Source organism: Bacillus sp. 95MFCvi2.1 (assembly GCF_000374965.1).
Lineage (GTDB): Bacteria > Bacillota > Bacilli > Bacillales > Bacillaceae_G > Bacillus_A > Bacillus_A pseudomycoides.
In genome coordinates this window covers 1-57,671 of record NZ_KB895694.1, presented here as the reverse complement: position 1 = coordinate 57,671, position 57,671 = coordinate 1, and the positions used below count along the sequence as shown (strand labels likewise).

The window sequence follows — 57,671 nt, the reverse complement described above, 5'->3', positions numbered from 1 at the left end:
CTATAGTTTGTTTCATATATTAGGGAGTAGTGCATCTCGATTGGAACGTCAAAAAATAGGAAGTGCTTTCTGTAATTATCATAGAATTTTATTAGGGTTTATTTTACAAGGTGAACATTCAAGGTGGTTGACTCATGAAGAGATTACTGATGGAGTTATAGCAGGAATTCAGAGTAAACAAAGCGATTGTATTGTAGGAACATTGGAACCATGGGAATTACGACCAATTTGATGAGGGGGAAGAAAACGAATGAAAACGACTTTATATGTAACACGTCATGGAGAAACAGAGTGGAATGTGGCAAAGCGTATGCAAGGGAGAAAAAATTCTAATTTAACCGAAAAAGGGATATTACAGGCAAAGCAGTTAGGGGATCATATAAAGGATATACCACTTCATGCGATATATAGTAGTCCAAGCGGGAGAACAATGCATACGGCAGAGTTAATAAAAGGAGAGCGGAATATTCAAATTATAGCTGATGAGAACTTTTATGAGATTAATATGGGGATCTGGGAAGGGCAAATGCTTGTGGATTTGGAAGCGCAGTACCCAGAGGAAGTACATACGTTTTGGAATGAGCCACATCGTTTTTGTTCGACATCAGGCGAAAATTTCTATGATGTGCATAGTCGGGTGATAGAAGGAGTAAACCTTCTTTTAGAAAAACATAAAGGGGAAAGTATTTTAATCGTATCTCATGCAGCAGCTGCAAAATTACTTGTGGGACATTTTACTGGTCTTTCTGTTGAAAGAGTGTGGGATGATCCATTTATGCATAGTGCGAGCTTAAGTATCATTGAATTTGAAGGGAAAGAGGCTAGTGTTAAACAGTTTGCCGATATAAGTCATTTTCAGCAAGTATAAAAAGACCGCAATAGAGCGATCTTTTTACGTTTACTGTTAACAATAAGGGATAAAGAATTAGCAATTACGTTTTCTAAACCAGAAGTGATCGCATTTTTTTCTTTTTTTACAGCCTGTTGTACGTTTACGGCCTGTTGTACGTTTACGGCCTGTTGTGCGTTTACGACATGTTATGTGTTTACGCCATGTTGTGTGTTTACGCCATGTTGTGTGTTTACGCCATGTTGTGTGTTTACGGCATGTTGTGTGTTTACGCCATGTTATGCGTTTACGGCCTGTTGTGCGTTTACGGCCTGTTGTGTGTTTACGGCATGTTGTGTGTTTACGGCATGTTGTGCGTTTACGGCCTGTTGTGCGTTTACGGCCTGTTGTGCGTTTACGACATTTTGTGTGTTTACGACATGTTGTATGCTTACGGCATTTTGTGTGTTTACGACATGTCGTATGCTTACGGCCTGTTGTACATTTGTGGCCAGAAAAATGATCATCGTCACAATCAAAAGTACTTGGATCTTGATGTAAAAACTCTTCCATCCCTGCACTTTTGATTTCTTCAACAGCTTTTTGAATATCGCGTTTCATAGAAATCCCCCTTATCTCTAAATAAAATGAACAGGTATTCCTTTTACATTAATCATGATATGAAGAGAGAATCTCTTCTGCATGAGGCAGGAGTTTAGATTTTAATAGAAATAGGCATATAGCGGATATATGGACATGGACAAAGTAATAAGCATACATTAAATGGAGAAAAAAAGAAGGGATGGGGGAAGAATGTTGCCTTCTTATGATTTTTTTATTCATCCGATGTATCTTGTTGAATTAAAGAAGGACATTTGGTCTGATAGTCCAGTGCCTGCTAAATTAACATATGGGAAAAGAAAGTATGATATTGACATTGTATACCGGGGAGCACATATTCGAGAATTTGATAAAAAATCATATCATGTTATGTTCTATAAGCCGAAACAATTTCAAGGGGTGAAAGAGTTTCATTTGAATTCTGAGTTTAAGGATCCATCACTTATAAGAAATAAATTATCGCTTGACTTTTTTAGTGATATTGGTGTACTTTCGCCAAAATCCCAGCATGTTTTTATCAAGATTAATGGTCAAATTCAAGGTGTATATTTACAATTAGAATCTGTTGATGAAAACTTTTTGAAAAGCCGTAAATTACCGAGTGGGTCAATTTATTATGCGATTGATGATGATGCGAATTTTTCTTTAATAAGTGAGCGTGATCAAGATGTTAAAACAAACCTATTTGCAGGCTATGAGTTTAAATGTGCGAATGAACATAGTGAAGAACAGCTTAGTGAATTCGTTTATCAGGCAAATGTACTATCACGAGAAAAATATGAAAAAGAAATTATAAATTACCTTGATGTTGACAAATATTTGCGGTGGCTAGCAGGTGTTATTTTGACTCAAAACTTTGACGGATTTGTTCATAACTATGCACTGTATCATAATGATGAAACGAATTTATTTGAAGTGATACCGTGGGATTATGATGCGACATGGGGCCGTGATGTAGAAGGAAGGCGGCTAAACCATGAGTATATCCGAATTCAAGGATATAATACGTTGAGTGCTAGAATTCTCGATATACCGGTATTTCGAAAGCAATACCGTAGCATTCTTGAAGAAATTTTGGAAGAGAAATTTACAGTTTCGTTTATAAAACCGAAAGTAGAGAGAATGTGTGAAGCAATTCGTCCTTACTTGATTCAGGATCCCTATATGAAAGAGAAAATAGATATTTTTGATCAAGAACCAGATATTATCTTTCGATATATAAATAATAGGAGTCAATATGTACACAAGTATTTACATGAACTATTATAAATGAAAAAGAGATTGATACCTAGTCAATCTCTTTTTCATTTATAATAGATTTAATCTTTCCTTTTAGATAAAAAGTATGAATGCTTAGATCTTTATGAAAACAATTGATTCCCTTTTAAATTTCATGTGAATAAGTTACGATTTGTTTAGGTGCTGTAAACAAAAGTTAAAACCGTATATTTTGAGGATGGTGAGAATATGGAAGTGAAATGGATCGATTGGGTAAAACAAATACAAGCCATTGCTCAGGCTGGTTTAACGTATTCAAAAGATGTGTATGATATGGAACGTTTTCAACAATTACGTGATCTTTCAGTTACGATGATGTCTCATTATACGAAGACAGATTGGGAAGTGGTAGAGAGATTATTTGCCAATGAAATGGGTTATCAAACACCAAAAGTAGATATTCGGGCTGTCGTGTATCAGGATGGAAAATTATTATTTGTGAAAGAAAAAAGTGACGGGAAATGGGCTCTTCCAGGTGGCTGGGCAGATGTTGGCTATACGCCAACAGAAGTGGCAGCAAAAGAAGTGTGGGAGGAAACGGGTTATAAAGTTGATCATTTTCGATTATTAGCAGTATTTGATAAAGAAAAACATTATCCATCACCATCAGCAATGCATGTATATAAAATATTTATTGGTTGTGAAATTGTTGGGGGCGAAAAACAAACAAGTATTGAAACAGAAGAAGTGACCTTTTTTGGTGAAAAAGAAATCCCAGAGTTATCGACTGCTAGAAATACAGAGTGGCAAATTAGAGAGATGTTTGCCTGTATGAAAGATAGGAATAAAAGCTCCTTACTTGATTAAGAAAATATGTAAAGATAAGAATAAAGATAGTTTAACAGTACTCCAACAGAAGTCCCCTTCCTCAAACACATGCAGGTCATAGTCTAGGGATCATTCACAGCGTATAAATCTCTTTTTCTTTCTATTCGTGCCTGGTATATTTATAATGAATTGTACATATTTTGGGTAAAGAATGAGGAATATATTGGCATGCATAAATCTTTGTGGGATAATAAGAAGGTATGTAAGCAGAAAAGGAGATAGAAAAGCAAATGTTAGCAAATTTAATAGAGCAGTTATTGCAATTTTTCGCAAGTTTAGGATACTTTGGAGTTGCTTTAGGGCTAATGATTGAAATTATTCCGAGTGAGATTGTCCTTTCTTATGCTGGTTTTTTAGTTGCGCAAGATAAAATAAGTTTTATTGGGGCAGTAATCGCCGGTACAATTGGCGGTACATTAGCACAAATCTTTTTATACTGGTTAGGATATTACGGAGGGCGTCCGGTAGTTGAAAAATATGGTAAATATTTATTGATTAACAAGCATCATTTAGATGTAGCCGAAAGTTGGTTTAAACGTTATGGTGCGGGGGTAATCTTCTCTGCTCGTTTCATCCCAATTGTACGCCATGCGATTTCAATACCAGCAGGATTAGCGAAAATGCCTTTAAAACTTTTTACACTATATACAGTAGTTGCGATTATTCCATGGTCAATTCTCTTTATTTATTTAGGAGAAAAACTAGGTGGGAATTGGCGGCATATTAAAGAATATGCAGCTGATTATACGCATTACATAATTATTGGGGCAGTGCTCTTTATTGCTCTTTATTTCGGTTTAAAGGTATTGAAAAAAAGAAAAACAGTTCGTTAAAGCCAATGATTTCATTGGCTTTTTTTATACGTTTCAGTTCTAAAATAAAGAAGTTGTCCATAATGTGTAGTAATAAAGCGTAGCGGGGGAATGAAATGAAAGGATCACCGTTTTTACGTGGAACATTATTTTTAACGATGGCAACGATGATATCTAAAATGCTTGGATTTATATATGTTATCCCATTTACAGCGATGGTTGGTACTAGTGGATACATATTATATACATATGCATATCGGCCATATACAATTATGCTGAGCATTGCAACGATGGGATTGCCACTTGCTGTTTCTAAAATGGTTTCAAAATACGATGAGTTAAATGATTATCATACAGTAAAACGGGTGCTAAAAAGTGGACTGTTTTTTATGGTTTTTATGGGAATTGTTTCATTTCTAGTTCTTTATATGTTAGCTCCATATCTTGCAAAGCTAGTGATCGACGGAAGTGATCAAACTGGTAATAGTATGACTGCTGTGACGTATAATATTCAAATTGTTAGTTTTGCATTATTGATTGTACCAGTAATGAGTTTATTGCGCGGTTTTTTTCAAGGATTTCAATCTATGGGACCGTCAGCATCTAGTGTAGTTGTGGAACAGTTTTTTCGTGTCTTAACAATCTTAATAGGAAGCTTTGTTGTTTTGCATATTTTGAAAGCGTCTGTTTCGTTAGCGGTTGGAGTTTCAACTTTTGGTGCATTTATGGGGGCAGCGGCAGGATTGACTGTTTTGATAGGGTTTTATATGAGAAGGCGGAAATATTTAAAACGGAAAGAGATTGCCAGTATCCCACAGACAACGAAGTCCTTTTTTGCTTTATACAAAGAGCTATTTACGTATTCAATTCCATTTGTTGCTGTTGGGTTAGCGATTCCGTTGTATCAAACAATTGATACATTTACAATCAATAAACTTTTAATAGAGATAGGTTACGTACAAGTTGAAGCAGAAAAAATAAATGCAATAATTGGGCTTGTCCAAATGGTTGTACTTATTCCTGTATCCGTTGCAACAGCTTTTAGTATGTCTCTCGTTCCTGAAATGACGAAAGCTTATACAGTTGGAAATGAACAATTATTATATAAGCATTTCACGAAAACGAATTTACTTGTTGTAGGGATTACAATTCCCGCAGCAATTGGAATGATTATATTAGCCCAACCTATATACACTCTTTTATTTGGAGTAGGAAATGATCCAAGTTTAGGAAGTGTTATTTTACGGTACTATGCACCAGCGTGTATATTATTTTCATTGTTTACAGTTACTGCTGCGATGTTACAAGGGATTGATCAGCAAAAAAAAACAGTTCTAGGTTTAACCTTAGGAATTATAATAAAGATTGTACTAAATATTATATTATTGCCGTACTTTGACTACACCAGTTTTATTATCTCAACATATGCAGGCTACACAGTTTCAGTTTCATTTAACTTGTGGATGCTGTCTAAATATGTTATAAAGGCAACATGAGCTTTTGAAAAGACAGAGCAATCTCTGTCTTTTTCTATTTTGAAAGAAATTATGAAGAAAAGCGTTTTCAAAATAATTTTCTATTGAAATTTAAACGTTTGTTTCATATGCTGAAAATAGCGGTTCAAAAACTGTTGTTTAAGTGAGGTAGATTCCCACATGTAAAAAGAATCGGGGTGATAGTATGTTAAATATTTATTTAACAGACCGAAACGGAAAACTACAAGAAATAGAGGAAATTCAAAAAGGTTGTTGGATTAATGTACTCCATCCAACAGAGGAAGAAATTCAATTTCTAGTGCAAACATTGAATGTAGAATTGGATTTTATTAAAGACCCTTTGGATGATGAAGAACGATCTCGGATTGAAAAAGAAGATGACAATGCATTAATTATCGTTGATATTCCAACAGTAAGGCATGATGAAGAAGGAAATTCAATATACGACACGATTCCAATTGGTATGATTGTAATGCCGGAATGTTTCGTTACAATCTGTTTAGAAGAAAATCCCATTTTCGAGCGATTTATTAATCAGCGTATTAAAGAATTTTATACTTTTAAAAAGACTCGTTTTGCATTGCAGCTCTTATATACGATTTCTACTTATTATTTACGATACTTAAAACAAATTAACCGAAAAACAATCGACCTAGAGCACGAGTTAAATAAGTCGATGAAAAATAAAGAAATCTTTACATTATTAGGTCTTGAAAAGAGTTTAGTGTATTTTACAACATCTTTAAAAGCAAACAAAATTGTTATTCAAAAGTTAATGCGCAATAATACGTTTATTAAAATGTATGAAGATGATCAAGATTTACTAGAAGATGTATTAATTGAAAATAAACAGGCCATTGAAATGGCTGAAATATATAGTAATATTTTAAGTGGTATGATGAATACGTTTAGTTCGGTTATTTCTAATAATTTAAACAGTGTTATGAAGTTTTTAACTTCTATGACAATCATATTATCAGTGCCAACAATGGTTTCCAGTTTTTTTGGAATGAATGTTCCAGTTCCTTTAAGTGAAAATCCGCATGGTTTTTTAATGGCTATGATTATATCCGCAATATTATCTTGCGTAATGGCCTTTATTTTTTGGAAGAAACGTTATTTTTAAATCATATGAAAGCTGTTCTAGCATAGTTATCAAACTGCGCTAGAGCAGCTTTTTTGTCGTAATAAAACGTTTCTTATATACAATATGTGTATTGATGAAAAACTTATTTCCATGATTTGTAGATTTGAAAAGGGCTTGTTCAAATAATAAATTGAGGTTAAAATTACATATTGTTAATGAAAAGATGGAGGAAATACATCATGGAATTGTTTCAGTTACCGAAAGCATTCCTGCAAATGAATACGATTTTTATCTCAATTTTAATTGAAGCACTACCATTTGTGCTAATTGGTGTATTTATTTCAGGATTCATTCAAATGTTTGTGACAGAGGATATGGTGGCAAAATGGATGCCCAAAAATCGATTTCTGTCTGTATTATTAGCTACTTTTCTTGGCATGATGTTTCCAGGGTGTGAATGTGGAATCGTTCCAATTGTAAGACGTTTAATTGGGAAAGGTGTTCCGCCGTATGCTGGAATTGCATTTATGTTAACGGGGCCAATTATTAATCCGGTTGTATTATTTGCAACATATGTTGCGTTTGGAAGTAGTATGCATATGGTGTGGTATCGTTCCATTGTAGCCATTATTGTAGCTATTATCGTTGGACTTATATTATCGTTTATGTTTAAAGATCATCAACTACGTGATGAACATTTCCCAGAGGTGGATCATAAGCGTCCTTTGCGTAAAAAGATGTGGGACGTATGTACACATGCGGTTGAAGAGTTTTTCTCAATGGGGAAATACTTAGTAATGGGAGCATTAATTGCTGCTGCAGTTCAAACATTTGTACAAACTTCAACACTACTTTCTATAGGGCAAGGACCGTTCTCTTCATCAGCTGTTATGATGGGACTTGCGTATATTTTATCACTATGTTCAGAAGCGGATGCTTTTATTGCATCTTCGTTCCAAAGTACATTTTCAACAGCATCACTTGTCGCGTTCCTCGTTTATGGACCGATGGTGGATATTAAAAATATGTTTATGATGCTTGCGACATTTAAAACAAAATTTGTAATTGTTGTGATAGCTACAGTTACACTTGTGGTTTATGCAAGCTCACTACTCATTTATGCGATGGGGTGGTAGGTTATGTTTCGAGCATATATTTTACTCGGATTTACAATCTTAATTGCGCAGCTTCATATTTCAGGTAATATAACAAAGTATATAAATATGAAGTACGCATATTTATCAAAAACAGCTGCAATTATTTTAGGGTTTTTAACACTTATTCAAATCATTGTTGTTTTCCAAAAGGAACACAAAAAGGAAAAAGATCAGCACAGTTGTGGTTGTGATCATAGTCATTGTGGACATGATCATTCAAAAGATGAAAACACATGGTGGAAACGAACTTTTGCGTATACATTATTTTGTTTCCCTATTATTTCAGGACTATTCTTTCCAATTGCGACGTTAGATTCAGATATTGTTAAAGCGAAAGGATTTCATTTCCCTGTTGCGCAAGCAGAGAGTACAGATCCATTTATTACAAGGCAGTTTTTAAGACCCGATACGAGTATTTACTATGGAAAAGAAGGGTATCGTGGTGTGATGGAAAAAGGAAAAAAAGAATACGTCACAAAAGATAATATTGCCTTGAAGGATGAAGACTTCTTAAAAGGTATGGAAACAATTTATAATTATCCTGGTGAATTTACAGGTAAGACACTTTCGTTTAAAGGATTTGTTTTCCGCGATGATTCTTCAAAGAAAGAACAATATTTCTTATTCCGCTTTGGTATTATTCATTGTGTAGCCGATTCAGGTGTATACGGGATGTTAGTGAAAAAGCCAGATGGAGTAGAGTGGAAGAATGATGATTGGATTGAAGTGGAAGGTGAAATTTCAACTGAATTTTATCAACCATTCCATGCAAATATTCCTGTTTTGGAAGTAACAAAATGGAATAAAGTTGAACAGCCGAAAGAACAATATGTATTTAGAGGAGCCGATTGATTATAATCGGTTCTTTTTTATAGACATAAATTTATGAAAATTGCTAATATATAATATATAGTTCACCTAGTGTAATTTTTATATACAAGATGAACAAAAAAGCATAGGGTAGTTCCAATGTTTTCATATTAATTAATATATAGGATGCATGGGACTAGGAGAATTTAGGGAGTATTTATTTCGTTTTCATGTTATGAAAGGTTTATGAATGAATTAAAGAGGTGAAGGAAATGGAAGAAACAAATGGGAAAACAGTTAATGAATCAAGAGTTTTTAAAACAAGTCGTGTCTTTCCAACAGATTTAAATGATCATAACACATTATTTGGAGGTAAAATATTAGCTGAAATGGATATGATTGCATCTATCTCAGCAACGAGACATTCACGAATGGAATGTGTAACGGCATCAATGGACTGGGTAGATTTTTTACATCCAGTTCGTTCAACTGATTGTGTGAGCTATGAATCGTTTGTCATTTGGACAGGGAGAACGTCGATGGAAGTGTTTGTAAAGGTAGTAGCGGAAGATTTAATTTCTGGTGAAAAACGAATTGCAGCAACATCTTTTGTTACATTTGTAGCACTTGGGAAAGAAAATAATCCAGTGCCTGTTCCGCATGTAATTCCCGAAACAGAGGGAGAAAAAAAACTACATGAAATTGCTGTTTTACGTGCGCAACAACGTCATATTCGAAAAGCAGAAAGTAAGAAAATTGCAACGTTATTAACTTTATAAGTAATTTGAAATGAAAAGCGGACACCTAAATTTAGGTGTCCGCTTTTATAGTTTTTTCATCTGCATATCGCTCTTTCGGGTGGCTAACTAGCAAAAGCAAGCAGCACCGACGATAATTAAGAGGATAAATAGTACGACAAGTAACGCGAATCCATTTCCATGTGCGAAGCCCATTGTTATTTCCTCCTTTTATTTTAAGATACAACATACAATATGCAAATTCACTCTTGTTTGACAGGGACATATATCACGAAAATATAGATTTTTCTTGTATGTTAACGTGAAAAAAAGGAAAGATATAGGAATAACTGTTTTTGAAGAAAGGGTTTTATCCATGAAAAAATGTGTATCCATTTTGTTATGGATCATAGGGATATTCATATGGATGAACATCGATTTAGAGATGGGGAAGAAAATGACTAGTGGGCTTGAAATATCACAAATTCGATACGGTAATTTCCAATTATATACAAACGGAACAGATTTGTATCAAAATTTGTTTGATGATATAAATCGTTCAGAAAAGTATGTCTATATTCATTTTTATATTGTTGGTAAAGATGAAGTGAGTCGTAATTTTTTACAATTATTAGAGAAGAAAGCATCGAGCGGTGTGGATGTGAAATTATCAGTAGACCGTATAGGTGGCTATAAAATGAAGAAACAAGTGATTCAGCAGTTAAAAGAAAAGGGTGTTAAGTTTACTTTTAGTAAAAAGCCTAAATTAAAGAATTTGTTTTATTCATTGCATCAACGTAACCACCGGCGTATTGCGGTGATAGATGGAAAGATATCTTACATTGGTGGTTTTAACATTGGAAAGGAGTATCTCGGTAAGGATCCTAAATTTGGGAAATGGCGTGATTATCAGTTGCGTATTGAAGGAGATGGAGCGACTGATATGGAACAGAAATTTGCAGAAGATTGGTATGCGGATACTGGTGAAAAACTTTCTTTGTACAAAGGACCATCTCAGCAAGGAAATGCAAAGTATCAATATGTATTTTCAGATGGGAAAGGGTTATGGCAGGAATACGGTGCATTATTAAAAGGAGCTAAAAAATCATTAATCATTGCAACGCCGTATTTTGTACCAAGTAAGGAAATGATGGATGGTTTACAAGAAGCATTGCGGCGTGGCGTGACGGTAAAGATTCTTGTTCCTTTTAAAAGTGACGCTCTGTTACTAAAACAAGCTGCTTATCCGCATTTAAAAAAGATGCTGGATGCCGGTGCGGAAGTCTATCAATACCGGAATGGTTTTTTTCATGGAAAGGTGACAATAATTGATGATATAAGTGTTGATGTAGGAACAGCTAATTTTGATAATCGTAGTTTTTACATAAATACAGAGTCGGACTGTTTTATATATGATAAAGCAGTTGTAGCTGAGGTATGGAAACGACTACAAGAGGATTTTCATGATTCTAAACGCTTAACTGATAAAGATTTTGACAAAATAAATAGCTGGGATTGGTTTCTAGCAAAGGTAGCAAATGTTCTGGCATCCTATTTATAGGCATATATTTAGAGGGAAGGGGGAGCTATGATATGAGATGTATGGAAGAGTTAATGAAGTGTAGTTATGAAATGATTCATATGATTGGTGAGTATATGAATAGGGTGGAAGGTGAAGAGTTAAAGGATATATTAAAACAACATTTGCCCTATATTTTGCAAGCTTACAATGAACAAGTGAACTTTCAAGAAGGTGAAAATATACAGCATATGATTTGTGAACAACTGAAGTCCCCCCTTATACAAAATGATATACCGATGAAGAATACAAGTCAGGGTGACATTGAACTTGCTATTTCCTATATTTCGAATTTAAAAAGATTAGCACTCAGATTCGCCCAAGTTGCTGTAGAAGTTGCAAATCCGGAATTTCGATCATTTTTGGAAAACTGCTTTGTTAAAATGAATCGTTATGCATATAGTGTATGGCAATATGTTGTGAAAAAAGAATATACAATAGAGAATATATATGAAGACGAAAGATTTGCATAGAATAAAAAAACAAGACGGCATATAAGCTGTCTTGTTTTTTTGAAAAGAATTATAAGCTTTTTACCATTCCACCATCAACAAGGAATGATTGCCCAGTCATATAAGTATTTGCATCGGATACAAGGAATGTAGCAAATTTAGCGAATTCACTAGGACGACCATATCTTCCAAGTGGGATAATTGCTTCATATTGTTTTTGAACGTCTTCTACTGTAATTCCGCGCTTTTCGGCAGCTGTTTCATCGAGAGAAGCGATGCGGTCTGTAGCAATACGTCCAGGAGCAATCGTATTAATTAAAATGTTATATGGAGCAAGCTCAGATGCTAACGTTTTTGCTAAGCCTGTAATGCCGACGCGGAATGTATTCGATAATAGTAATCCGGGAATGGGCTCTTTAATAGAAGACGAAGCAATGTTAATAATTTTGCCGCCTTGCTCTTTCATATATGGAAGTACTTCACGAATCATACGAACGTAACTTAATAAATTAAGCTCAAATGAATTGTACCAATCTTCGTCTGTTAATTGTTCAAATGTACCAGGCTTAGGGCCGCCGGCATTGTTTACTAAAATATCAATTGTGCCAAAGGTTTGTACAGTATATTCTACCGCTTGTTTCATGTTTTCTTTGTTTGTAACATCACAAACTGTATACATGGCAGTGCCTTTATTAAGAGCGATCAATTCTTTTTGTAAAGATGCTAGCTTTTCTTCATTACGACTAAGTAGCATAACATTTGTTCCTTCTTTTACAAGTTCCGTAGCAATCGCTTTTCCTAAACCTTGACTAGAAGCAACAACTAGAGCAGTTTTTCCAGCTAATCCAAGTTCCATATATATCAACCTTTCTTTGTTATATTATTTTTATTATAAGTGAAAAAGATCCAAAATAAAAAACAAACGCCTCTCTTATCAGAAAATTTACAGAAATTTACCGTATCTTTACTCTTTTCTCATATTATCTTCAAAAAAGAGAAGTAATATGAGATTGTACATATTCTATCAAAAGGGGGATAAGCAAATGAATAAATGGGTTAAATCTTTAACTGCTATGGCACTTGCGAGCTCTTTATTTATGGTAGGTTGTAGTAAAGGTGAGGACAAAAAGAAGGATGAGGACAAAACATCACAGCAAGATGAAAAGAAAGATCAAGAAACGAGCAAGGATAGTAATTCTTCAGATTCAAAGGAAAAAAAATAATATTTTGAATGGTAGGGCTTTCTCACGTGTTGGGGAAGCTTTTTTAGTTGCATATTTATCGTTTTTGAGAAAGAATAGAGAAAAATAGTAAGTAAGGAGTACGAAGATGAAAATATGTATATTTGGTGCAACTGGAAGAGTTGGGTCACAGTTAATGAAACTAGCATTACAAGATTCACATGATATCACAGTATTAGTTCGTGATCAAAATAAGCTTATGATGAGACATGATAAGCTACATATCGTAGAAGGGGATGTATTACAGGGAAATGATGTGAAGAAAGCTTTAAAGGACGCTGAGCTCGTTTTAAGCGCTCTTGGAACAGATGGAAATAGAACATTATCGAATAGTATACCTAGCATTATAAAACATATGGGGAAAGAGGGAGTAAAAAGGATTATTACGATAGGAACAGCAGGCATTTTACAGGCGCGGACAAATCAGAAGATATATCGATTTCAATCGGAAGAATCAAAAAGAAAAACCACAACGGCTGCAGAAGATCATTTAGCTGCTTATGTAGCTTTAAAAAATAGTGGGCTATGCTGGACAATTGTTTGTCCTACACATTTAATTGATGGTGAAGAAACGGGTATATACCGGACGGAGACGGATATGTTACCACTGGATGGATCAAAAATTACGGTAGGAGATACAGCTCGTTTTACGTGGTCTCTAATAAATGAAAAAGTATATGAAAATAGCCGTGTAGGCATTGCTTATTAAAAAAACCATCCCTGAAAAGGGATGGTTAAAAAAGAATGTAACATACAAAAATGATAATCATAATAATTTGTAAAATTGCTTTTGCTACTGTACTGCTTAAGAAGCCGACGACTGTAGCAATTCCGACCATAAACGCTTCTTGTGGTGTCTTTTTATGCATTATTTCTGTCACGAAAACAGACAGAAATGGAATGATAATGAGACCAAATGGTGGGAAGAAAAAGGAGCCGATAATAATAGAAACCATTCCCACACGTTCACCCCATTTGGTACTTCCATATTTCTTTAAGAAGTATCCATTTGCGATAAAATCAGCAACGAAAATAATGATGGTAAAAATGATTTGAAGGATCCAAAAACTTATTGTTAGCTCCCCACCATTTATGCCAAAATGATAAATGAGATATCCAGCCCACAGTGCAAGTATGCCAGGGATAATCGGATAGATAAACGCAATAAACGATACGATAAAACAAGCAATTATACAAAGTGTTAATAAAACGGTCACTTTATATCTCCTTTTTACTATCTAGTTTATGTACAGCAACTTTCTTAATTTGATGCCCATCAAGTTCTAATGCTTTGAATTGGAAACCAGCATATTCAATTGAATAGCCAACTTCAATATTTAAATCAATTGCCTGAGATAGAAGCCAGCCCCCAATTGTATCTAAATCACTATCATCGATATGTAAACCAAATATATCATTTACTTCTGAAATGAGTACTTTTCCATCCAGTACAGTGAGTTTTGGTGTGCGTTTTTCAATCATTGGCGATTCATCTGCATCAAATTCATCTTGAATTTCACCAATAATTTCTTCAATAATATCTTCCATTGTTAATAGGCCAGCTGTCCCGCCGTATTCATCCACTACAATTGCCATTTGCACACGATTCTTTTGAAGATGAATTAATGTTTTACGGATTGGTACTGTTTCAAATACAGTTAAGACCGGATGTATATACGCTTCTAAAGGTTTTTGAATCCCCTTCGTTTGGTCGTGAAAAATTTCTTTTGTGTTTAGCATCCCGATAATATCATCTTTATCTTTTTCAATAATCGGATAACGTGTATATTTTTCAGATGCCACGATATCCATATTTTCTTCTAATGTATTTTCGGTAGATAAACAAACCATTTCTGTGCGAGGTACCATAATTTCTTTGGCAACACGATCATCAAATTCGAAAATATTGTTTACATATTTGTATTCAGTTTGATTAATTTCACCACTTTTAAAGCTTTCACCTAAAATAAGTCGTAATTCTTCTTCTGAGTGAGCAAGTTCATTTTCTTTTGCTGGTTCTAAGCCGAATAGTTTTGTAAAGAATACGGCTGTACTATTAAGTGACCAAATGAAAGGATACATGATTTTATCAAACCAAATGAGTGGTTTGGCAAATTTTAATGTAATAGCCTCCGCTTTTTGAATTGCAAAAGATTTTGGAACAAGTTCCCCCAATACAACATGGAAAAAAGTGATGACACTAAATGCAATGATAAACGATAGCGTATTAGCCATTGCTCCAGTAATATTTATTTTTTCAAATAGTGGTCGTAGTAAGTGTTCAACAGTTGGTTCACCAAGCCAACCAAGGCCTAAAGACGTGATAGTAATACCAAGCTGACAGGCTGATAAGTATACATCTAAGTTAGAAACAACGCTTCTGGCAGCTAATGCTTGCTTATTTCCTTCATTTGCAAGCTGATCAATTCTACTTTTTCGTACTTTTACAACCGCAAATTCAGATGCGACGAAAAAGCCAGAAATGAGAATAAGTACAAAAATGAGAAAAATATTTAATATGTCCAAGTGTGTTCTCTACTCCGAAGTTGGAATAAAGATGTCACCTCCTGCAAGTATGTTATACTTTTATAATAAATCGAAATGAAAATAATAGTCAAAGGAAATGAGTAAATATTGGAATGTTTTTCTAACCATACATGAATTTGTTGGTATTTTACCCTGAATGAAAGGGGAATAACCCTCCATTTTTAAAAGGAGGGAGATAGCATGAAGCTGAATTACTTTATCAGTGTTTTTGTGATAGTGTAAGTTTGATGTTTAGACTGGTTTGTTGTCCACACGGATTGAAGAAAGGAAAGAATGATGTATGGAATATAAATGAGTAGCAGTCCAATTGTGACAACGGTCGGGGAACTTCCTCCAAATTGAATAATAAATTGTAGTAATCCTTTCGTATGAAAAATACATTCCATATAAAAAAATGACAGAATAATGGAGCTTAAAATAGATTTATGATTTGAAACAATTGCCATAAATAACGTATTAATGAGAAAAGTTGAATCACGTAAATCATGTTCTGCAGTTTTATTTAAAAACGGAATCCATTTTTTAATTGCCTGTATAACAATAATCATTGATGTACTACTTATGATGATGAGAGAGGAAAGGAATGGAATTGTTATGTACTTTGCGATGTATAAAGAAATTAAAACAATAGAACATTGTAATAAAGCAGTACTGAATGAGTATGGAATCCAGCGCAATATTGAAGTATATTTTTTTAGTTGTTTTGGTGCCTTTAAGAATAAACGTCCCATTGTTAAGCTAATTGAAAAACCAATTGCGAGTGTGAATGTAAAACGCACGATTGATAAAAAGTATACTTCCCACATATAAGGGAATAGAAGTGTAGATTGTCCTGGAGCATGTAAAGTTGTGGTTGAATTTATAATAGGTTGTGATGAAAAAAGAATGGATTCATGCATCCAATCAATCATCGGGATGAAAATGGATGGAAAATGAGCGAGATTATGAAAAATCCCAAGTAAACCTTTCAAATAAGAAGACTCATGAGTTAATAATAAGGCGGGAATGGGGCTTATGATAAGAATAATAAGGAATCCTACAAAAAAGCGATATGTGTAAGAACGAAATAATGAAGACATAAAGGTTCACCTGCTCTTTGAAAATTCAGAAAATTCTTATTCTTATTTTAGCGCTTTTTTGCTAAAGTTACAATATCTTTTTCTTTACATATGGGTATAGGCTAGGATTATAAGTAATTCTCTTTATTTTCAGCTATAGTCAGTAACTAGCTTAAGTATGATAAGTTGCTTATATTATTTGTTGTACAGAATGATAATCTACTAAATTTCTCAAAAATGAATCATTCATGAACAAATAATGACAATAATATGAAAAGATTTCAGAAAAATAAAATAAATTATTTATTTTTTTCTGAAAATATAATATAGTTATGGCACAGAAAGTATTTTAACATAAGGAGGCTTTTTATGAGGATTAAAGGAAATTATGTGCCAAAAAGAGAAGTTTTATATTGCTCCATTTCATTTACAATAGGTGAAGCATTGGATCATTTAAATAAAACAGGTTATCGTTGTGTGCCAGTTTTAGATGAAAAGAAAGAGAAATTTTTAGGGAATGTATATAAAGTAGATATTTTAGAATATAAAGGTTCATTAGAAGATGATTTATCAGAATTATTAAATGATAAAGAGGGCTATGTGAGAGAAGACTCTTCTTTCTTTAAAGTATTCTTTACAATTAAGAAGCTACCATATTTGTCCGTTATCGATGAGAAAGGGACATTTCTTGGAATCTTAACTCATAAAAAGGTATTTGAGTTATTAGAGGATGCATGGGGTGTTCATTCTAGCAGGTATTCTGTTATGGTGGGAACCCAAGATTATAATGGAGCGATTCAAAAACTATCTACAGTTTTGAAAAAATATAGTGGCATTCAAAGTTTAATGACATTTGATAATGATGCGTTATTAGTACGCAGAATTATGTTTACACTAGGCGAAGAATTTAAACCAGAAGAATTAGATTCATTGCTTAAGGATTTAGAAGACCATGGATTTCGCGTTGTATATGTAGAAGAAATGAATAATCCACGTGAAGTGGAGACAATAGAATAGAAGATACAAAGCCATCTGTATAATTTAGATGGCTTTTCGTTATACATAAAAAAGGAAATAGTAATGTTATTTTGAGATAACAAAATGAATCGTTGCATATTTGTTTCTAAAATATTTTCCTAAAAGAATAATAGACGAGGAAGGAGAACTTATTATTTTGTTTTTCGAAAAATTCTATATAAAAAATATGTTTTTATTTTTCAACTAAATATGTTACTATATGTGTGACAAAAGCAAAGAAGTCTGACAAGTTTACTCCATGGTTTAACACTCTAATGATTTAAATATTCAAAAAAATCAAAATTTATAAATTAGAGTAATAAAAAGGGGAAGTGGAGAAATTATGGAGAAAGGCATTGCCTTTTAAGGGGCGATATATTAATCAACATGAGCAGAGAGGAGGATGCATAGCATATTGTGAAAAAAGATAAAAACAATAGGGAACATGCTATGCAAGAAAAAGATGAAGGGACGATTAAGGCCAGGAGATACGATAGCAATTGGTTTGATGTTGTTTGCATTATTTTTAGGAGCAGGAAATTTAATTTTCCCACCAGTATTAGGTCAACAAGCAGGAGAAAATGTTTGGATTGCCACAATTGGATTCCTTGTGACAGGAGTCGGACTTCCTCTATTAGCTGTAACCGCTGTAGCTTTTGTAGAGGGAGACTTGAAAGCGTTATCCTCTAGAGTACATCCTATATTTGCGTTTATTTTCCCACTGATTAGTTATTTAGCGATTGGACCATTCTTTGCAATCCCGCGTACAGGGGCAGTTTCATTTGAAATGGGAATGAAGCCGTTTCTATCAGAAGCGTTTGTGTCAGAGTGGTATATGCTGTTTCTATACACAGTAGTTTTCTTTGGGGTTACTTGGTATTTATCATTAAATCCATCAAAACTAATTGATTGGTTTGGAAAGTTCCTTACCCCATTATTAGTATTAATTGTTGCTGTAATTGTTGGAAAAGCGATTATTGATCCAATTGGGGCGCCTGCTGCACCATTAGATGCATACAAAGAAAATGCATTTTTTGGCGGATTTATTCAAGGATATTTAACGATGGATGCTATTAGTGCACTTGTATTTGGGATCGTTGTTGTACAAGTTATTCGTTCAAAAGGGATAAAAGAGAGTGGACAAATTGCAAAAATAACAATTATATCAGGAATTATTGCTGTGGTAGGCTTAACATTAATTTATTTATCACTTGCTTATCTTGGTTCGACAAGTACATCACTTGGCGTTTCTGATAATGGAGGTCTTATTTTAACGAAAGTTGTAAATGAGCTATATGGAACAAGTGGAAAAGTATTGTTAGGCCTTGTTATTACACTCGCATGTTTAACAACTTCAGTTGGACTTACATCGGCGTGTGCGGGATTCTTTACAAACTTATTCCCAAGATTATCGCATAAAATGATTGTCACATTGGTATGTGCGTTTAGTTTATTTGTATCAAACTTAGGGTTAACACAGCTTATTGCTGTAACATTGCCTGTGTTACTGATTATTTATCCTGTTGCGATTGTACTAATTGTTCTGTCTTATTTCCATAAATGGATTGGGCAACGAAATACAATATATATCGGTGCAATTTTAGGGGCACTAGTTATTAGTCTATTTAACGGTTTAGAAAGTGCAAATATTAAGTTTGATGCTATAACAAATGTGTTGCAAATGCTTCCTTTATATAAGGAAGGAATTGGATGGTTATTGCCATCATGTGTTGGTGGAGTTATCGGTTACTTCCTATATAGACCAAATGAATCAAGGGAGTTACAAAAGAAAGGTGCTTAGGCATCTTTCTTTTTTTAGAGGGAATTTGCATGTTTTGTCTAAATGATAGTTTGGGAGGGAGAATAAAATGGCTAATTTTGAAGACTTTTTACAGTTAGATTTACGTATTGGAACGATAAAAAAAGCAGAAGAGTTTAAAGAAGCGCGTGTACCTGCAATTAAGCTGGAAATTGACTTTGGTGAACTTGGTATGAAGCAATCCAGTGCTCAAATTACAAAGCGGTATACACCAGAAGCGTTAATTGGAAAACAAGTTGTTGCCGTAGTGAATTTTCCACCAAAACGTGTTGCAGGCTTTAAATCAGAGGTGCTTGTGTTAGGAGGAGTCCCAGAACATGGTGATGTAATCTTATTGCAACCTGATATAGAAATTCCAAATGGAACGCCAATTAGTTAATATGGGAGAGGATTGGAAATGGAAGTTAGAAAAGCTTATTTAGAATGTGTTTTTTCAAACTTTAAGGCGATTCAAAAGCAAGGAGAACAATCGCTTTCACAGTTATCATATGAACAACTATGCTGGACACCTCATGAAGAAGCAAATAGTGTTGCGATTATAATTAAACATTTGCATGGGAATATGCGCTCAAGATGGACAGATTTCTTAACGACAGACGGTGAAAAGCTAGATCGGAATCGTGATGGTGAATTTGAAGGCGGTTATGCTTCAAAAGAAGAAGTGCTAGCAGCATGGGGGGAAGGATGGGGGTATGTTTTTCAAGCGCTGCAATCATTAACTCCGCAAGATCTTTTAAAGATAATTCATATTCGTGGTGAAGCGCATAGTGTTATGCAAGCAATTGAAAGGCAGATTGCTCATTATGCATCACATATTGGACAAATTATTTATGTTGGGAAATTGCTGAAAGAAAAAGATTGGGAGTGTTTAAGTATTCCTAAAGGACAGTCTAATCGCTATCTTCAAAAGTGACGTTCGATATAATAATAAGAAATGAAGCGATATAGAGCTGGTAGTAAAAAAAGATCCAAATAATTGAGGGTTCAGTTATGGTTAAAACACTCCCTATAGCGAGAGTATACCAAATGAAATATGCTCCAAATAACGTGTTAATAGGAATGAAACTAGAAAAGAAAAATTGTTGGCTAAAACAAGTATTGTGAAATAAGTAGATACGTATGTAAAATATTGTGGTGATAAGATCTTGTTTTCTGATAATTTTCTTCTGGCATTTATGACATATAAAAGGTGGTTTCATCTTTACACTCCATGTCAACTACCCACCACTTAAACGCTAGCGCGTTTTGAAGTGGGGGCTTGTAAAAGTTCTGGTTGTCTAGCCACGGTCCTTTGTGGACTCCGTTCGTAGGTTGCATACCCAAGAATGATTCCCTAGTTCTTGGCTCTATGGTGGCTCTGTAAAAGTTCTGGTTGGGAAGGAACGGTCAACCACAAGTCTTCTTGCACAAGAAGTTGCCAACACCTACAAACATTGGCGAAGGGAAACAAACTCTTAGGAGGGACAAATCATGCGTGTATTTGTCAAGAATTTAAGAGGAGAACCGCTCATGCCTTGCAGCAATCGCAAAGCTAGGCTTCTTCTCAAACAAGGAAAAGCCAAGATTATTGGGTATACTCCGTTTACAATTCAATTGCAGTATGCTACTGGTGAAACGGTGCAATCCGTTGCAATTGGTGTTGATAGCGGTTCGAAGTATGTAGGCATTGCGATCACCACAGAAGACAAAGTGCTAGCAAAGGGAACAATCGAGTTACGTCAAGACGTTAAAGAGAATCTTACACTGAGAGCTACATTACGCAGAAGTAGAAGACAACGAAAAACAAGATATCGAAAAGCACGTTTTCTCAATCGAAAAAAGAGAGAAGGCTGGTTGCCTCCATCGATTCAAAGTAGGATGCATAACCAAATTCATTGGATTGAAATATTCCGCTCGTTATTACCATCCCCAAAAGTAATTGTTGAAGTAGGAAAGTTTGATGCGCAAAAACTAAAAAACTCCGACATACAAGGAAAAGAATATCAACAAGGTGATGCCTTTGGCTTTTGGAATACAAGGTATTACGTGTTTACGAGAGATCATTATACTTGTCAAATTTGTAAGAAAAAAGGCGGTATTTTGCATACGCATCATATCATTGAACGATGTAGTGGCGGTTCAGATATGGCAGATAACCTTGTAACCGTACATGAAGAGTGCCATCAGAAATTTCACCAAGGAACTATCAAACACATTTTCAAGAAACCAAAACAATATAAAGAGACCGCTTTTATGAATATATTACGTCTGCAAATCATGAATCGTTTAGGTTGTGAGATTACGTATGGCAGCTACACCACACCGAAACGAAAAGAATTACGTTTATCGAAAACACATTATAATGATGCCATTGCGATTACAACCCCAACAAAACTACAAGAATATGAGCAAAGTGGTGAATTTCGCATCAAACAATTTAGAAAGAAAAAACGATCCCTTCATGAATCGACTGCAAGAAAAGGAAGAAAAACAAAAAATACAACTGCAAAACGAAACAATAAAAATACACCAAAGGTACATGGAATCTATTTGGGTGATAAAGTAAAAGTGTTTGGACAAGTAGGATTTGTGACAGGATTTACAGGGAAGATGATGTATGTACAAGATATAGATGGTCATTATCTACAAAATCCTTCTAAGTCTTACAAGCAAGTGAAGATATCGGATATAGAATGCATACACCATAATAACAATTGGTTGTTCTTACAAATCAGTTAGGCTGTGCCTAAACGAAATTCATCCCAACCTTATCGCTGGGCTATTGCCCGTCACGGGCTTGAAGATGGGGACTTCTTTCGGAAATACGTTAAAGGTAAGTATTAAGTTTTTCTTACATTTGTTACTAGTTTATAAATAAGGAGATATAAAGAATATACTCCTACATAAGCCCCGGTAAGGAGAAATAATGGATTCAATAAAATACTGTGAATGGTTGTCATAAATACTAAGCCGTGCAGTACAACATCATATATGTTAAAAGCAATTAGTATACCCAGTATATATAATGAAAGGTACGCGCAAATATCTAAGAAAGCACGGATTTTAGGGTGTGCTGCAAATAATAAAAAAACACATGATAAAACAATAGGAATTATACCTATAATTAGCTTCAATTCACTTCACCTCTATGACAATATAGCCGAAATTTAGGCGGTCTATTCTCTATAGCTTGTACATAAGTTGGAACAGAGAGGGTGATGTTATGAATCGAGGCTTTTTTTATGTAAAATTAACGAGTGTACGAAAGCTCATTTTATTTGTTGTCATTATGATGTTAGCAACTTTTTTTCTTATTAGTATGATGGTGACTTCATTAAAAGAAACAAAGTCAGCATATTTATATAATTGGTTGAATGAGTTGTCAATAAATGGTTATATGTATGTGATTGGAAAGGAAAATCACTATTTTACACAAGAATATCGGAATTTAAATCAAGATTTTTCGATTTCATCTTTTCTTTTTTCAACTGTAACGAATATTCGATTTGATGATGTACGTAGCTTTGTTGGAAAGGAGCTTCCGGGTTTTGGGAAATACGATACGGAAATCGTCATTGCTGGTGAAGGAACAGATTATTCTAACTTACCAATAGAATCGAGTGTTCCACTTGAGGAAGTAGTGAAAGAGCGGACTGGAGAAGCAGGACAAGTTCCGAAAACGGATACAAATAAAGACAAGAAACAACCATCTCAAACAACTGGGAAAAGACAAGTGGCCTTTATTTATCATACGCATAGCTGGGAGTCTTATTTACCGTTATTAAATTTGACAAATAATCCAAATCCAAATAAAGCGACAAGCTCTGTGACGAATATTTCTATTTTGGGAGACAGATTCCGTGAGCAATTAGAAAATGAAGGGATAGGGGCAGTTAATGATAAAACAGATGTTGGGGAGAGGTTGATTAGTAAGGGTTTAAATGATACAAGTTCTTATAAAATGTCTCGTGAAGTTGTACAGGAAGCAATGGCTAGTAACAGAGAATTGCAATACTTCTTTGATTTGCACCGAGATAGCGCTCGTAAAAATGTCACAACAAAAGCGATTGGAGATAAATCATATGCGAAGCTTGCTTTTGTCATTGGAAAAGGAAATAAAAATTATGCAAAAAACTTACAATTAGCAACTGCGCTACATGAAGCGATTAATAAAAAATATCCTGGAGTAAGCCGCGGTGTTATTCAAAAGGGATTTCAAACAGGGAACGGTGTTTATAATCAGGACTTATCAGGACAAGCGATTTTAATTGAAGTGGGAGGTGTAGATAATACATCTGAAGAATTAAATCGTTCCATTGATGTATTGGCGAAAGCATTTAGTGAATATTTTTGGCAAGCAGAAAAGGTAAATGGATGAACGTAAGTGAGATACTTACGTTTTTTTGTGTGTTCAAAAAATAAAAAGATGGAAGCTAAGCTTTTATCTCGCTATCCGCGGGTAGTAAGCCCCAACTTTAAAATGTAGCAAATGTAAAAAATTTAAGTGAGGTAAGAAGAAAACGCCCACTGATTAAAGTTTCACTTTATTGTCACAATTTTTTCTTCATTATATTGATATCGAAAATTGTCTATTTCTCCTGGGGAAAATAGAAAGGAATTTCATAAAAAAATAGCGAAAATCTCTTTATAAAGAAAATTTTTATATTATAAACTTGGTAGGGTGATAGAAATGATTCGAGAAATTCGAGTAGAGGACGCAGCAGCATTTTTGCAATTAGGAAAACAATTGGATGAAGAAACTACTTTTATGCTATTAGAACCAGGTGAACGGAATACAACAGTAGAGCAGCAAACACAAATGATTCAACGTTTTGTAGAAGATTATAATTCTACTATATTTGTAGCAGTAGAAGGGGAGCAATTAGTTGGATTTATTTTAGCTAATGGTGGTAATGTGCAAAGAAACAAGCATGCAGCAGCAATTGTAATTGGAATCTTACAAGAATATGGCGGAAAAGGAATTGGGACGACATTGTTTAAAGAAGTAGAAAAGTGGGCAAGATTACATGATATATGGCGTTTGGAATTAACAGTAATGGCCCACAATACAAGAGCGCAGGCACTATATAAAAAAGCAGGATTTGAACAAGAAGGTGTCAAAAAAGATTCTCTTATTGTCGAGGGTGAGCGTGTCGATGAGTATTATATGGCCAAATTATTAAAATAAGAGGTCGTTGTATGAAAAAAAGATGGACACTACTGGGTGTCGTAGTAGTTGTAATTATTATTGGAGTGGCAAGCATTAATTATAAAATGTATAAAGATAAACAGGCACAAGAGGTGAATAGTAGCGTTGTATTTCCAAAAGCACAAGAAACTATTGCCAAAATGGAAGGAGATCTTGCGGTTGTCAATAATCCTGATTCCGTACTTGTACTTGTAAATAAAAGCAGACGGCTACCAGATCGTTATAAGCCACAAGATTTAGTTATTCCAAAAGTGCGTTATTCGAGTGAAGGTGATCAAGAGAAAAAGAAGATGAGGAAAGAAGCAGCGCAGGCACTTGAAAAAATGTTCGAGCAAGGAGATCAGGAGCGGATTTTTCTTTTTGCAGTTTCTGGATACCGGTCTTTTGATCGGCAAAAAGCATTAAATACAATGTATAAGATTCAAGATGGAGAAGCAAAAACAGCAATGTCTAGTGCTGTTCCAGGAACGAGTGAACATCAAACGGGACTCGCAATGGATATTACATCACAATCAGCTAAATTCCAATTAGAGTCTGTTTTTGGAGATACAAAAGAAGGGAAATGGCTATCTCAAAATGCGCATCGATTTGGTTTTGTCATTCGGTATACAAAAGAGAAGGAGTCCATTACGGGTTATCGGTATGAACCGTGGCACGTACGTTATGTAGGGAATCCACAAGCGACATATCTATATGAAAATCAACTCACCTTAGAGGAAGCGATGAAGTAATGAATTGAGGGGAGACGGATTAGATGACGATGTTATATAAGAAAAAAGTATATGCATACATTACAAGGGAGAAAGCAGGAGTTATGCAGTTGCTTGTTTTTACTCATCGTGATATACCAGAAGCAGGTATACAGGTCCCAGGTGGCACAGTTGACGAAGGAGAAAAATTAGAAGCAGCAGTACTGCGTGAAGTAATAGAAGAGTCTGGACTTCGTCATTTATGTATAGAACGTTTCATTGATGATTATATCATCTATATGAAAGAAAAACAGGAGTATCAAAAGCGTCACTTCTTTCACATTTCATTATTAACAGATGTAAAAGATATGTGGGAACATATAGTAAGTGCAGGAGAGGAAGATGAGGGCCTAACATTTTGTTATGAATGGGTTGATATAGCAAAGTGTCCTGTATTAGCAGGGAATCAAGGTGAATTTGTACATTTATTAGAGGACGTGTATGTGAAATAAAAGAGAGTTTGAAAATAGGAAGAGAATATATGTGATTGTTAACAACGTTTTAGATAGTTTTATTCGTCTAAGGCGTTTTTTATTTTGTTTGAAGGTTTTTATGTATGGTAGACGAAATGTTTAAACAGATGTGAATTTGTCGAAATGAGGAGACAAGGCAATGATTAAAGTTAATAAGTAATAAGATAAGATCTGAAACTAGGAAACAACTTGTAAGGGGAGAAATCAGATGGAGATTCAATTCAATAAACTACTAAGAAAAGAATTAACAATTCATGGTATACAAACAGCGATGGAAAATGGGGAACTTACTTCGAAAGAGTTAGTTATGTATTACCTTCATAGAATAGCGAAGTATGACCAAGACGGTCCGAAAATAAATTCTATTTTAGAAATAAATCCAGATGCAATTTTTATCGCAGAAGGATTAGATCATGAAAGAAAAATAAAGGGTGTCAGAGGTCCTTTGCACGGTATTCCTATTCTCTTAAAAGATAATATTGAAACAAATGATTCAATGCATACAAGTGCAGGAACAATTGCGCTTGAAAACTATAGGAGTAATCATGATGCATTTCTTGTTGAAAAGCTTCGTGAAGCAGGTGCAGTCATATTAGGTAAGACGAATATGACAGAATTAGCGAATGGAATGTCTTTTGAAATGTGGGCTGGATATAGTTCAAGAGGTGGACAAGTCATTAATCCATATGGATCAGGTGATGATGACCTTTTTGTTGGTGGTTCAAGTACAGGATCGGCCGTAGCGGTTGCTGCCAACTTAACCGTTTTATCTGTTGGAACAGAAACAGATGCCTCTATTTTAAGTCCAGCAGTTCAGAACTCTGTAGTTGGTATTAAGCCTACTGTTGGCTTAGTAAGTCGCAAGGGGATTATACCTTTTACATATTCGCAAGATACAGCGGGATCTTTTGCTAGAACAGTAACTGACGCGGCAATTTTATTGGGGAGTCTAACAGGAATAGACCAGCTTGATCCTGCAACTTATAAAAGTGAAGGAAGAGCTCAACAAGATTATATGGTTTATTTAGATTCTAATGGTTTAAGGAGTGCTAAAATTGGAGTATTTAACAAAGCCTCTGAAAGCTATTACGAATCTGGAGAGTATGATGAGGAACTATTTCAGAATGCTATACAAGTACTGCGTAATGAAGGAGCAACAGTATTAGAAGATATCGAAATTCCATCTTTTCATAGGGAGTGGAGTTGGAGAGTCTCATCGTATGAATTAAAACATAGTCTAGATAATTATCTTTCCAAGTTACCTTCCAATATTCCAGTCCATTCTATCTCTGAATTAATTGCATTTAATAAAAATATAGAAGAGAAAGCATTAAAATATGGACAAAGTAGGTTGGAGTTTGGAAAGGATTTTTCTAATACGTTAAGAAACCCTGAATACTTAAATGCAAAATTAGAAGATTTATATTTTTCCCAGGAACAAGGAATTGATTTTGCGTTAAAGAAATATGATCTTGATGCAATTCTCTTCCCTTCATATATAGGATCAACAATATGTGCCAAAGCTGGTTATCCTTCCATAGCAGTACCGGCTGGATATATGAAAAGCGGAAGACCGTTTGGAATCACTTTTGCAAGTACTGCTTTTAGCGAAGGGACTTTAATTAAGCTTGCATATGCATTTGAACAAGCTACAAAACATAGACGAATTCCAAATTTATCGTAAATAGAATGCAAAAAGGATAGGGTAACCTATCCTTTTTGCATTCTGTGAACTTAAAGAGAAATGTCTTTTTCTTGCTGTTTTGTATGTTTTAACAAAATAAAAGATAAACAAGCAGAACAAAAAATTAGAAAAGCAGCAATGATATATATAGTACGGACACCGAACATATCGGTAATAATGCCAACGCATAGCATAGAAAGTCCTGAAACAGCCGAAGTAAGTGTACCGTGAGCTGTATACATTCTTGATAATAGAGATGGTGGTACGCTTGATTGTAAAACGGTTGTTTGGGAAATATCTCGAATTTGATAGGAAGGTCCCATTAGAACACAAAGAAACAGTGCAATAAATCCGTTGCTTGTTATGCCATATAAGAAGGTAAGCACGCTAAATAGAAGTGATCCTAAGGCCATTGAGCGTATTAAGTTATTTTGAATATATGTACTCATTCGCCATGCTAATAGCCCACCAATTAATGTTCCGAAATAATAGCTTGTGTTGATATAACCCCACCATTCTGCTCCTCTATGAAGAACAGTCGTTACGTAAGCCATAGTAATACCACCAATCCATATCGTTCCAGCAAAAGTTTCAATTAAGTCCATATATGTAACTATACGGAGGGAGGGATGCTGAAATAAAAGTTTCCATCCTTCTATTAATACAGCTGATTTGGAAGAGGATTTCTCTATTGTTTGTTCAGTTTGTATAGCGCGCAATGAAACATATAATGCAATACACCCCAAAATCATTAATACGTTGTTTATCATAAGTGTAGAAGTGGCACCAATCAATAAGACCACTACACTTGTGAATGAATAAGCAGCTGCTTGAACAATTTGTGTTGAAAAGGAAAAGACACTATTTACTTTTACTAACTTTTCTTGTGATGTTAGACGTGGAATAACAGCGTATAATAAAGGAGAACTCCAACCTTCGCATAATGAAATGAGAATAATAAAAGCAAGAAGGGCAATGATGTTAGATGATAGTAAGGGAAATAATGCAGTTAAAAGAATAAAAAAGAAAGTCTTAACGCCTTGCAATGTAAAGAGCAATGAATAAGATGGAAAACGGTTCATTAAAAGTGGTGCGGATGTACTCGCAATAAAACTTGTAATAACTCGTAATAATGGAAAAAGAGCTGTGATAGTAGCTGATTTGGTTGTTATATAAATATGAGTAGTAAGAATCATTATGTAAACAACTTCAGCAAGAGTGATGCACATTTTAGAAAACCAATAAAAGGATAGCGATCGTTGGTGCAATATTGGTACCTCCACTCAAAGAATAATACATATTTCTTTATAGTAATCATAATTCGTGGAATAAATTTTTGAAAGAATTTTATTTTTTGTAACTTTTATACAGGGATTTTCATGTATAATAAAGAATATATTAATATACTATTTTAATAATACTCATTATAACAGTGAATATGTATAGTAGCTTCCGATGAAACGTCTCGCCTTAATTAGGAGGACGTGATAAACAATTCTTTTTTTTCATATACATATAGAAAATAAAAAAGAAAGTGAGGGTTACATATGGCTGGATGGGTAGTTTGGTTTATTATAGCCGGTATTTTATTTATAGCAGAAATGTTATCGATTACCTTTTACATGTTATGGCTTGGAATTGGAGCGGTTGTCGGAGGTCTTATTGCATTGTTTGCTCCAGATGCACTATTTTTACAAGTTGTTGTAGGAGCAATTGTAAGTTTAACATTGACTTTCTTTACGAAACGAATCTCTAAAAATTTTCGAGAGGCAAAAGGATTTATCGATACTGTCGATAAATTAGCTGGTAAAAAAGGAATTATCCTGCAAGCGATTACAAGTGAAGGGAATGGGATCGTGAAAGTGGATGGCGATACTTGGACTGCTATTTCAGATGTTCCCATTTCTACTGGGGAAAGAGTCATTGTTATAAAGAGGAGCAGCACTGTTTTATATGTGAAAAGGGAGAGTGAATAAAAATGGTAGCATTAACATTAACGATTATTTTTGCATTAATTGTCATTGTATTTATCGCGTTAACAATTAAAATCATGCCCCAACAAAAGGTAGGTGTGGTTGAAAGATTTGGTAAATTCCAACGCATCATGCAGCCAGGGTTAAATCTAATAATCCCAATTGTAGATCGTATACGTGTATACCATGATTTACGTATTCAACAAACAAATGTGCCACCACAAAAGGTAATTACGAAAGATAACGTACAGGTAGAAATTGATACAATAATTTTCTATCAAATCGTTGAACCGGAACTTGCGACATATGGTATTTCTAACTATGAATATGGTGTTCGTAATATTACATCTGCAACAATGCGTCAAATCATTGGTAAGATGGAGCTGGATGAAACATTATCAGGGCGTGAAAAGATTTCAACAGAAATTCGTCTAGCTCTTGACGAAGCAACAGAGAAGTGGGGCGTTCGTATTGAACGTGTGGAAGTTGTTGATATTAATCCACCAAAAGATGTGCAGGTATCCATGGAAAAACAAATGAAAGCAGAGCGTAATAAGCGTGCGATTATTCTAGAAGCAGAAGCGGCTAAACAAGATAAAGTTCTTCGTGCTGAAGGGGAAAAACAAAGTAAAATCTTGATGGCTGAAGGGGATAAAGAAGCGCGTATTCGCGAAGCAGAAGGTATACGAGAAGCGAAAGAATTAGAAGCGCAAGGGGAAGCAAGAGCAATTGAAACGATTGCGAAAGCAGAACAAAACCGAATCGAATTAATACGTGCAGCGGACTTAGATGAACGCGTTCTTGCTTATAAATCATTTGAATCGTTAGCTGAAGTAGCGAAAGGACCAGCAAATAAGGTCTTCATCCCATCTAATGCAATTGAAACACTTGGCACACTTGGTGCAATCGGTGAAATTTTTAAAGAAAAACAAGCGAAGAAATCACCATCGTCGGATACATCGAAAGAACAATAACTAATGAGAGAGAAATGGGCTGCCATTTCTCTTTTTTTATCATTTTAACCGAGAAGACCCCCTCATCTAAACGAAGTGAAGGTGGGGGTAGTTCAATTAGGGAGGATTGTACAAAACGGGCTGTAGATATTTTGAAGATTTGTATATCATTTGTATTTGTTCTAAGTGAGGCTAGGTAAGAAAAGACATTATTTTTAACTTACACTTAAACTTGGGTGCAACACAAATTGAAAATGGAATTCTAGTATGTAAGGTCTAATTTAAAAGTCTAGTAAATATATATTACATAAAGCTTGTACATATCCATGTTTGAACTACCACCACTTACTCATTGATCTGTGCCCTTCACGTTCCTTGAGGTGGGGGCTTCTCACCTAAAATGATAAAGAAGGTGATACATTGAAAAAGTATGCAACTCGTATACATGGAAAGAAATTTCTATTTTTAATCTTATCATATGTATTTGTAGTGATAGTGGCGGCGTCTATTGTGACCTCGCTTTTACATACTATGAAATCTTATTATGCGAGTCAGTGGTTTGGAAAAGTATCAATGCAGGGATTTATTCAAATGTTTGAGAGTGAAAATCGTTATTTTGCATCGGATTATTTTAAAACAAATAAACGAGAGTCTGTTGGGAATTTATTGTTTTCTATCACAACAGATCTGAAAATACATGATTTACGAACGTTCGTTGGCAAAGAAGTACCGGGGATGTCAAAGTACTATTCTAATATTATCGTAGCTGGAGAAGGAACGGACTATACGAATATTCCGAATGAATCTAGTGTACCGATTGAAGAGGTAACGAAAGAACGGGAAGTAGCGAAAGATAAAGTCACAGAAGCAGACAAAAAGAATCCTGTACAAAAAAATAAAAACGATGCAAAAGGTGAAAAAGCTGTATATATTTATCACACGCATAGTTGGGAGTCCTTTTATCCATTGTTACCTGGGGCGAAGAGTCCATCAAGTCCGGATGTAAATGTCTCGCTTTTGGGAGAGCGTCTAAAAGAACAGTTGGAAGGGCAGGGAATACCGGTTCTTCATGACAAAACAAACATGGGTGATTTATTGGCGAATAAGAAATGGAAATGGTATCAAGCATATACCGCATCTCATGGATATGTGAAAGAAGCCTTGGCACAAAATGATAAGATTATGTTTCCAATTGATATTCACAGGGACGATCAGCGGAAGAATGTTACGACAAAAGTGATTAATGGAAAATCCTATGCGAGGTTATATTTTATAATAGGGATGGAAAATGCAGGGCGTTCTGATAATGAAAAGATTGCAAGAGCGATAAATTCGTATTTAGATGAAAACTATTATGGGTTAAGTAGAGGGATTTTTCCAAAGTATAAAAAGGATGGAAATGGAGTCTATAATCAAGATTTATCGAAAAATGCCATGCTTATCGAAGTTGGTGGCGTTGATAATACTTTAGAAGAGCTATATAACACAATTGATGTGTTAACTGAAGCATTTAGTAAATATTATTGGGATGCGGAGAAGGTGAATGAATGATGTGAAAGGAACAGGGAACTGTTCCTTTTTTACATGTCCCTTAAAAATTTTACTAGAATTTCATAATGTGAAATAAGGCAGTAGTTTTGAGTTGAGATTGGTTTATAATAATTTAAAATTCTGTTAATTTAAAAAGGTGACAGAATTTCTAAACTTATTTGTATAGTAAACTTCAAAATGTATATATTGGAGGGGTAAAAATGGCGATTCGAACAGGGGCTCAGTATATTGAAGGATTAAAGGCAAGAAATCCTGAAATTTGGATTGGTGGAAGAAGAATAACCGATGTTGTGAATGAAGATGTTTTTCGGGAACCGATTTTACAAATTGCTAAATTATATGATATGCAGCACGATCCAGAGTATCAGGACAAGATTACCCATATATGCGAAGAGACAGGAGAGCGGGTTTCGAATGCATTTTTAGTGCCCAAAAATTATGAGGCCTTAAAAGCACGCCGCGAATTGTTTGAAGTATGGGCAAAGGCTACATTTGGTTTAATGGGCAGAACACCAGATTTTTTAAATGTTACAGTTACTTCAATGGCGAGCAATGCATGGTTTTTTGAAAAATTTGATTCCTCATGGGGGACTAATATAAAAAATTATTATAAACATATACGTGATCAAGATTTGTTTTTAACACATGCGATTATCAATCCACAAAATGATCGAAGTAAAGCCTCACATCAGCAAGAAGATGCAACGATGCATTTAGGTGTAGTGAACGAAACAGAAGAGGGAATGTATGTAAGCGGAGCTAAGATGTTAGCGACACTTGCACCAATTACAGATGAGGTAATCATTTATTCTTATCCAAGTTTTAAGCCGGGTGATGAACGTCATGCAATTTCTTTTGCAGTTCCTATTGATGCACCGGGTTTAAGGATTCTTTGTCGCGAGCCAATGCAAGATGGAAAACGATCCTTGTTTGATCATCCACTTGCATCAAGGTTTGAAGAAATGGATGCACTACTTGTATTTCATAATGTGTTTATTCCGTGGGATAAAGTGTTTATCTATCAAAGTGTAGAGGCTGGAAATCAGCTGTATCCAAAAACAGGAATTGGTCATCAACCAGCACATCAATCAGGAGTAAGAGGATTAGTGAAACTTTCTTTTGCAGCAGAAGTGGCTATAAAACTAGCAGATTCAATTGGAGTAGACGGCTTTTTAAATGTACAAAATCAGTTAGCAGAATTAATACAAGATGTAGAAACAATCCGTGCACTCTTGCAAGTAGCAGAATATGAGTATGAAACGAATGCATATGGTGAAGCTGTTCCTGCGAGACTACCGCTTGATACAATACGTAGCTTATTACCTAAAATGTATCCACGTGCTATTGAAATTATTCAAACCATTGGGGCTGGTGGCCTACTAATGTCGCCAACAAGTGCTGACTTTATGAATCCAGAGATTCAAGAGGATATGTATAAATATTATATCGGGCGTGAAGGAGTATCTTCTGAGGAACGCGTTCGATTATTTAAATTAGCTTGGGACTTATGCGGTGAAGCGTTTGGACAACGCCTATTACAATATGAGCGTTATTATTCTGGTGATCCAGTGAGAAAAATGGGCATGTTTTATAATGCGTACAAAAAACAACAATCGCTGTCACTTGTGGATAGTGCCTTGCGAACGGAATTATCTGGAAATTCATTAGGGTGGCAATAAAATGATCGCGCTTACATTTTAAAATAAAAAAGGAAGGAGTGGCAAATAGATAACAAGAATTTTACTGTTAGGATGTAAATCTTCTTACATGTTTTAGCTATATATGAACCGGAAATATGTAACTGGAATAGAGGAGGTAAGTTATTGTGATAGCATCTATCGGTAAAATTTGTAAAATTCTAAATTGTTTTACGAGTGGTGAGCCGGTGTTAGGAAATTCTGAAATTGCTGCAAAATTAAATATGAACCCGAGTACAGTTCACCATCTTGTCCGTACATTGTGTGAAGAAGGAATGTTAATTCGAGATGAGCAGAGAAAATATCGACTGGGATGGAAATTGTTGGAGTGGGGCAATCAAGTGATGTTTCAACAAGAGATTTATAGCGGGGCGATTCCAATCGTTGAAGAACTTGTAAGGAAATTTAATGGGACGGTGCATATCGGTATGTTTGACCGTGGAGATGTTGTATTTATTTTGAAAATTTCATCAAAGGATTCTGTTCAAATATCAACTCATGTCGGATCAAGAAAACCTGCATACTGCACAAGTACAGGAAAAGTTCTTCTTTCATTTAACCCTTCTTCTTTAGAGTATACTTCAGAAAATGGGCTGCTGCCTCGAGCACCAAATACAATTACTTGTATGAAGAGATTTCAAGAAGAGTTACAGACAATTCGTAAGCAAGGTTATTCCATAAGTGATAACGAAAATGAACATGGATTATATGGCATTGCGGCTCCTATTCGTTCTTACACCGGGAGAACCATTGCTGCTCTTAATATTGTTGGTCCGAAAACGTATATGCAAGGAAGCAATCGTCAAGTCATGATTCGAAGTGTGATGAATACTGCAAATTTAATTTCAAAGGAATTTGGTTATTTAGACATTTAATCATAACTGTAAAAGAGAGGTGAGAATCATTTATATACATGATTATAGTGTACCTGAATTGGAAAAATCGATTGTTTCTATTGGTGTTTTTGATGGTGTGCATAAAGGACATCAGACCGTTATTAGAAACGCGGTGGAGAAAGGGAAAGAGCTACAGATTCCAAATGTCGTGTATACATTTGATCCATCACCACGTTCTTATTTTCAGGGAGCACAAGTGCTAACGCCAATTAATGAGAAGTTAAATCGATTTCAGGAGCTCGGTGTTGAACATGTAATTGTTATTCGTTTTGATGAGTTGTATGTAACGAGAAGGACTAGTTACTTTATTCAAGAATTACAAAGGTTATGCCCAATTGAAATTTATGTCGGAGAAGATTTTCGATTTGGAAAAAATCGCGAGGGTGATATAGAGCTACTGATGAAATACTTTGATGTTTCTATCGTCGAAGAGGTTTGCTGCGAAGAAGGTGAACGAATTTCATCAACGAGGATACGGAATCACTTATTTCAAGGAGAATTACAAAGGTCTCAATCCTTATTAGGATGGCCTCTTAAAACAATATAAGCGAATGAATTATAAGGAGGAAAAAACATGTCAAAAACATTACAATCTTTTAATTTACTAAAATGGATTGATGAAAATAAAGAGTTATTGAAACCACCGGTAAATAACAAGGTAATTTGGCAAGACTCAGAGTTTATTGCCATGATTTTAGGAGGGCCAAATAGAAGACGTGATTTTCATGTTGATCCTTCAGATGAATTCTTTTATCAAATAAAAGGCGAATGTTATGTGGAATGTATTACGGAAGAAGGGAAACGTGAAGTTGTTACAGTGAAAGAAGGAGATGTGTTTATGTTACCAGCCATGGTGCCACATTCACCGCACCGCGTTGCAAACACATATGGATTAGTAATTGAAAGGAAACGTAACCAAGGAGAACTTGAAGATTTTGTTTGGTTCTGTGATGAGTGTAATCATGAAATGCATCGCGTACGGGTTCAATTAACCGATATTGAAAAACAAGTGAAAGAAGCGATTCATAGTTTTAATTCAAATAAAGAAATTCGTGCGTGTAAAAACTGCGGACATATTATGCCAGAGGAAGTGGAGGAATGGAAGTGCGAATAGATTTTCATACACATATTATTCCTGAAACATTTCCGGATTTTGAGGAGAAGTTTGGTGGTGGACGTTGGCCGATATTAAATCGCACTTGTACATGTGGTGCTGCGATTATGGTTGGTGGGAAAAACTTTCGCGATGTGACAGATCAAGTATGGTGCCCGGAGAAAAGAATTGAAGATATGAACCGTGAAGGTGTTGATATACAAGTATTATCACCAATTCCTGTTACATTTTCCTATTGGGCAAAACCAGAAGAAGCTGAAGCAATGGCGCGTATTCAAAATGATTTTATTGCGGAAACCGTCTTGGCATATCCAGATCGTTTTGTTGGATTAGGAACAGTGCCAATGCAAGATGGAGAAACGGCAGTTCGTGAGATGGAGCGATGCATAACAGAATTAAACTTACATGGAATCGAAATTGGAACGAATGTAAATGGGAAAAATTTAGATGATCCTTCATTTATTGAGTTTTTCCGGATGGCTGAAAAATGGCAGGTTCCAATTTTTATTCATCCGTGGGAAACATTAGGGCGAGATAGAATGCCGCATCATAATTTTATGTATACAGTTGGGATGCCAAGTGAAACGGCTCTTGCCGCAGCTACACTTATATGGGGCGGGATAATGGAGAAGTTTCCTAGGTTAAAAATTTGCTTTGCTCATGGTGGAGGTTCTTTTCCATATATTTTGCCGCGATTAGATCAAGGGTGGCAAGTATGGCCACATCTGAGATTAACTACATATCCTCCGAGCCATTACGCAAAGAAATTTTACTTCGATTCTTTAAACTATGATCCTATCAACCTTAAATATATGATAGAGCGATTTGGACATGAAAAGATTTTTATGGGGTCGGATTATCCGTTTTTACTACGAGAAATTCAGCCAGGTAAAGTAATTGACGAGACACTTGATTTATCAGAGGAGCAAAAGGAAGCTATGCTTGGCGGAAATGCAGCGAGTTTCTTAAATGTTGATATGAAAAAAAGAGGTGTAGTATATGCAGAAAGCACAAACACCAGAGAGTAAATTAAATGAAATGGGACTCACACTACCAGCTATTCGTCCAGCGATAGGTAATTATGTAAGTTGTGTAAGGGTCGGAAACTTATTGTTTACTGCTGGACAAGGTGTTGACCAGTACCATGGGAAATTAGGTAAAGATGTATCAATAGAAGATGGATATAAGGCAGCTAGGCGGTCTATGTTGAACTTATTAAGCGTTGTAAAGAATGAACTCGGTGATTTAAATAAGGTGAAACGAGTTGTGAAGTTACTTGGATTTGTAAATAGTACAGAAGATTTTATTGATCAGCCAAAAGTGATGAACGGTGCATCCGATTTATTAGTAGATGTTTTTGGTGAAAAGGGAAAGCATGCTCGTTCCGCTGTTGGAATGGCTCAACTACCGAATAATACAACAATTGAAATCGAGATGGTTTTAGAAATTGTAGAGTAGGAGGTAAAGAGTGTGAATAAAGAACTATTAGCTGAAAAAATGAAAGTAAAAGATGCGAAGTTATTTATTGATGGTCAATATGTCGATGCGATGTCCGGCGAAACGTTCGATACGTTCAATCCATCGACAAATAGAAAACTTGCCTCTGTTGCACAAGCAAATGAAGAGGATACTAAGCGAGCAATAGACGTAGCGGGGCGTACATTCACAAGTGGTATCTGGAGTAAAATGCCTGTGGAAGAGCGCTCAGCTATTTTATGCAAAATGTCCGATTTGATTATGCAAAAAGTAGATGAATTAGCGTATATAGAGACACTTGATGTCGGAAAGCCAATAAAAGAAAGTCGTGGTTTTGATATTCCGCGTTCTGCACATAATTTTCGTTTCTTTGCCGAGATGGCAAAGTATATAGTACATGAACATTATGATAAGCATAACTTTATGTCATATGCAAAATACGCACCAGCAGGAGTAACGAGCTTAATTATTCCTTGGAATTTGCCATTTATGCAGATGACGTGGAAGGCGTCAGCTGCACTAGCCGCTGGTAATACAGTAGTTGTGAAACCAGCATCTTACACGCCGCTAAGTGCAGTCATGCTTGGTAAAATTGCAAATGAGGCCGGGCTACCTCCAGGTGTACTGAATATTATTACAGGGCCAGGCAGTACGGTAGGAACGAAAATGACGACGCACCCGTCTGTAAGACGTATTTCATTTGTGGGGGAAAGTAATACAGGGAAAACAATTATGCGGAATGCTTCAGAAAACTTAATACCAGTTTCATTAGAATTAGGCGGAAAATCAGCAAACATTGTATTTGAAGATGCTGACTTAGATGAAGCGGTACAAGGATCGATTGAAGCAATTTATCGGAATCAAGGAGAAATTTGTTTAGCTGGTTCAAGATTACTTGTACAGGAAAGCGTATATGAACAGTTTCTAGAGAAATTTGTAAAAGCGGTGAAAAACATAAAAGTGGGAGACCCTCTTGATGAAGATACAGATATGGGAGCGCTTGTTTCGAAATCACATCTAGAAACAGTTGATCAGTACGTGGAAATAGGTCTTTCAGAAGGAGCAAAATTAGCCCACGGCGGAAAAAGAATCGAGAGTTTAGCACAAGGGAACTTTTATGAACCGACTATATTATATGATGTCGATAATCGTATGCGTGTAGCTCAAGAAGAGATTTTTGGTCCAGTTTTAGTTGTTATACCATTTAAAACAGAAGAAGATGCAATTCGTATTGCAAATGATTCTATTTATGGTTTAGCGGGAGTTGTTTGGACAAATGATCTTAGAAGAGCACAACGAGTTGTTTCGCAAATTGATTCGGGATTATTATGGATTAATTGTTGGTATGTGCGAGATTTACGTACCCCATTTGGTGGTTCTAAGGCAAGTGGTATTGGCCGAGAAGGTGGACGCCATAGTTTTGAGTTTTATACAGAAGCAAAGACAGTTACGATGAAATTATAAAGTGAAACTTCCATCAGTGGGGGCTTCACCAATCGGGCTTTTACGGGCAGTTATCCCCCGCCTATCTTTTTTGCTTCTCTCTGAAACCTGAGGTGGGGGTCTTACTGCCTGCGAATAGCTGGGTAAAATGAATGTTCCATCAGTGGAATGGTATTTCCACTGATGTGTTCTAAATATAGACTTTAAAAATGAGGTGAGATAAATGCAAGTGTTAATAAAGGAATTAGCAGATGAACTTATACAGGCAGAACAAACGTGTAGACCAATTTCGCCTTTCACGGAAAGGTATTCAAATCTATCAGTTTTAGATTCGTATAACATTCAGCTCGAAGTAGTGGGACGAAAGTTAAGACAAGGCCGCACAGTGATTGGGAAGAAAGTTGGACTTACGAGTAGTGCAATGCAGCAAATGCTTGGGGTAGATGAACCAGATTACGGACATTTACTAGATGATATGAAAGTAGAAAGTGGAAGTGTAATCTCGGTAGATTCGTTTGTATCTCCAAAAGTAGAAGCAGAAATTGGATTTGTTTTAGCTGAGGATTTAAGTGGACCTAATATTACATATGTAGATGTGCTAATGGCAACGAAATATATTGTACCTACACTTGAAATTATTGATAGTCGTATTGCAGATTGGAAGATTAAGCTTGTCGATACAGTAGCAGATAATGGTTCTTCTGCAAAAGTAGTTGTTGGTGAAAAGATGTCCAATGTATCTGAAGTAGATTTGCGTACGGCTGGAATGGCGCTCTATAAAAATAATAGTCTAATTGCTACTGGAGCAGGAGCAGCGGCATTAGGACATCCTGCACAAGCGGTTGCTTGGCTAGCGAATAAACTTAGTGAATTTCATATTTCATTGAAGGCAGGGGAATTAATTTTGCCAGGTGCATTATCGGGCGCTGTTTCAGTTCAATGTAATGATGTAATTCAAGCCGATTTCGGATCTCTTGGTTCGGTTTCTATTAAATTTGTATAGTTTTATAGTTGTGTGAAAAGGAGGGGATATATGTGGGGAAAGTGAAGGCGGCTATTATAGGCTCCGGAAATATCGGTACGGATTTAATGTATAAATTAAGAAGAAGTGAAGTAATTGAAATGACTGCCATGATAGGGATAGATTCTGAATCAGATGGATTAAGGCGAGCGAAGGAAGAAGGATATGAGATTTTTGATAATGGTATACAAGCAATTATTGAGAATCCTAGCATAGCGGATATTATATTTGATGCAACTTCAGCCAAAGCTCATATTCGTCACGCGGAAGTTTTAAGAGAGTTAGGGAAGCTAGTGATTGACTTGACCCCTGCAGCATGTGGTCCATTTGTTTGTCCAGCTATACAAGATGCTACTCATGTAGAAATGCGAAATGTCAATATGATTACATGTGGTGGGCAGGCAACAATTCCAATTGTTCATGCAATCAATGAAGTAGCGGACGTTGCGTATGCGGAGATAGTTGCTACGATTTCTAGTTTAAGTGCAGGTCCAGGTACACGGGCAAATATTGATGAATTTACGATTACAACAAAGCGTGGGATTGAAGAGGTTGGGGGAGCAGACTGTGGGAAAGCACTTATTATATTAAATCCTGCGGATCCTCCTATTTTAATGAGAGATACAGTATATTGCGAAGTTAAGCATATGGATGAATTCATTATTGGGCAAGCGATTTGTAAGATGGTTGAAGTAGTTAGGTCATACGTTCCAGGATATTCTTTGAAACAGGAACCGATGTTTGATGGGAACCGTGTGACTGTATTTTTAGAGGTAGAAGGAGCCGGAGATTACTTTCCGCCGTATGCTGGTAATTTAGATATTATGACAGCAGCGGCATTAAAAGTTGGTGAAGGATTTGCATCTCGAATAATTGGAGAGCAGAAGCGAGGTGTGATGAGTGAAAAGAAATAGTGATATGCCAATCAAAATAACTGAGGTTTGTTTGCGTGATGGAAGTCATGTAATGAGGCATCAATTTACAGAGGAACAAGTTCGGTCTGTAACTAGGTCGTTAGATGAGGCTGGTATGCATTATGTTGAGGTTAGTCATGGGGATGGATTAGGTGGTTCCGCTTTGCAATATGGAAAATCGTTAGTAGATGAAATGAAACTCATTGAAGCGGCAGTGGAAGAATGTAGACAGTCAAAGGTAGCTGTGTTACTTATTCCTGGTATTGGCACTGTCCATGAATTAAAACAAGCAGAAAGCATTGGAGCAAGACTTGTTCGTGTAGCAACCCACGTAACGGAAGCGGATGTTTCCGCTCAACATATTCATTTTGCACGAGAATTGGGTATGGAAGTGTGTGGTTTTTTAATGATGGCACATTCGGCACCGATACAGAAATTGGTAGAACAAGCAAAACTTATGGAAAGTTATGGGGCACAAGCTGTCTATGTAACAGATTCAGCTGGAGCTTTATTGCCTCATGAAGTACGTGAACGTATCCAGGCATTACGTCAATCTCTAAATATCGAAATCGGCTTTCATGGCCACAATAACCTTTCTGTTGCAGTAGCGAATACGATTACTGCAATTGAAGAAGGAGCAACCCGAATTGATGGAAGCGTCCGCTGCCTTGGAGCTGGAGCTGGGAACGCGCAAACAGAGGTATTGTTAGCTGTATTGGATCGGATGGGATATACGCTAGATGTAGATTTGTATAAAATGATGGATTTGGCAGAGGATATTGTTGCACCGCTGTTACCAGGGCCACAAGAAATTCAAAAAGGTAGTCTTGTCATGGGATACGCTGGTGTATATTCAAGCTTTTTACTACATGCTGAGAGAGCTGCTCATAGATTTGGTGTAGATGCTCGTGATATTTTAATAGAACTTGGCAAGAGAAAAGTAGTTGGTGGGCAAGAAGATATGATTTTAGATGTAGCAGCTGAATTAGCAAAGATAAAAACGGGGGTGTAAAATATGGCTTTAGTTAAAGGAGCGGATTCAGAGATTATTGAATATTTACTTCAGGCGGAGAGGGAACGAAAAGAAGTAGTAAAGGTAACAGATCAGCATCCGGATTTAACAGTAGAAGATGCTTACATATTGCAAAAACAATTAGTTGAACAAAAGATGAAAGAAGGATCCAAACGAGTTGGTGTAAAGCTTGGGTTAACGAGTAAAGCGAAACAACAAATGATGGGGATTGAGGAAGCAATTTACGGTTATTTATTACATGATATGTTAGCGTTTGAATGGGAACCTGTGCAGTATGAAACGTTGATTCATCCAAAAGTAGAACCAGAGATTGCCTTTTTAATGGGAGATGATTTACAAGGTACTAGCGTTACAGCGGATGATGTATTAAAGGCAACGAAATATGTTACGCCAGCTTTGGAAATTATTGATAGTCGTTATTTGAATTTTAAATTTACATTGCCTGATGTAATTGCAGATAATTGTTCATCCTCAAAATTTCTATTAGGAAGCAAATGGATTAACGCTCAGGAAATAGACTTAGCTAATGTTGGAATGGTTATGTCGAAAAACGGTAAAACGGCGACAACTGGTACAGGGGCAGCTGTACTTGGACATCCGGCAACAGCAATTGCTTGGGCGGTAAATAAACTTGGATTACAAAATGAAGGGTTAAAAAAAGGTGATATTGTGCTAAGTGGGGCATTATCTGAAGCGGTTGCTTTCAAAACTGGAGACGCTATTATTGCGCAGTTTGAAGGATTGGGTAGTGTGTCGATGTTTTGTGAATAAAGAGCAAAGCGAGAGATGGGTATGCCAATTGTACAAATTCAAGTTATTGAGGGTAGAAAACAGGAGCAGATTCAAAATCTCATTTCAAATGTTACAGATGCAGTTGCAAAAAGTTTGGATGTAGATGTTGAACGTGTACGTGTACTAGTAAATGAGATTCCGGGTTCGCATTGGGGTGTCGGAGGAAAGGCGAAAGGTAGTGTGGAAGAAAAATAGTGTTGTTGAGTAAAAGTAATTCTTATTTTTAATAAGAATTACTTTTTGTTTGTAGCGCGAAAGTAAGAGAGTTAGATGGTGATACGCTTCATCTAACTTGGATAAGGTGTCTAAATTATAGGGAATTTTTATAAGAATGTTCTTGCAATAAAATAGAAAAAATGAGTATAATGAAAAAGTAGTTAGTCAAACTAATTACTTTGGAGAAGGATATTGAAAAAAGGAGAAACTGGGAGCAATGACTTCAAAAAACGATTCTCATCCTTTAGGGATAGAACCTTATGCAAAGTTGATAAAAACGACAGCATCAGCAGACACGGACCCAATCGCAGCAAAACTTGGTTTACTGATGCTATGGACATCTGATGATGTTTTGGATGCAGTCGATCTGGATTTAGCGCCACTTGGAATTTCTGAAAGTAAATTAGATTTTTTATTGTTGTTTATTTTACGTGAAATTGAATCGAATGAGGAAGAAGCTAGTATGAGTCCTTCAGCTATTGCAAACCGCTTAGGAATTACGCGCGCTTCAGTCACTGGATTATTAGATTGGATGGAAAAACGCGCATTAATTGTAAGGTACCACCATGCTGAAGATCGCAGAAGATTAAAGGTGAAGATTACTCCGAAAGGAAAAGAACTTGTTTTTCTTTCCTTACCAACTTTTTGGTCTTCGTGTGCATCATTGGTGGAAGATTTTAATCAAGAAGAACGTCAAATATTAGAGAAATTATTAAATAAGATGCAAATAAACATGCGATTGAAAGTGGGAGAAGGTAGGTAAATAAGTTGATTATAAAAATCAACTTATTTATTCGGCCATATAGTTAGGTTACCTAACTACATGTGTGGCTAACGAAATGAGAGGAGGTGGTGAAATAATTAAATCAATATTGTATTTTCGGTAAAGGAGTTGAAAAGGGTTAAGTTAAGTAGAGGGCGTAAAAAGCAATAATTTTTTATGATTTTATTTTAGGCACTTTTGAGGCGCGGAATGTAAACAGTATGAATTTAAATGACAACTTTACTAAAGAGGAGGATTCAAGTTGCAAATTTCAAAAGAAGTGAATTCTATAAAGAATTATGCGTTAATGACAGCTGTTTTATGCTGGTCGGGTATGGCAGTTATGTCAAGTCTTTATGTTACAATTCCATTGATTCCGCTATTCGCAGATTTTTTTCATGTTTCATTAACGCAATCTGCAATTACTGGTAGTATGTTTTCACTCGGTTTTGCGATTGGTTGTTTGCTATTTGGTGCGATATCTGATAAGTATGGTCGAAAGAATGTTATTCTGATTGGACTAATTGGGTTGGCGATTATTTCCTTATTATTGGGCTTAGTCAATAGCCTATCTTGGCTTGTTGTGCTACGCGGGTTACAAGGTATAACGGCAGCTACTTTTTCTCCAGTAGCGTTAGTTTACGTTGTAGAATCGTTTCCGGTAGAAAAGAAGGTTACAACCATAGGATTTGTTAGTACTGGTTTTTTAGTAGCGGGAATTGTAGGTCAAGTTATGAGTGCTGTAATTAGTCAGTATTTTGGATGGCATATGGTGTTTTTTCTTCTTAGTAGTGTATATATAGTTACTGCTTTATGGATTTATTATGCTCTTCCAAGAGGAGAATCGTCTCAATCATACGCGGATATATTAGGACCAGTGAAACAAATGGGTAAGGTCTTCACGCAAAAAAACTTAGTATTAAGCTATATGATTGCATTTGTCTTATTAATGGCTTTTGTAAATATGTATACTGTTTTAGGAAACTATTTAAGTTCTTCTAACTTTCAGTTATATGCAGAACAAATTCTCTACGTTCGCTTAGCTGGATTATTTGGAATGTTGCTTTCACCACTTGCAGGGCGTCTAACAATGAGATTTGGTGTTAAGCAGGTTCTTCAGGGAGGATTATTAATAGCCATTCTTAGTTTAAGTTCATTGGGGTTTATTTCTAGTCTTCCTTTTCTTATAATTATGAGTGTGTGTTTTGTTGTCGGAATTGCTTTATCTGTCCCGGCATTGGTCACTCTTGTCGGAGAGTTAGGTGGGAAATCAAGGGGAATAGCAGTTTCAATTTATACTTTCATTTTATTTTTCGGAACAAGTATAGGGCCTGTTATCTCTATTTATCTTATGGATATTGGTGGATATTCTCAGACTTTTGTTTTACTAGGCTTAATACTCTTCGTAGGATTGATTTCTTCTCTTTTCATTAACAATGAATCTATTTTTGATGAGGCTTAAAGTCGATTCATGCAGCTTGAACAAACATTGTAATTCTCCTCATCTCCGTATATAATAGTGTCTTAGGAGTATTATGCCATATTCAAAATTCCGAAAATTCTAGTAGTTTGACTAGGAAAATGAAAAGTATTATATTGTAAAAGGTCATAATTAAACGAGAAATAGAATGGAAAGCAATTATTGAGTTAGGAGTTTAGACCCATGAGTTCGAGATATGGAAGAGATACAATTGTTGAAGTTAACTTAGATGCTGTAAAACATAATGTAAGAGAATTTAAAAAACGTGTGAATGATAAAAATATTGCAATGATGGCAGCGGTAAAAGCAAATGGGTATGGACACGGGGCGGTTGAAGTTGCAAAAGCGGCAATTGAGGCAGGAGTGAATCAACTTGCTGTTGCTTTTGTAGATGAAGGAATCGAACTACGCGAAGCAGGAGTTACTGTGCCGATTTTAGTTTTAGGTTATACACCAGTGGATGTTGCTAAAGATGCTATTGGGTATGATATTATGATGACGGTATATAGAATAGAGGATCTAAAAGGTATCAATGAAATTGCTAAGCAACTTGAAAAGAAAGCGCATATTCAAGTGAAAATAGATACAGGAATGAGTCGCATTGGTTTACAAGAAGAAGAGGTTGCGCCATTTTTAGAAGAACTAAAAAATATGAAATATATAGAAATAGAAGGTATGTTTACACATTACTCTACAGCTGATGAAATTAATAAAACATATACAAATATGCAAACGAGTTTATTTGAGAAAGCTGTAAATACAGCGAAGGAAATGGATATTCATCTTCCGTATATCCATAGTTCAAATAGTGCTGGATCAATGGAGCTAAGCAATACATTTCAAAATATGGTTCGTGTTGGAATCGGGATTTATGGTATGTATCCTTCGAAAGAAGTAGATCATACAGTTGTTTCTTTACAGCCAGCACTATCATTGAAGTCGAAACTGGCTCATATTAAGCACGCGAAAAAAAATCGTGGTGTAAGTTATGGGAATACGTATGTAACAACAGGAGAAGAATGGATTGCGACTGTTCCAATTGGTTATGCAGATGGGTATAACCGTCAGCTGTCGAATAAGGGGCATGCGTTAATTAATGGAATTCGTGTACCAGTTCTTGGGCGCGTTTGTATGGACCAGTTAATGTTAGATGTTACAAAAGCAATGCCTGTACAAGTAGGAGATGAAGTTGTTTTCTACGGTAGACAAGGTGAGGAAGAAATTTCTGTAGAAGAAATCGCGGATACATTGGGTACAATTAACTATGAAGTGACTTGTATGCTAGATCGAAGAATTCCACGCGTATATAAAGAAAATGATGAAACGACTACTGTTGTGAATATATTAAGAAACAAATGAATTAGTAAAGGACTGAATCGCTAAGATTCAGTCCTTTACTAATTCATTTTAACGGAGAAGACCCCCTCCTCTAAACGAAGTGGAGGTGGGGGTAGTTCAATTTAGTAAATCATAATAATCATACCTTGTTGTAATCTCAAAACCACACTGTTTATAAAGTTTTAGAGCATTATCGTTTTTAGTTTCAACCTCTAATTCAATCTTCGTTCTTCCCTCAGTTAATAGCTGATGTACGATGTACTGCAAAATGCTTTTTCCATATCCTTTTCCTTGATAAGAAGGATGAACAGCAAATCCGGATAAGGAAGTAAATCCGTTTTGTTTATTTACTGTAATGGTCCCAATTGGCTGTTTATGGATGAGAGAAATATATACTTGGTGAGTAGGAGAAGACATTATTTTTTGTAACCAGGAGGATGTATTTGTCAATGAATCACCAAAAGCTTTACTAGATATTTCTAAAAGAGTAAGAAATGTCGCAGTTGATACAGGGATAAGCTCAATTGTATGTTTTTGTATAGTCGTTTGTTGTGTATCTAACTGAAACTCCATACCGTACTCGCTGTATAAGTATGGTAAGTTAGCTTGTTCGGCAAATTCTTTTCCAGATGTTGATGCCCCGTTTATGATGAGCAAGACTTCATCAACATCTCGTTGTTGTATTTCTTCCATGGCCGTTTGTAAAAGAGTAGTTCCTACTTTTTGTTTTCTGAAATGAGGGTGGACAAATCCTGTTAATTCAAGTTTTGTCGGTCTTTCAAATTCATACATGTTTAACACACCGATTAATTGTTCATTGTTATAAAAAAGAAAATCGTTTAGCCGGTTTTCGTTTCGGTTCTTAAGAATATTGACATGCAAATCTACTGGGTAATCGATGCCATCGTTTCGCTTACAAATATGAGCTAAATCTATGATGTGCTGTATTTCAGGTATTGTTAATCGTTTCTTTTTTTGAATTTGCATAGTGTAATCTCCTTAAGAGTATTTTAGAAGAAGACGGGGTGTTGTAGCCACTCCTCTAAATCCACAGTTCCTTGAACGGATAATAATCGATATAAATATCGGTACGGTGCCCTACATTGTTCTAAATTAGGAAGAGGCATAATTGTTTCGTAACCTTGTCGGAATGCATGATCTTCATAACCTGGGTGTAATGTGTCTATAGATAGGATAGGGGAGGTAAATAGGCCTTGTAACATAAGAAAACTCCTTTTCTCTAAAAATTCAATAAAATAATTATATATCATCTAGAAATAGAATATATAAAAATTTCCAAATTAGTGTCGAATTTGTGTAAATAAAGCCATTTCTTTGAAAAAATAGAGAATTTTTAGTATGATAATACTAAGAAAATATATCTGTTTTGGGGGTAATCAATGAAAAAAATATTTGAATATGTTTTATTAACAATTGGATCGATTATTGTAGCTGGCTCATTGGAGCTGATTTTGGCACCAAATGGACTGGTAGATGGTGGGGTAACAGCCATTTCTATTATGGCGAATAAAGTTGCTGGATTACCGCTTTATGGTGTGTTTTTAGGACTTAACATTCCTATCTTATTATTTACTGCAAAAGTAATGGGGAAAAAATTCTTTATTCGTACGTCCTATGCCAACGTTGTAACAACTCTCGGATTAATTTATTTGAAGCCATTTCCAGCTATCACAACGTCTGAATTACTAATTGTATTGTATGGTGGAGTATTATTTGGAATTGGTGTTGGAATTGTTGTGAAGATGGGTGGTGCAATTGATGGGTCAGAAATGTTAGCGGTCTGGATGAACAAACATTTTAAAGTGCCGATTAGTACATTTTTACTTGCTGTAAATGCTGTTATTTTTGTATTTGTCGCTATTTTGTTTTCAATCGAGCAAGCAATGTTCTCACTTGCAATTTTCTATATTGTTACGAAGATGATTGATTTCATATTAGATGGCATTAATCAAGGCAAGAGTGTCATGATTATTTCGAGTAAGAATAAAGAAATTGGTGAACTTCTTATGAAGGAGTTACAACTTTCAGTTACGTATCTACATGGAGAAGGTGGTTTTTTAGGAGAGCACCAGAGAATTATCTACTGTATTACAAACCGTTTTATTTATCCAAAGATGAAAGATCTCGTTCTCTCTGTAGATTCAAGTGCCATCATTGAAGCTTCTTATTCAACGGAAACAACTGGCGTAAAACGCCCAGGTATCTCATCACGTTCAGGGCAAACATCAAATGATTAGGCATGTAAAAAAGCTGTTCCTTGCAATTATTTCTGCAGGGAACAGCTTTTTTTTGCAAACCAAGCTTCTTTTAATAATGTTACAACAGTTTCGATTGTATCAATCGGTATCCCTCCGAAACCTAATAATACATGAGCTTCTTCTTGCAAATTATTTACTGGATCGTATATGGATAGAGGATAAAGCTTTACATGTTTTTCAGCAGCTGATTGAATGAGTTCTTGTTCATTCATGCCGTTATGAACATGTAGTACAATGTGAAGTCCAGATTGATCCCCAAGTATATTAACACCAGTGCCCATTTGATTCACAAGTGATTTGACTAGTTTATGATGTTTTTTCTTATATAATGTACGAACGCGGTTTAAGTGCCGATCCCAATCTCCTTTTTGGATGAAGTTAGCAAGAGCAAGCTGTTGTATTTTAGAAACAGTTTGTTTAAAAATGCCGCCTAAGTTTTTATAGCCTTCCAAAAGATGATTAGGAAGAACGATATAGCCTATTCTTAAGGAAGGTAAAAACGATTTTGAAAAAGTTCCCATGTAAATAACACGTTCATTTGTATCAAGTCCTTGCAGTGAGGGAATAGGTTTTCCAACGTAGCGAAATTCCCCGTCATAATCGTCTTCAATAATATAACCAGAGCGATCATTAGCCCAGTTTAATAACTCAAGCCGCCTTGATAAAGGCATAATCATGCCATATGGAAATTGATGAGAAGGCGTAACATAAGCAACATTCGCATCGCAATTATTGAGAGATGAAATGTTCATTCCTTGCTCATCTAATGGAACAGGATGAAAAGGAAGGCCGCAGCTTTGAATAATAGCTTTTACGCGGTGAAACCCAGGATTTTCGATTGCGTATGATTTTTGCTGCCCAAGTAATTGAATAAGTAACCAAAGAAGGGGTTGTGTACCAGCACCAATAATAATTTGGTTAGGTGTGCAATGAACCCCGCGAGCATGATACAAATATTTTGCAATGTGAGTACGAAGTATATATTCTCCTTGTGGATCTTCTTTTGTAAATAATTCGTTTTCATATTGGAGTAAACATTCTTGTAGGGCTCTTTTCCAATTTGAGAGTGGAAAGGCTGTTTGATCGATGTTTCCTTGATTACAATCAAAAAAGAGCGGTTCTGTTTGTTTTTTTTCAAATTGGTAAAATGGAGCATGTTGTTTATTTGGTATAACATCTACATCTACTTCCGTAACAAATATACCACGCTTCGGTTTACTGTCCACATAGCCTTCCGCGGATAACTGCTGATAAGCTGATTCGACTGTAATGCGGCTAACACCAAGTTGTAATGCTAAATTTCGGTGAGAAGGGAGACGTGTTCCGGCAGGGAGCGTTCCCTTTAAGATTTCTTGTTTCATGTAGTCATAAATTTGTATATAGATGGGTGTTTTACTTTCTAATTGTAGAGGAATGGTTAAATCCATTACATGCGCTCTCCTTTAAAACTGGCCTTATAAAAAAGGGATGAACTGCCACTTAAGGAAAGGGCAGTCTCTATTTATAATAATAATATAACATTTAGAAAATTTTATAAATAGTTAGGGGAGATTCGCGATGAATGTTAAGGAAATAAAATCAGAAGATCAATTAGATGCGGTATTATCCGTTTTACAACAATTACGAACTGCGCTTACAAAAGAGGAAGCACAATTTTTATTTCGTCAGATGAAAGAGGAACGCTATCAATTATTTTCTTTGTGTAATGACGCAGATGAGGTGGTAAGCCTTGCAGGGGTAGCGGTATGTACGAATTTCTATAATAAGAAACATGTTTTTGTATATGATCTTGTTACAGCGGGGGCCCATCGCTCAAAAGGCTATGGTAAAGCGTTATTATCATATATAGAAGAGTGGGGAGCAGAAAAGGGATGTAGTTCTGTTGTTTTGACATCAGCTTTTCCACGGGTTGACGCACATCGTTTTTATGAACGTGAAGGATATGATAAAGTTAGTTATTCATTTCATAAGAAATTGAAATAAAGAAGAGGATTACCTCTTCTTTATTTTTGATATCGACTCCGTACTTCCTCTAATTTTTTACTTTAGTCTAATCACTTTTTTACAAATGTAACGAAGAACGTTTTCTTTCCTCTAAAGAAGCAAATGAAAAAGAATCCTTATTTTTTACATATATTTTTTGGTCTTGAACAGGTTGCACCATTACTGCTTGTGAACTTCTTGTTTTTAGGGCATCTTGTATTCCAATAGTCATGAGTTTAATGAAAAGTATAGTAATAAAGAATGTGATGAGTGTATAAAAGATAATCCATAATGAAAGATTCATTTCATAACGATTTAATCCAATAAGGCCTGCCCAATCATTTGAGAGTGAAACAGGTTTGAACTCACCTTGGTCCATTTCTTTCAGTTGTATCCCACCGATTATAATGTTAAGTAATGCTAGATGGATCATAAGTATGAGTGTTTGGACAATATGCTCCATAAATAAAACAAATGCTCGGTCTAATAATAAGACACGCAAGTGTTTCTTTATAATATGAAAACGGCTTGCCCCCATTAATTGTGAGCTCATTATATAATCTTGCTTCATAAACTCATCAACTTCTGATGAAATATATAAAGAAATTGTAGGTAGAGCAATAAAAATGAGTATGATAGCTTGATAAAGTGTAAATGGAATATTTGGACTTAGCCGATCCGCATTTGATGTGATTACAAGATTAATTGGCGTGATGAGTATGAATGCGATAAATAAAGTTGGGATATAATAAAAAACTTCTGAGCCTGCCTGGAAAAATTTTTTGAATTTTGTAGCGTATAAACTTAATAGGATACCTAAACATGTCCCAAATAAAATACGTAATAAACTAATTCCGACAGCAAATAAAATTGTAAATTTCGCTCCTTCTAAAATTTGTAAGAAAATAGATTCTCCAAAACGGTCAGAGCCAAAAGGTGGCATTAAAGATGGTGAAAAGGGTGCCTTGCCAAGTAATTCATTATTGTCATTGTAAAGCAATAGAGGTGCTTCTGGTATGCTATCTTTAAAGAACCAACTATAAATAAAGCTAGCTGTAAGTAGTACAAAAAGATAAATGAATCCGATTAAAAAGCGTTTTGATTTCCAAATAGACCTCATATAACTTCTCCTCTCATTTGTTTTTGCCACCTATTCATCATAAAAGAAGTGATTTGAAAAATAATATAAAACGGTAAGATAATCATGAAAAGTATGATAAATGTAGCGGGAGGTGAAATAAACGCCTTCCTAAATAAAAATTGAATGATACCTTGCATATTAAAAATAAATTCTAAAATGAACAAATTAGAAAGTAAGAAAACGAAAATTGTTTTTAAATGGTGGAAGAAATGAATAGATATATTTTTGAATAAATGAATGCACAGTATATATCTTGATGAAAGGCCCTTTCCGTAAGCAACTTCTACATATTGTTTTCCATGTTCTTCTTTTATATATAAAATCATCATCCGAAACATTTGTAATGTAGGTAAAACCGCTAAAGATAAAATAGGAAGTAAATAAGCGCGATTTTCATTAAAAGAAATAATTGTGACAGGAGATTCCCCGAATTTCTGAAGTAACCAAATGAAAAACATTTGTAAGCAAATCATCATCATCATATCAGGGATAGCTTCTAATACAAAAATAAATCTGTTAATCCACTTTTTGATAGAATCCTTTGCTAAAAAATAGAAAAATGCCATGCTAGATGAAATAAAGAGTGCAAGAACGAAAGCTACAAACAAAACAGTAAATGAATATATGTAAGGTTCTAATACGGTTGGAAATAATGGTGTTTTTTTGAAATTACCGAACTTCGCTTCTGATGATAGAACTATAAGAGACTCGGGAGAGAAAACCTCTTTTAACATAGTAAAAATCTGTTTGAAAAATTGAATCGGCTGAAAGGTGAATCCCCCTTGAGTGATAAATAAATAAGGTAAATTTAATAATAGTAAGAGTGATAAAATAATCGATGAAAGTTTTATCATAAATTGAGATGTTTTGTGTAACATCAAATCCCCCCGTCATCTTTTTACAATATTATACAACAAAGTGAGAATTATTGTTTGATTTTTCAAAAGAATATATATTATTGTTATTATTAGTGATACATTAAATTCTAATATTCTACTTGATAGCATAGGAGGCAATATGGAACAGATATATTTACAAGGTAAAAAAGTGATAGTAAGAAAAATAGAAGAGAAAGATATAAATTCTTTATATTCACAAATATACAAAGAAGAAAACCCTGAATGGAAAAAGTGGGATGCGCCATACTTTCCATTTTCTATTCAGGAATACCCAGTGTATAAGGGAAGTTTGCAAGCTAAGCTAAAAGAGGAACCTTTGTCGCAACTTATTATTGAAGCCGATAACGAAATAATAGGGACAGTTGGTTTCTATTGGGAATATAAGGCGTCACGCTGGTTAGAAATAGGGATCACCATTTATGACCCAGCATATTGGAATGGCGGTTATGGTACAGAAGCTTTGCAACTATATAGAGATTTATTATTCGAAAATATGGAGATTGGTAGGGTTGGATTAACGACTTGGTCTGGAAATGAACGAATGATGAAAGTTGCAGAAAAAATTGGGATGAAGTTAGAAGGTAGAATGCGAAAATGTCGTTACTATAATGGGACATATTATGATTCTATTCGAATGGGAATGATTCGTGAAGAGTGGGAAGCATTAAGAGAAGCGAAGGAGTAAAGAAAGATGTACGCCGTTATTGCTACATTTGATGAGAGGTTTTCGGAGCGTGTGAAGGAGATATGGGAAGGGCTAACAGACGTTGTACATAACGAGGGTTTAGAACCTCATATTACATTAGCTGATTATCATACTTTGGATTTGGAAACATATAGAAATGAATTTGAAAAGTTTACAGAGAGTGTAGAGCGTTTTCTAGTTGAATTCTCTTCTGTTGGCACCTTCCCTACAAATGGAACAATCTTTTTGGCACCAACAATAACAAGAAGATTACTAGAGTTGCATCAATCGTTTCATAATCATTTTACGGATTTTCATGATCAGCCACAGTCGTATTATGTACCTGAGAAGTAGGTACCACATTGTACAATTGCCAATCGTTTAGAGCGGGAGCAATTTGTTCGTGTAATGGATTTTGTATATAAAGGTTTTCGTGCATAAACGGCAGTTGTAGAAAGTTTAAAGTTAATTAAAGTGGACTATGAAAATCGGAATTCAGCTTCTTGTAGCATAGTAGCAGAATACAATTTGAAAAGAGTGGAGATATCGATATGACGTATGTAGTTAGAGAAATGAATGTAGAGGACATTACAGCTGTACAAGAAGTGGCAAAAATAGCTTGGCATGATACATATAAAGGAATCATTCTACAGGAAATTCAAGATAAATTTTTAAAGCAAGCATATTCAAATGAAATGATGAAACGACGTCTAGAACATTCATACTTACTCGTAGCAGAAGTAGAAGACCAAATTGTTGGATTTGCTAATTTTTCACCTGTAAAACATCAAAATGAAGCGGAATTAGGAGCCATTTATTTATTACCGGATCATCAAGGAAAGGGAATTGGGACAGCTTTATTGCAAAGAGGTATCGCGGTTTTAGACGGTGTTAAGAAGATTTATATTTGTGTAGAAGCGGAAAATGAAAAAGGAAAAACGTTTTATAAAGCGAAAGGTTTTGCCGATTTAGAACAGTTTGAAGAAGACTTTGAGGGACACATGATGCAAACGGTAAGAATGGTGTTACATGTATAGTAAATGGTTTAGGAGGAGAAGAGATGAAGATATTCGATTTCGGTGAAATGGCAGGGAATCACATATCAGTGTTTCATTCTAACTTTATTATGTCAAAAATAGTAAAACATCAGGGAGAGGTACATATTGGTTGTATGCATTTACAACCAAAAGGAATAATCGGGTATCATGAAGCAGTTGTTTCTCAGCTTCTTTTAATTGTGCAAGGGGAAGGACTTGTTTGTGGCGCAGATAAAAAGAAAAAGAAAGTACAACCGGGTCAAGCTGTTTTATGGAATAAAGGGGAATTCCATAAAACAAGTACTGAAACTGGGCTTATGGCAATTGTAATTGAGTCAGAGAATCTAGAAAATAATATCCGAATGCCGATTGTAGAAAGAGAAGGCGAAGGAATAGGAGGATGAAAGGATGATTCAAAAGGCGAACGAAGAGGAAGTTCAGCAAATATTAAATTTTGCAGCACAATCACTCTTTGAAGGAACAAAAGAAACGTGCCAGTTAAGCCAAGAAAAAGCGATTGAGATTACACAGCCTCTATTAGATAAAGGAGCGTATTATTTAGTTGTAAAACAAGAGAATGTGCTAGCAGGATGGATTTTAATTGGAGAGAATACGGATTATTTTTCAGGAGGAAAAATGGGATTCATTTATGAATTATATATTTTTCCAGCGTATAGAGGAAAAGGGTTATCCCGAAAACTAATGAAAGCAGGAATCGATAGATTGCAAGAAAAGTATAAAGAAATACGTTTAAATGTATTCGCTGGGAATTTCGCCAAAGAGATGTATAAAGAATTTGGATTTGTTGAGAGGCAAGTAGTTATGACATTGAAGCTTAAACATCGAATTATATCTGAATATATAAATAAACAAAATTTATAAAATTTTTCCATGAAAGTGAAAAAAATCCCTTTTCAAATTTTTATTATTATTCTATAATTATCCAAGTAGAATTGAATTTTAGTAAATTCTATCAATTTAACCAATTCATTCATTATTAAGGGGGAAAATTTAATGGCTGGACAAATTCGTATGAGTCCTACGGAGCTAAAATCAAAAGCTAAACTATACGGACGAAGCTCTGATGAAATTAAAGATATTCTTGGAAAATTACAAGGATTACAAAATGAATTACGTGGAGAATGGGAAGGTCGTGCTTTTGATGGTTTTGATCGACAATTCAACGATTTAAGACCAAAAGTAGAAAGCTTCTCACAATTATTACATGAGATTGATGTTCAACTTACCAAAACTGCAGAGGCTGTTGCTTCTCATGATGAAGAGTTATCACGTAATTTCGGCTTGAAATAAGAAACGTTGATATTCTCTACATAAAAAGAAGGTTTCAAAGTTAGCCATGCGACTTCTGTTGTATGGCTAACTTACTTTTAAGAAAAGAATGAATTTAAATTTTTATGTATAATAGGCTATTTTTAGATTTTTTTATTCGCAGGAGTGATAAGTATTGAAAAAAATTAAGTGGAGTATCTTGTTGTTTATCATTTTAGCACTTGTATTTGCAACAGGGACTTCCTATTTAGCTTTAAATAAAAAGTTAAAAAAAGAAGATGAAAAAAGCACTCCAAAAATGACGGTTGCTTTAGTAAACGAGGATCAAGGGACGGACTTTGAAGGAAATAAAATAGCATTTGGAGATCAGTTTATAAAAAATATTAATAAAGACAATAATCAACAATGGTATGTGGTCAGTCGTGGAGTTGCAGAAAATGGTTTGAAAAACAATAACTATAATATGATGATTGTAATTCCGAATGACTTTTCTAGAAAGGCTGTTTCAATTCATGCTGAAGCACCAGAGAAACTAACATTAAGTTATAAAGTAAATGCAACTGGAAATAAAGAATTAAAAACAGAAGCGGAAAAGACAGCGGCATCGATTTTAGAAGATTTTAATAGACGTATTATAGATGTATATTTTGCTAGTATAATTGGGAAATTACAAGCTGCGCAGGATAATATTGGGACAATCGTAGATAAAGAACAAGCCCACATGAAAGTATATAAAACAGATGTACATAATCCTTTGGCAAACTATACACAACAATTTAAAACAGTACAAGATTATACAGGTGTCTCTGTTAATAGCTTTAAAGGGTTTGAAGGGGTATTACAAAGATTTGGTCAAACAATCGATGAGGGTGCGAAATCGAATGCTACCTATTTAGGTGGTTTCGATAATCTTCAGAATTTGCAAACAGGCAATAATTTGTTAGCAAATAATTTTTCAAATCAGCTTAATCAATTTAACAGTGACCTTAGTACAAATGATGTGCTAAAGCAATTAAGTGCATTGGAATCGGCGAATAAAGTTATCGCAAGCCATTTCAATGACTCAGATAAACAATCTAATGCTTTAACTGACTCAACAGCAATTCAACAGTATTTAACAGATGTCACAAATAAAATGAAAAGCTATGATGAAGAACTAGCAGATAAGCTCAAGAAGAATATTCAAGAAACAATTAATGAGAAATTAAAAGCAAAACTTTCGGGTAATAACACAAAAGAGATATATTTAAATACCTTAATGCAACAACCAGACAATCAAATTAACGAACAGATTAAAAGTTTAATCAATAAGTTAGCAAGTATGGATATTGAAGAAATTGATAGACTTACATTACCTGATGAGACAAAGACGCAGCTGAAAAATGTAGTTAAAGTTTCTGAAAAGTATGGTGAAGAGAATAACATCCGTTATGAAGGCCCTAACGATATTCCATTAGAAAATACAATCAAGAATATTAAGAAAGGCCTAGCTACTGATGGAATTATTTTTGAAGATAAAGAAAAAGTTGCAAAAATGGATGGAGAGCAAACATTTAATTTACAACTTCCAGAGGGATTTGAACTGTATTCAAGTACGGAAGCATTAATGATTAACGGACAAGACTATACTGCAGACTATTTAAGTAACGGGAGTGTCAAGCTGCCTTCTCGAGAAGAAGGAGAATTATCTGTTGGTGTGCGTGTCAAATTGTCGGATGAAAACGCAAAGATTGATGTTTTTACACCAGTAACATGGAAATGGAATTTAGCTCATACGCATGAAAAAACACCAACGGAAACGAAGCCAGTTGATCCTCCGACCGAGGGACAAGAAACAACTGGTGAAAATAATAAACAAAGTAATCAAGTTGTCAAACTGACAAATCGCACAAAAACGCCAGTACATTCAATTAAACAATTGACAGATAGTAAGACTGGTAGTGAAACAAAAGAACCAAATAAAGATGGAAACAAAAACCCAGGCGGTGGCACAACAGAGCCAGGTGGTGGTACAACAAACCCAGGCGGTGGCACAACAGAGCCAGGCGGTGGCACAACAGAGCCAGGTGGTGGTACAACAAACCCAGGCGGTGGCACAACAGAGCCAGGTGGTGGTACAACAAACCCAGGCGGTGGCACAACAAACCCAGGCGGTGGCACAACAGAGCCAGGCGGCGGCACAACAAACCCAGGCGGTGGCACAACAGAGCCAGGTGGCGGCACAACAAACCCAGG

At 35.4% G+C, this 57,671-nt stretch carries 63 protein-coding genes and 2 pseudogenes (1 of these 65 running past the window's edge); 51 read left to right on the top strand and 14 right to left on the bottom strand.

Going from position 1 to position 57,671, the window contains the following annotated elements:
* Positions 1 to 232: the 3' portion of a short-chain dehydrogenase gene (locus tag C568_RS31775; protein WP_231382318.1), read on the top strand. The gene continues 227 nt to the left of window position 1, outside the view; 232 of the gene's 459 nt are visible here — the last part of the coding sequence; its start codon lies off the left edge, out of view; its stop codon occupies positions 230 to 232.
* A gap of 18 nt (positions 233 to 250) precedes the next feature.
* Positions 251 to 868: a phosphoserine phosphatase 1 gene (locus C568_RS0109185; RefSeq protein ID WP_018765469.1), complete on the top strand. Its 618-nt coding sequence runs from the start codon at positions 251 to 253 to the stop codon at positions 866 to 868.
* Positions 869 to 925: 57 nt separating this feature from the next.
* On the opposite strand, the gene C568_RS34655 is transcribed toward C568_RS0109185, so the two are convergent.
* Complete coding sequence (locus tag C568_RS34655) at positions 926 to 1,450, bottom strand: CotG/ExsB N-terminal domain-containing protein (protein WP_018781328.1); 525 nt, start codon at positions 1,448 to 1,450, stop codon at positions 926 to 928.
* A 192-nt stretch (positions 1,451 to 1,642) separates the two neighbouring features.
* On the opposite strand from C568_RS34655, the gene cotH reads away from it, so the two are divergent.
* From cotH to C568_RS0109140, 8 genes are all read left to right on the top strand, one after another.
* Positions 1,643 to 2,719, top strand: a complete 1,077-nt coding sequence (gene cotH, locus C568_RS0109175; protein WP_029427087.1) for a spore coat protein CotH — start codon at positions 1,643 to 1,645, stop codon at positions 2,717 to 2,719.
* A 198-nt stretch (positions 2,720 to 2,917) separates the two neighbouring features.
* Positions 2,918 to 3,535: an NUDIX hydrolase gene (locus C568_RS0109170; protein ID WP_003197116.1), complete on the top strand. Its 618-nt coding sequence runs from the start codon at positions 2,918 to 2,920 to the stop codon at positions 3,533 to 3,535.
* Positions 3,536 to 3,786: 251 nt separating this feature from the next.
* Positions 3,787 to 4,389: a DedA family protein gene (locus tag C568_RS0109165; protein ID WP_003197119.1), complete on the top strand. Its 603-nt coding sequence runs from the start codon at positions 3,787 to 3,789 to the stop codon at positions 4,387 to 4,389.
* Between the two features lie 95 nt (positions 4,390 to 4,484).
* Entirely contained in the window at positions 4,485 to 5,864 is a 1,380-nt protein-coding gene (locus C568_RS0109160) for a putative polysaccharide biosynthesis protein (RefSeq protein WP_018781326.1), read from the top strand.
* 184 nt (positions 5,865 to 6,048) lie between these two features.
* Positions 6,049 to 6,990, top strand: a complete 942-nt coding sequence (locus C568_RS0109155; protein ID WP_003197123.1) for a magnesium transporter CorA family protein — start codon at positions 6,049 to 6,051, stop codon at positions 6,988 to 6,990.
* A gap of 200 nt (positions 6,991 to 7,190) precedes the next feature.
* Positions 7,191 to 8,087: a permease gene (locus tag C568_RS0109150; protein WP_003197125.1), complete on the top strand. Its 897-nt coding sequence runs from the start codon at positions 7,191 to 7,193 to the stop codon at positions 8,085 to 8,087.
* 3 nt (positions 8,088 to 8,090) lie between these two features.
* Positions 8,091 to 8,960: a TIGR03943 family putative permease subunit gene (locus tag C568_RS0109145; RefSeq protein WP_003206931.1), complete on the top strand. Its 870-nt coding sequence runs from the start codon at positions 8,091 to 8,093 to the stop codon at positions 8,958 to 8,960.
* Between the two features lie 230 nt (positions 8,961 to 9,190).
* A complete protein-coding gene (locus C568_RS0109140; RefSeq protein WP_018781325.1) occupies positions 9,191 to 9,697 on the top strand; it encodes an acyl-CoA thioesterase in 507 nt (168 codons plus the stop codon).
* 87 nt (positions 9,698 to 9,784) lie between these two features.
* On the opposite strand, the gene C568_RS32750 is transcribed toward C568_RS0109140, so the two are convergent.
* A complete protein-coding gene (locus tag C568_RS32750; protein WP_000505094.1) occupies positions 9,785 to 9,871 on the bottom strand; it encodes a YjcZ family sporulation protein in 87 nt (28 codons plus the stop codon).
* A gap of 160 nt (positions 9,872 to 10,031) precedes the next feature.
* On the opposite strand from C568_RS32750, the gene cls reads away from it, so the two are divergent.
* Together cls and C568_RS0109125 are read left to right on the top strand one after the other, a co-directional pair.
* The gene (gene cls / locus C568_RS0109130; protein WP_018781324.1) at positions 10,032 to 11,216 is read left to right on the top strand and encodes a cardiolipin synthase; all 1,185 of its coding nucleotides are present in this window, start codon (positions 10,032 to 10,034) and stop codon (positions 11,214 to 11,216) included.
* A 32-nt stretch (positions 11,217 to 11,248) separates the two neighbouring features.
* Complete coding sequence (locus tag C568_RS0109125) at positions 11,249 to 11,707, top strand: spore coat protein (protein WP_018765476.1); 459 nt, start codon at positions 11,249 to 11,251, stop codon at positions 11,705 to 11,707.
* Positions 11,708 to 11,756: 49 nt separating this feature from the next.
* Here C568_RS0109125 and C568_RS0109120 read toward each other — a convergent pair whose 3' ends face one another.
* Positions 11,757 to 12,542: an SDR family oxidoreductase gene (locus C568_RS0109120; protein WP_018781323.1), complete on the bottom strand. Its 786-nt coding sequence runs from the start codon at positions 12,540 to 12,542 to the stop codon at positions 11,757 to 11,759.
* Positions 12,543 to 12,729: 187 nt separating this feature from the next.
* Here C568_RS0109120 and C568_RS0109115 point away from each other — a divergent pair, with 187 nt between their 5' ends.
* Both C568_RS0109115 and C568_RS0109110 read left to right on the top strand, forming a co-directional pair.
* Positions 12,730 to 12,909: a hypothetical protein gene (locus C568_RS0109115; protein ID WP_016114600.1), complete on the top strand. Its 180-nt coding sequence runs from the start codon at positions 12,730 to 12,732 to the stop codon at positions 12,907 to 12,909.
* Between the two features lie 106 nt (positions 12,910 to 13,015).
* Positions 13,016 to 13,636, top strand: a complete 621-nt coding sequence (locus C568_RS0109110) for an NAD(P)-dependent oxidoreductase (protein WP_003197138.1) — start codon at positions 13,016 to 13,018, stop codon at positions 13,634 to 13,636.
* Between the two features lie 25 nt (positions 13,637 to 13,661).
* Here C568_RS0109110 and C568_RS0109105 read toward each other — a convergent pair whose 3' ends face one another.
* From C568_RS0109105 to C568_RS0109095, 3 genes are all read right to left on the bottom strand, one after another.
* Complete coding sequence (locus C568_RS0109105) at positions 13,662 to 14,144, bottom strand: DUF456 domain-containing protein (protein ID WP_003197140.1); 483 nt, start codon at positions 14,142 to 14,144, stop codon at positions 13,662 to 13,664.
* A 1-nt stretch (position 14,145) separates the two neighbouring features.
* A complete protein-coding gene (locus tag C568_RS0109100) occupies positions 14,146 to 15,453 on the bottom strand; it encodes a hemolysin family protein (RefSeq protein ID WP_006094615.1) in 1,308 nt (435 codons plus the stop codon).
* A gap of 212 nt (positions 15,454 to 15,665) precedes the next feature.
* A complete protein-coding gene (locus C568_RS0109095) occupies positions 15,666 to 16,553 on the bottom strand; it encodes a hypothetical protein (protein ID WP_003206939.1) in 888 nt (295 codons plus the stop codon).
* Positions 16,554 to 16,901: 348 nt separating this feature from the next.
* Between C568_RS0109095 and cbpA the strand changes: the two genes are divergently transcribed.
* The 4 genes from cbpA to C568_RS0109075 all read left to right on the top strand — a co-directional run bounded on the left by cbpA (position 16,902) and on the right by C568_RS0109075 (position 20,281).
* Positions 16,902 to 17,549, top strand: coding sequence for a cyclic di-AMP binding protein CbpA (gene cbpA, locus C568_RS0109090; RefSeq protein WP_003197146.1), 648 nt, complete (start codon positions 16,902 to 16,904; stop codon positions 17,547 to 17,549).
* A 463-nt stretch (positions 17,550 to 18,012) separates the two neighbouring features.
* Complete coding sequence (brnQ4, locus tag C568_RS0109085) at positions 18,013 to 19,350, top strand: branched-chain amino acid transport system II carrier protein BrnQ4 (RefSeq protein WP_029427084.1); 1,338 nt, start codon at positions 18,013 to 18,015, stop codon at positions 19,348 to 19,350.
* A gap of 67 nt (positions 19,351 to 19,417) precedes the next feature.
* Positions 19,418 to 19,747: a chaperone CsaA gene (csaA, locus tag C568_RS0109080; protein ID WP_003197150.1), complete on the top strand. Its 330-nt coding sequence runs from the start codon at positions 19,418 to 19,420 to the stop codon at positions 19,745 to 19,747.
* A gap of 18 nt (positions 19,748 to 19,765) precedes the next feature.
* Positions 19,766 to 20,281: a DUF1572 domain-containing protein gene (locus C568_RS0109075; RefSeq protein ID WP_018781321.1), complete on the top strand. Its 516-nt coding sequence runs from the start codon at positions 19,766 to 19,768 to the stop codon at positions 20,279 to 20,281.
* Here the strand turns inward: C568_RS0109075 and C568_RS35270 are convergent.
* A pseudogene (locus C568_RS35270) lies at positions 20,272 to 20,567 on the bottom strand (permease). The gene C568_RS0109075 and the pseudogene C568_RS35270 sit on opposite strands and share 10 nt — an antisense overlap.
* Before the next feature lie 271 nt (positions 20,568 to 20,838).
* Here C568_RS35270 and iscB point away from each other — a divergent pair.
* Positions 20,839 to 22,086 (top strand): RNA-guided endonuclease IscB, encoded by a 1,248-nt coding sequence (gene iscB / locus C568_RS0109060; RefSeq protein ID WP_016114605.1) that lies wholly within the window; start codon positions 20,839 to 20,841, stop codon positions 22,084 to 22,086.
* A 101-nt stretch (positions 22,087 to 22,187) separates the two neighbouring features.
* On the opposite strand, the gene C568_RS35265 is transcribed toward iscB, so the two are convergent.
* On the bottom strand, positions 22,188 to 22,481 hold the full coding sequence (locus tag C568_RS35265; protein WP_016114606.1) for a hypothetical protein: 294 nt from the start codon (positions 22,479 to 22,481) through the stop codon (positions 22,188 to 22,190).
* Between the two features lie 89 nt (positions 22,482 to 22,570).
* Between C568_RS35265 and spoIIP (C568_RS0109050) the strand changes: the two genes are divergently transcribed.
* The 5 genes from spoIIP (C568_RS0109050) to C568_RS0109030 all read left to right on the top strand — a co-directional run bounded on the left by spoIIP (C568_RS0109050) (position 22,571) and on the right by C568_RS0109030 (position 27,462).
* Positions 22,571 to 23,725, top strand: a complete 1,155-nt coding sequence (spoIIP, locus tag C568_RS0109050) for a stage II sporulation protein P (protein WP_003206948.1) — start codon at positions 22,571 to 22,573, stop codon at positions 23,723 to 23,725.
* Between the two features lie 312 nt (positions 23,726 to 24,037).
* The gene (locus C568_RS0109045; protein ID WP_016114607.1) at positions 24,038 to 24,535 is read left to right on the top strand and encodes a GNAT family N-acetyltransferase; all 498 of its coding nucleotides are present in this window, start codon (positions 24,038 to 24,040) and stop codon (positions 24,533 to 24,535) included.
* A gap of 11 nt (positions 24,536 to 24,546) precedes the next feature.
* A complete protein-coding gene (locus C568_RS0109040; protein WP_006094622.1) occupies positions 24,547 to 25,287 on the top strand; it encodes a M15 family metallopeptidase in 741 nt (246 codons plus the stop codon).
* 23 nt (positions 25,288 to 25,310) lie between these two features.
* A complete protein-coding gene (locus C568_RS0109035; protein ID WP_003197163.1) occupies positions 25,311 to 25,757 on the top strand; it encodes an NUDIX hydrolase in 447 nt (148 codons plus the stop codon).
* Between the two features lie 229 nt (positions 25,758 to 25,986).
* Entirely contained in the window at positions 25,987 to 27,462 is a 1,476-nt protein-coding gene (locus C568_RS0109030; protein WP_006094623.1) for an amidase family protein, read from the top strand.
* Between the two features lie 50 nt (positions 27,463 to 27,512).
* Here the strand turns inward: C568_RS0109030 and C568_RS0109025 are convergent, their stop codons facing one another.
* Entirely contained in the window at positions 27,513 to 28,730 is a 1,218-nt protein-coding gene (locus tag C568_RS0109025) for an MFS transporter (protein ID WP_018781319.1), read from the bottom strand.
* Between the two features lie 279 nt (positions 28,731 to 29,009).
* On the opposite strand from C568_RS0109025, the gene C568_RS0109020 reads away from it, so the two are divergent.
* From C568_RS0109020 to alr, 18 genes are all read left to right on the top strand, one after another.
* Complete coding sequence (locus C568_RS0109020; protein WP_003197168.1) at positions 29,010 to 29,438, top strand: NfeD family protein; 429 nt, start codon at positions 29,010 to 29,012, stop codon at positions 29,436 to 29,438.
* 2 nt (positions 29,439 to 29,440) lie between these two features.
* Positions 29,441 to 30,409, top strand: a complete 969-nt coding sequence (locus C568_RS0109015) for an SPFH domain-containing protein (RefSeq protein ID WP_003197170.1) — start codon at positions 29,441 to 29,443, stop codon at positions 30,407 to 30,409.
* A gap of 399 nt (positions 30,410 to 30,808) precedes the next feature.
* Entirely contained in the window at positions 30,809 to 31,939 is a 1,131-nt protein-coding gene (gene spoIIP, locus C568_RS0109010; RefSeq protein ID WP_016114609.1) for a stage II sporulation protein P, read from the top strand.
* Between the two features lie 200 nt (positions 31,940 to 32,139).
* The gene (locus C568_RS0109005) at positions 32,140 to 33,618 is read left to right on the top strand and encodes a 4-hydroxyphenylacetate 3-hydroxylase family protein (RefSeq protein WP_018781318.1); all 1,479 of its coding nucleotides are present in this window, start codon (positions 32,140 to 32,142) and stop codon (positions 33,616 to 33,618) included.
* Positions 33,619 to 33,764: 146 nt separating this feature from the next.
* Positions 33,765 to 34,511 (top strand): IclR family transcriptional regulator, encoded by a 747-nt coding sequence (locus tag C568_RS0109000; RefSeq protein WP_018781317.1) that lies wholly within the window; start codon positions 33,765 to 33,767, stop codon positions 34,509 to 34,511.
* Between the two features lie 19 nt (positions 34,512 to 34,530).
* Entirely contained in the window at positions 34,531 to 35,079 is a 549-nt protein-coding gene (locus tag C568_RS0108995; protein ID WP_018781316.1) for an FAD synthetase family protein, read from the top strand.
* A 27-nt stretch (positions 35,080 to 35,106) separates the two neighbouring features.
* Positions 35,107 to 35,646, top strand: coding sequence for a 3-hydroxyanthranilate 3,4-dioxygenase (gene nbaC, locus C568_RS0108990; RefSeq protein WP_006094629.1), 540 nt, complete (start codon positions 35,107 to 35,109; stop codon positions 35,644 to 35,646).
* Positions 35,631 to 36,674 carry an amidohydrolase family protein gene (locus C568_RS0108985; protein ID WP_016114613.1) on the top strand — a complete coding sequence of 348 codons (1,044 nt, stop codon included), beginning with the start codon at positions 35,631 to 35,633 and terminating at the stop codon, positions 36,672 to 36,674. The genes nbaC and C568_RS0108985 overlap by 16 nt, the downstream gene beginning before the upstream one ends.
* Positions 36,646 to 37,104, top strand: coding sequence for a RidA family protein (locus tag C568_RS0108980; RefSeq protein WP_018781315.1), 459 nt, complete (start codon positions 36,646 to 36,648; stop codon positions 37,102 to 37,104). Before C568_RS0108985 ends, C568_RS0108980 begins: the two co-directional genes overlap by 29 nt.
* A gap of 12 nt (positions 37,105 to 37,116) precedes the next feature.
* Positions 37,117 to 38,586, top strand: a complete 1,470-nt coding sequence (locus C568_RS0108975; protein WP_018781314.1) for an aldehyde dehydrogenase — start codon at positions 37,117 to 37,119, stop codon at positions 38,584 to 38,586.
* Positions 38,587 to 38,788: 202 nt separating this feature from the next.
* The gene (locus tag C568_RS0108970; RefSeq protein WP_003197188.1) at positions 38,789 to 39,568 is read left to right on the top strand and encodes a 2-keto-4-pentenoate hydratase; all 780 of its coding nucleotides are present in this window, start codon (positions 38,789 to 38,791) and stop codon (positions 39,566 to 39,568) included.
* A gap of 32 nt (positions 39,569 to 39,600) precedes the next feature.
* On the top strand, positions 39,601 to 40,500 hold the full coding sequence (locus C568_RS0108965; protein ID WP_018781313.1) for an acetaldehyde dehydrogenase (acetylating): 900 nt from the start codon (positions 39,601 to 39,603) through the stop codon (positions 40,498 to 40,500).
* Positions 40,487 to 41,512, top strand: coding sequence for a 4-hydroxy-2-oxovalerate aldolase (gene dmpG / locus C568_RS0108960; protein ID WP_018781312.1), 1,026 nt, complete (start codon positions 40,487 to 40,489; stop codon positions 41,510 to 41,512). The genes C568_RS0108965 and dmpG overlap by 14 nt, the downstream gene beginning before the upstream one ends.
* Before the next feature lie 3 nt (positions 41,513 to 41,515).
* Positions 41,516 to 42,304 carry a 2-keto-4-pentenoate hydratase gene (locus tag C568_RS0108955; protein ID WP_006094636.1) on the top strand — a complete coding sequence of 263 codons (789 nt, stop codon included), beginning with the start codon at positions 41,516 to 41,518 and terminating at the stop codon, positions 42,302 to 42,304.
* A 15-nt stretch (positions 42,305 to 42,319) separates the two neighbouring features.
* The gene (locus C568_RS0108950) at positions 42,320 to 42,520 is read left to right on the top strand and encodes a 4-oxalocrotonate tautomerase (protein ID WP_006094637.1); all 201 of its coding nucleotides are present in this window, start codon (positions 42,320 to 42,322) and stop codon (positions 42,518 to 42,520) included.
* Between the two features lie 238 nt (positions 42,521 to 42,758).
* Positions 42,759 to 43,304 carry a MarR family winged helix-turn-helix transcriptional regulator gene (locus tag C568_RS0108945; RefSeq protein ID WP_018781311.1) on the top strand — a complete coding sequence of 182 codons (546 nt, stop codon included), beginning with the start codon at positions 42,759 to 42,761 and terminating at the stop codon, positions 43,302 to 43,304.
* A gap of 262 nt (positions 43,305 to 43,566) precedes the next feature.
* Positions 43,567 to 44,766: an MFS transporter gene (locus C568_RS0108940; RefSeq protein ID WP_018781310.1), complete on the top strand. Its 1,200-nt coding sequence runs from the start codon at positions 43,567 to 43,569 to the stop codon at positions 44,764 to 44,766.
* Between the two features lie 201 nt (positions 44,767 to 44,967).
* Positions 44,968 to 46,143, top strand: coding sequence for an alanine racemase (alr, locus tag C568_RS0108935; RefSeq protein WP_006094640.1), 1,176 nt, complete (start codon positions 44,968 to 44,970; stop codon positions 46,141 to 46,143).
* Between the two features lie 96 nt (positions 46,144 to 46,239).
* On the opposite strand, the gene C568_RS0108930 is transcribed toward alr, so the two are convergent.
* Both C568_RS0108930 and C568_RS0108925 read right to left on the bottom strand, forming a co-directional pair.
* Positions 46,240 to 47,109, bottom strand: coding sequence for a GNAT family N-acetyltransferase (locus C568_RS0108930; protein ID WP_018781309.1), 870 nt, complete (start codon positions 47,107 to 47,109; stop codon positions 46,240 to 46,242).
* Between the two features lie 23 nt (positions 47,110 to 47,132).
* Complete coding sequence (locus C568_RS0108925; RefSeq protein WP_018781308.1) at positions 47,133 to 47,345, bottom strand: hypothetical protein; 213 nt, start codon at positions 47,343 to 47,345, stop codon at positions 47,133 to 47,135.
* A 177-nt stretch (positions 47,346 to 47,522) separates the two neighbouring features.
* On the opposite strand from C568_RS0108925, the gene C568_RS0108920 reads away from it, so the two are divergent.
* Positions 47,523 to 48,380 (top strand): YitT family protein, encoded by an 858-nt coding sequence (locus C568_RS0108920; protein ID WP_003197206.1) that lies wholly within the window; start codon positions 47,523 to 47,525, stop codon positions 48,378 to 48,380.
* Between the two features lie 26 nt (positions 48,381 to 48,406).
* Here the strand turns inward: C568_RS0108920 and pdxR are convergent, their stop codons facing one another.
* On the bottom strand, positions 48,407 to 49,828 hold the full coding sequence (gene pdxR, locus C568_RS0108915; protein WP_018781307.1) for a MocR-like pyridoxine biosynthesis transcription factor PdxR: 1,422 nt from the start codon (positions 49,826 to 49,828) through the stop codon (positions 48,407 to 48,409).
* Between the two features lie 130 nt (positions 49,829 to 49,958).
* Between pdxR and C568_RS0108910 the strand changes: the two genes are divergently transcribed.
* Positions 49,959 to 50,384, top strand: a complete 426-nt coding sequence (locus C568_RS0108910) for a GNAT family N-acetyltransferase (protein WP_006094644.1) — start codon at positions 49,959 to 49,961, stop codon at positions 50,382 to 50,384.
* 79 nt (positions 50,385 to 50,463) lie between these two features.
* Here the strand turns inward: C568_RS0108910 and C568_RS0108905 are convergent, their stop codons facing one another.
* Entirely contained in the window at positions 50,464 to 51,504 is a 1,041-nt protein-coding gene (locus C568_RS0108905; RefSeq protein WP_018781306.1) for an ABC transporter permease, read from the bottom strand.
* Positions 51,501 to 52,403 (bottom strand): ABC transporter permease subunit, encoded by a 903-nt coding sequence (locus C568_RS0108900; protein ID WP_018781305.1) that lies wholly within the window; start codon positions 52,401 to 52,403, stop codon positions 51,501 to 51,503. The genes C568_RS0108905 and C568_RS0108900 overlap by 4 nt, the downstream gene beginning before the upstream one ends.
* Before the next feature lie 139 nt (positions 52,404 to 52,542).
* On the opposite strand from C568_RS0108900, the gene C568_RS0108895 reads away from it, so the two are divergent.
* The 7 genes and pseudogenes from C568_RS0108895 to esaA form a co-directional block, all read left to right on the top strand.
* Positions 52,543 to 53,109, top strand: coding sequence for a GNAT family N-acetyltransferase (locus tag C568_RS0108895; protein ID WP_018781304.1), 567 nt, complete (start codon positions 52,543 to 52,545; stop codon positions 53,107 to 53,109).
* A 6-nt stretch (positions 53,110 to 53,115) separates the two neighbouring features.
* Positions 53,116 to 53,664 (top strand): annotated as a pseudogene (locus C568_RS31770) (2'-5' RNA ligase family protein).
* The gene (locus C568_RS0108885; protein WP_018781302.1) at positions 53,661 to 54,146 is read left to right on the top strand and encodes a GNAT family N-acetyltransferase; all 486 of its coding nucleotides are present in this window, start codon (positions 53,661 to 53,663) and stop codon (positions 54,144 to 54,146) included. Before C568_RS31770 ends, C568_RS0108885 begins: the two are co-directional and overlap by 4 nt.
* Positions 54,147 to 54,169: 23 nt before the next feature.
* Positions 54,170 to 54,550, top strand: coding sequence for a hypothetical protein (locus tag C568_RS0108880; protein ID WP_018781301.1), 381 nt, complete (start codon positions 54,170 to 54,172; stop codon positions 54,548 to 54,550).
* A gap of 4 nt (positions 54,551 to 54,554) precedes the next feature.
* Positions 54,555 to 55,028, top strand: a complete 474-nt coding sequence (locus C568_RS0108875; RefSeq protein ID WP_018781300.1) for a GNAT family N-acetyltransferase — start codon at positions 54,555 to 54,557, stop codon at positions 55,026 to 55,028.
* A gap of 132 nt (positions 55,029 to 55,160) precedes the next feature.
* Complete coding sequence (locus C568_RS0108870; protein ID WP_018781299.1) at positions 55,161 to 55,457, top strand: WXG100 family type VII secretion target; 297 nt, start codon at positions 55,161 to 55,163, stop codon at positions 55,455 to 55,457.
* 154 nt (positions 55,458 to 55,611) lie between these two features.
* A partial coding sequence (esaA, locus tag C568_RS0108865) for a type VII secretion protein EsaA (protein ID WP_018781298.1) occupies positions 55,612 to 57,671 on the top strand: 2,060 nt, incomplete at its 3' end.

Excerpts from the sequence above, each read along its gene's own strand:
- C568_RS0109185 (WP_018765469.1), top strand. The coding sequence starts at position 251 with ATGAAAACGACTTTATATGTAACACGTCATGGAGAAACAGAGTGGAAT.
- C568_RS34655 (WP_018781328.1), bottom strand. The coding sequence starts at position 1,450 with ATGAAACGCGATATTCAAAAAGCTGTTGAAGAAATCAAAAGTGCAGGG.
- cotH (WP_029427087.1), top strand. The coding sequence starts at position 1,643 with ATGTTGCCTTCTTATGATTTTTTTATTCATCCGATGTATCTTGTTGAA.
- C568_RS0109170 (WP_003197116.1), top strand. The coding sequence starts at position 2,918 with ATGGAAGTGAAATGGATCGATTGGGTAAAACAAATACAAGCCATTGCT.
- C568_RS0109165 (WP_003197119.1), top strand. The coding sequence starts at position 3,787 with ATGTTAGCAAATTTAATAGAGCAGTTATTGCAATTTTTCGCAAGTTTA.
- C568_RS0109160 (WP_018781326.1), top strand. The coding sequence starts at position 4,485 with ATGAAAGGATCACCGTTTTTACGTGGAACATTATTTTTAACGATGGCA.
- C568_RS0109155 (WP_003197123.1), top strand. The coding sequence starts at position 6,049 with ATGTTAAATATTTATTTAACAGACCGAAACGGAAAACTACAAGAAATA.
- C568_RS0109150 (WP_003197125.1), top strand. The coding sequence starts at position 7,191 with ATGGAATTGTTTCAGTTACCGAAAGCATTCCTGCAAATGAATACGATT.
- C568_RS0109145 (WP_003206931.1), top strand. The coding sequence starts at position 8,091 with ATGTTTCGAGCATATATTTTACTCGGATTTACAATCTTAATTGCGCAG.
- C568_RS0109140 (WP_018781325.1), top strand. The coding sequence starts at position 9,191 with ATGGAAGAAACAAATGGGAAAACAGTTAATGAATCAAGAGTTTTTAAA.
- C568_RS32750 (WP_000505094.1), bottom strand. The coding sequence starts at position 9,871 with ATGGGCTTCGCACATGGAAATGGATTCGCGTTACTTGTCGTACTATTT.
- cls (WP_018781324.1), top strand. The coding sequence starts at position 10,032 with ATGAAAAAATGTGTATCCATTTTGTTATGGATCATAGGGATATTCATA.
- C568_RS0109125 (WP_018765476.1), top strand. The coding sequence starts at position 11,249 with ATGAGATGTATGGAAGAGTTAATGAAGTGTAGTTATGAAATGATTCAT.
- C568_RS0109120 (WP_018781323.1), bottom strand. The coding sequence starts at position 12,542 with ATGGAACTTGGATTAGCTGGAAAAACTGCTCTAGTTGTTGCTTCTAGT.
- C568_RS0109115 (WP_016114600.1), top strand. The coding sequence starts at position 12,730 with ATGAATAAATGGGTTAAATCTTTAACTGCTATGGCACTTGCGAGCTCT.
- C568_RS0109110 (WP_003197138.1), top strand. The coding sequence starts at position 13,016 with ATGAAAATATGTATATTTGGTGCAACTGGAAGAGTTGGGTCACAGTTA.
- C568_RS0109095 (WP_003206939.1), bottom strand. The coding sequence starts at position 16,553 with ATGTCTTCATTATTTCGTTCTTACACATATCGCTTTTTTGTAGGATTC.
- cbpA (WP_003197146.1), top strand. The coding sequence starts at position 16,902 with ATGAGGATTAAAGGAAATTATGTGCCAAAAAGAGAAGTTTTATATTGC.
- brnQ4 (WP_029427084.1), top strand. The coding sequence starts at position 18,013 with ATGAAGGGACGATTAAGGCCAGGAGATACGATAGCAATTGGTTTGATG.
- csaA (WP_003197150.1), top strand. The coding sequence starts at position 19,418 with ATGGCTAATTTTGAAGACTTTTTACAGTTAGATTTACGTATTGGAACG.
- C568_RS0109075 (WP_018781321.1), top strand. The coding sequence starts at position 19,766 with ATGGAAGTTAGAAAAGCTTATTTAGAATGTGTTTTTTCAAACTTTAAG.
- iscB (WP_016114605.1), top strand. The coding sequence starts at position 20,839 with ATGCGTGTATTTGTCAAGAATTTAAGAGGAGAACCGCTCATGCCTTGC.
- spoIIP (WP_003206948.1), top strand. The coding sequence starts at position 22,571 with ATGAATCGAGGCTTTTTTTATGTAAAATTAACGAGTGTACGAAAGCTC.
- C568_RS0109045 (WP_016114607.1), top strand. The coding sequence starts at position 24,038 with ATGATTCGAGAAATTCGAGTAGAGGACGCAGCAGCATTTTTGCAATTA.
- C568_RS0109040 (WP_006094622.1), top strand. The coding sequence starts at position 24,547 with ATGAAAAAAAGATGGACACTACTGGGTGTCGTAGTAGTTGTAATTATT.
- C568_RS0109035 (WP_003197163.1), top strand. The coding sequence starts at position 25,311 with ATGACGATGTTATATAAGAAAAAAGTATATGCATACATTACAAGGGAG.
- C568_RS0109030 (WP_006094623.1), top strand. The coding sequence starts at position 25,987 with ATGGAGATTCAATTCAATAAACTACTAAGAAAAGAATTAACAATTCAT.
- C568_RS0109020 (WP_003197168.1), top strand. The coding sequence starts at position 29,010 with ATGGCTGGATGGGTAGTTTGGTTTATTATAGCCGGTATTTTATTTATA.
- C568_RS0109015 (WP_003197170.1), top strand. The coding sequence starts at position 29,441 with ATGGTAGCATTAACATTAACGATTATTTTTGCATTAATTGTCATTGTA.
- C568_RS0109005 (WP_018781318.1), top strand. The coding sequence starts at position 32,140 with ATGGCGATTCGAACAGGGGCTCAGTATATTGAAGGATTAAAGGCAAGA.
- nbaC (WP_006094629.1), top strand. The coding sequence starts at position 35,107 with ATGTCAAAAACATTACAATCTTTTAATTTACTAAAATGGATTGATGAA.
- C568_RS0108985 (WP_016114613.1), top strand. The coding sequence starts at position 35,631 with ATGGAAGTGCGAATAGATTTTCATACACATATTATTCCTGAAACATTT.
- C568_RS0108980 (WP_018781315.1), top strand. The coding sequence starts at position 36,646 with ATGCAGAAAGCACAAACACCAGAGAGTAAATTAAATGAAATGGGACTC.
- C568_RS0108970 (WP_003197188.1), top strand. The coding sequence starts at position 38,789 with ATGCAAGTGTTAATAAAGGAATTAGCAGATGAACTTATACAGGCAGAA.
- C568_RS0108955 (WP_006094636.1), top strand. The coding sequence starts at position 41,516 with ATGGCTTTAGTTAAAGGAGCGGATTCAGAGATTATTGAATATTTACTT.
- C568_RS0108950 (WP_006094637.1), top strand. The coding sequence starts at position 42,320 with ATGGGTATGCCAATTGTACAAATTCAAGTTATTGAGGGTAGAAAACAG.
- C568_RS0108945 (WP_018781311.1), top strand. The coding sequence starts at position 42,759 with ATGACTTCAAAAAACGATTCTCATCCTTTAGGGATAGAACCTTATGCA.
- alr (WP_006094640.1), top strand. The coding sequence starts at position 44,968 with ATGAGTTCGAGATATGGAAGAGATACAATTGTTGAAGTTAACTTAGAT.
- C568_RS0108930 (WP_018781309.1), bottom strand. The coding sequence starts at position 47,109 with ATGCAAATTCAAAAAAAGAAACGATTAACAATACCTGAAATACAGCAC.
- C568_RS0108925 (WP_018781308.1), bottom strand. The coding sequence starts at position 47,345 with ATGTTACAAGGCCTATTTACCTCCCCTATCCTATCTATAGACACATTA.
- C568_RS0108920 (WP_003197206.1), top strand. The coding sequence starts at position 47,523 with ATGAAAAAAATATTTGAATATGTTTTATTAACAATTGGATCGATTATT.
- pdxR (WP_018781307.1), bottom strand. The coding sequence starts at position 49,828 with ATGGATTTAACCATTCCTCTACAATTAGAAAGTAAAACACCCATCTAT.
- C568_RS0108910 (WP_006094644.1), top strand. The coding sequence starts at position 49,959 with ATGAATGTTAAGGAAATAAAATCAGAAGATCAATTAGATGCGGTATTA.
- C568_RS0108905 (WP_018781306.1), bottom strand. The coding sequence starts at position 51,504 with ATGAGGTCTATTTGGAAATCAAAACGCTTTTTAATCGGATTCATTTAT.
- C568_RS0108900 (WP_018781305.1), bottom strand. The coding sequence starts at position 52,403 with ATGTTACACAAAACATCTCAATTTATGATAAAACTTTCATCGATTATT.
- C568_RS0108895 (WP_018781304.1), top strand. The coding sequence starts at position 52,543 with ATGGAACAGATATATTTACAAGGTAAAAAAGTGATAGTAAGAAAAATA.
- C568_RS0108885 (WP_018781302.1), top strand. The coding sequence starts at position 53,661 with ATGACGTATGTAGTTAGAGAAATGAATGTAGAGGACATTACAGCTGTA.
- C568_RS0108880 (WP_018781301.1), top strand. The coding sequence starts at position 54,170 with ATGAAGATATTCGATTTCGGTGAAATGGCAGGGAATCACATATCAGTG.
- C568_RS0108875 (WP_018781300.1), top strand. The coding sequence starts at position 54,555 with ATGATTCAAAAGGCGAACGAAGAGGAAGTTCAGCAAATATTAAATTTT.
- C568_RS0108870 (WP_018781299.1), top strand. The coding sequence starts at position 55,161 with ATGGCTGGACAAATTCGTATGAGTCCTACGGAGCTAAAATCAAAAGCT.